The 57671-nt window shown below is 37.9% G+C and carries 60 protein-coding genes and 1 riboswitch (2 of these 61 running past the window's edge); of the genes, 36 read left to right on the forward strand and 24 right to left on the reverse strand.

Annotated features, from left to right (window positions below):
• The 5 genes from ES711_RS09860 to ES711_RS09880 all read right to left on the reverse strand — a co-directional run.
• On the reverse strand, positions 1-686 hold the 5' portion of the coding sequence (locus ES711_RS09860) for an ABC transporter ATP-binding protein (RefSeq protein ID WP_146893105.1). It extends 217 nt beyond the left edge of the window; 686 of the gene's 903 nt are visible here — the first part of the coding sequence; its start codon is at positions 684-686; its stop codon lies beyond the left edge, outside the window.
• Positions 687-1181 carry a hypothetical protein gene (locus tag ES711_RS09865; protein ID WP_146893107.1) on the reverse strand — a complete coding sequence of 165 codons (495 nt, stop codon included), beginning with the start codon at positions 1179-1181 and terminating at the stop codon, positions 687-689.
• A gap of 29 nt (positions 1182-1210) precedes the next feature.
• The gene (locus tag ES711_RS09870) at positions 1211-2113 is read right to left on the reverse strand and encodes an HlyD family secretion protein (RefSeq protein WP_146893109.1); all 903 of its coding nucleotides are present in this window, start codon (positions 2111-2113) and stop codon (positions 1211-1213) included.
• A 102-nt stretch (positions 2114-2215) separates the two neighbouring features.
• Positions 2216-3466: a TolC family protein gene (locus ES711_RS09875; protein WP_146893111.1), complete on the reverse strand. Its 1251-nt coding sequence runs from the start codon at positions 3464-3466 to the stop codon at positions 2216-2218.
• A gap of 3 nt (positions 3467-3469) precedes the next feature.
• A complete protein-coding gene (locus tag ES711_RS09880) occupies positions 3470-4075 on the reverse strand; it encodes a TetR/AcrR family transcriptional regulator (RefSeq protein WP_146893113.1) in 606 nt (201 codons plus the stop codon).
• A gap of 312 nt (positions 4076-4387) precedes the next feature.
• On the opposite strand from ES711_RS09880, the gene ES711_RS09885 reads away from it, so the two are divergent.
• On the forward strand, positions 4388-6412 hold the full coding sequence (locus tag ES711_RS09885) for a cation:proton antiporter (RefSeq protein WP_146893115.1): 2025 nt from the start codon (positions 4388-4390) through the stop codon (positions 6410-6412).
• Between the two features lie 55 nt (positions 6413-6467).
• Here the strand turns inward: ES711_RS09885 and ES711_RS09890 are convergent, their stop codons facing one another.
• Both ES711_RS09890 and ES711_RS09895 read right to left on the reverse strand, forming a co-directional pair.
• Complete coding sequence (locus ES711_RS09890; protein ID WP_146893117.1) at positions 6468-6866, reverse strand: MotA/TolQ/ExbB proton channel family protein; 399 nt, start codon at positions 6864-6866, stop codon at positions 6468-6470.
• A gap of 21 nt (positions 6867-6887) precedes the next feature.
• Complete coding sequence (locus ES711_RS09895) at positions 6888-8099, reverse strand: serine hydrolase domain-containing protein (protein WP_170245260.1); 1212 nt, start codon at positions 8097-8099, stop codon at positions 6888-6890.
• Positions 8100-8750: 651 nt separating this feature from the next.
• Between ES711_RS09895 and ES711_RS09900 the strand changes: the two genes are divergently transcribed.
• From ES711_RS09900 to ES711_RS09940, 9 genes are all read left to right on the forward strand, one after another.
• Positions 8751-9473 carry a sensor histidine kinase gene (locus tag ES711_RS09900; protein WP_246139170.1) on the forward strand — a complete coding sequence of 241 codons (723 nt, stop codon included), beginning with the start codon at positions 8751-8753 and terminating at the stop codon, positions 9471-9473.
• A 10-nt stretch (positions 9474-9483) separates the two neighbouring features.
• Positions 9484-10194, forward strand: a complete 711-nt coding sequence (locus ES711_RS09905) for a LytR/AlgR family response regulator transcription factor (RefSeq protein WP_146893123.1) — start codon at positions 9484-9486, stop codon at positions 10192-10194.
• A 289-nt stretch (positions 10195-10483) separates the two neighbouring features.
• Positions 10484-10804: a hypothetical protein gene (locus tag ES711_RS09910; protein WP_146893125.1), complete on the forward strand. Its 321-nt coding sequence runs from the start codon at positions 10484-10486 to the stop codon at positions 10802-10804.
• A gap of 118 nt (positions 10805-10922) precedes the next feature.
• Entirely contained in the window at positions 10923-11321 is a 399-nt protein-coding gene (locus ES711_RS09915) for a DoxX family protein (protein WP_146893127.1), read from the forward strand.
• A 6-nt stretch (positions 11322-11327) separates the two neighbouring features.
• Entirely contained in the window at positions 11328-11750 is a 423-nt protein-coding gene (locus ES711_RS09920) for a sulfur reduction protein DsrE (RefSeq protein WP_146893129.1), read from the forward strand.
• Positions 11751-11752: 2 nt separating this feature from the next.
• Positions 11753-13411: a bifunctional metallophosphatase/5'-nucleotidase gene (locus ES711_RS09925; protein ID WP_146893131.1), complete on the forward strand. Its 1659-nt coding sequence runs from the start codon at positions 11753-11755 to the stop codon at positions 13409-13411.
• Between the two features lie 12 nt (positions 13412-13423).
• Complete coding sequence (locus ES711_RS09930) at positions 13424-14056, forward strand: TlpA family protein disulfide reductase (protein WP_146893132.1); 633 nt, start codon at positions 13424-13426, stop codon at positions 14054-14056.
• A 103-nt stretch (positions 14057-14159) separates the two neighbouring features.
• Positions 14160-15587 carry a bifunctional metallophosphatase/5'-nucleotidase gene (locus ES711_RS09935; RefSeq protein WP_146893134.1) on the forward strand — a complete coding sequence of 476 codons (1428 nt, stop codon included), beginning with the start codon at positions 14160-14162 and terminating at the stop codon, positions 15585-15587.
• Between the two features lie 39 nt (positions 15588-15626).
• On the forward strand, positions 15627-16328 hold the full coding sequence (locus ES711_RS09940) for an ankyrin repeat domain-containing protein (RefSeq protein WP_146893136.1): 702 nt from the start codon (positions 15627-15629) through the stop codon (positions 16326-16328).
• A 33-nt stretch (positions 16329-16361) separates the two neighbouring features.
• On the opposite strand, the gene ES711_RS09945 is transcribed toward ES711_RS09940, so the two are convergent.
• The 6 genes from ES711_RS09945 to ES711_RS09970 form a co-directional block, all read right to left on the reverse strand.
• Positions 16362-16811 carry a methyltransferase family protein gene (locus ES711_RS09945; protein ID WP_246139171.1) on the reverse strand — a complete coding sequence of 150 codons (450 nt, stop codon included), beginning with the start codon at positions 16809-16811 and terminating at the stop codon, positions 16362-16364.
• Complete coding sequence (locus tag ES711_RS09950; RefSeq protein ID WP_146893138.1) at positions 16808-18139, reverse strand: MBL fold metallo-hydrolase; 1332 nt, start codon at positions 18137-18139, stop codon at positions 16808-16810. The genes ES711_RS09945 and ES711_RS09950 overlap by 4 nt, the downstream gene beginning before the upstream one ends.
• Positions 18140-18196: 57 nt before the next feature.
• Positions 18197-18805: a class I SAM-dependent methyltransferase gene (locus ES711_RS09955; RefSeq protein WP_146893140.1), complete on the reverse strand. Its 609-nt coding sequence runs from the start codon at positions 18803-18805 to the stop codon at positions 18197-18199.
• Between the two features lie 187 nt (positions 18806-18992).
• A complete protein-coding gene (locus ES711_RS09960) occupies positions 18993-19586 on the reverse strand; it encodes a methyltransferase domain-containing protein (RefSeq protein WP_146893142.1) in 594 nt (197 codons plus the stop codon).
• A gap of 36 nt (positions 19587-19622) precedes the next feature.
• Positions 19623-20264, reverse strand: coding sequence for a Tll0287-like domain-containing protein (locus ES711_RS09965; protein ID WP_146893144.1), 642 nt, complete (start codon positions 20262-20264; stop codon positions 19623-19625).
• 12 nt (positions 20265-20276) lie between these two features.
• Positions 20277-20549, reverse strand: a complete 273-nt coding sequence (locus tag ES711_RS09970) for a heavy-metal-associated domain-containing protein (RefSeq protein ID WP_146893145.1) — start codon at positions 20547-20549, stop codon at positions 20277-20279.
• 499 nt (positions 20550-21048) lie between these two features.
• Between ES711_RS09970 and ES711_RS09975 the strand changes: the two genes are divergently transcribed.
• The 10 genes from ES711_RS09975 (at position 21049) to ES711_RS10020 (ending at position 30551) form a co-directional block, all read left to right on the forward strand.
• A complete protein-coding gene (locus tag ES711_RS09975; RefSeq protein WP_146893147.1) occupies positions 21049-22722 on the forward strand; it encodes a BCCT family transporter in 1674 nt (557 codons plus the stop codon).
• Positions 22723-22767: 45 nt separating this feature from the next.
• Positions 22768-23646, forward strand: coding sequence for a universal stress protein (locus ES711_RS09980; RefSeq protein WP_146893149.1), 879 nt, complete (start codon positions 22768-22770; stop codon positions 23644-23646).
• Between the two features lie 87 nt (positions 23647-23733).
• The gene (locus tag ES711_RS09985) at positions 23734-24498 is read left to right on the forward strand and encodes an exodeoxyribonuclease III (RefSeq protein WP_146893151.1); all 765 of its coding nucleotides are present in this window, start codon (positions 23734-23736) and stop codon (positions 24496-24498) included.
• A gap of 221 nt (positions 24499-24719) precedes the next feature.
• Positions 24720-26858, forward strand: coding sequence for a catalase (locus ES711_RS09990; RefSeq protein WP_146893153.1), 2139 nt, complete (start codon positions 24720-24722; stop codon positions 26856-26858).
• 174 nt (positions 26859-27032) lie between these two features.
• Positions 27033-27305, forward strand: a complete 273-nt coding sequence (locus ES711_RS09995) for a SemiSWEET family sugar transporter (RefSeq protein WP_146893155.1) — start codon at positions 27033-27035, stop codon at positions 27303-27305.
• Positions 27306-27498: 193 nt separating this feature from the next.
• On the forward strand, positions 27499-28074 hold the full coding sequence (locus ES711_RS10000; RefSeq protein ID WP_246139172.1) for a DUF421 domain-containing protein: 576 nt from the start codon (positions 27499-27501) through the stop codon (positions 28072-28074).
• A gap of 6 nt (positions 28075-28080) precedes the next feature.
• On the forward strand, positions 28081-28761 hold the full coding sequence (gntA, locus tag ES711_RS10005; RefSeq protein ID WP_146893157.1) for a guanitoxin biosynthesis heme-dependent pre-guanitoxin N-hydroxylase GntA: 681 nt from the start codon (positions 28081-28083) through the stop codon (positions 28759-28761).
• The gene (locus ES711_RS10010) at positions 28758-29366 is read left to right on the forward strand and encodes a DUF1989 domain-containing protein (RefSeq protein WP_146893159.1); all 609 of its coding nucleotides are present in this window, start codon (positions 28758-28760) and stop codon (positions 29364-29366) included. The genes gntA and ES711_RS10010 overlap by 4 nt, the downstream gene beginning before the upstream one ends.
• Before the next feature lie 15 nt (positions 29367-29381).
• Positions 29382-30068 (forward strand): type 1 glutamine amidotransferase domain-containing protein, encoded by a 687-nt coding sequence (locus ES711_RS10015; protein ID WP_211363065.1) that lies wholly within the window; start codon positions 29382-29384, stop codon positions 30066-30068.
• 36 nt (positions 30069-30104) lie between these two features.
• On the forward strand, positions 30105-30551 hold the full coding sequence (locus ES711_RS10020) for a hypothetical protein (RefSeq protein WP_146893161.1): 447 nt from the start codon (positions 30105-30107) through the stop codon (positions 30549-30551).
• A 66-nt stretch (positions 30552-30617) separates the two neighbouring features.
• On the opposite strand, the gene ES711_RS10025 is transcribed toward ES711_RS10020, so the two are convergent.
• The gene (locus ES711_RS10025; protein WP_146893162.1) at positions 30618-31103 is read right to left on the reverse strand and encodes a YciE/YciF ferroxidase family protein; all 486 of its coding nucleotides are present in this window, start codon (positions 31101-31103) and stop codon (positions 30618-30620) included.
• A gap of 260 nt (positions 31104-31363) precedes the next feature.
• Here ES711_RS10025 and ES711_RS16260 point away from each other — a divergent pair, with 260 nt between their 5' ends.
• The 4 genes from ES711_RS16260 to ES711_RS10040 all read left to right on the forward strand — a co-directional run bounded on the left by ES711_RS16260 (position 31364) and on the right by ES711_RS10040 (position 33709).
• Positions 31364-31501 carry a hypothetical protein gene (locus ES711_RS16260; protein WP_170245261.1) on the forward strand — a complete coding sequence of 46 codons (138 nt, stop codon included), beginning with the start codon at positions 31364-31366 and terminating at the stop codon, positions 31499-31501.
• 6 nt (positions 31502-31507) lie between these two features.
• Positions 31508-31759, forward strand: a complete 252-nt coding sequence (locus ES711_RS10030; protein WP_146893163.1) for a hypothetical protein — start codon at positions 31508-31510, stop codon at positions 31757-31759.
• A gap of 202 nt (positions 31760-31961) precedes the next feature.
• Positions 31962-32810 carry an SDR family oxidoreductase gene (locus tag ES711_RS10035; protein ID WP_146893164.1) on the forward strand — a complete coding sequence of 283 codons (849 nt, stop codon included), beginning with the start codon at positions 31962-31964 and terminating at the stop codon, positions 32808-32810.
• A gap of 86 nt (positions 32811-32896) precedes the next feature.
• Entirely contained in the window at positions 32897-33709 is an 813-nt protein-coding gene (locus ES711_RS10040) for a metallophosphoesterase (RefSeq protein WP_146893165.1), read from the forward strand.
• A gap of 52 nt (positions 33710-33761) precedes the next feature.
• On the opposite strand, the gene ES711_RS10045 is transcribed toward ES711_RS10040, so the two are convergent.
• Both ES711_RS10045 and ES711_RS10050 read right to left on the reverse strand, forming a co-directional pair.
• Positions 33762-34406, reverse strand: coding sequence for a thiamine phosphate synthase (locus ES711_RS10045; protein ID WP_146893166.1), 645 nt, complete (start codon positions 34404-34406; stop codon positions 33762-33764).
• Positions 34407-34480: 74 nt separating this feature from the next.
• Positions 34481-35656 carry a dicarboxylate/amino acid:cation symporter gene (locus ES711_RS10050; protein WP_146893354.1) on the reverse strand — a complete coding sequence of 392 codons (1176 nt, stop codon included), beginning with the start codon at positions 35654-35656 and terminating at the stop codon, positions 34481-34483.
• Positions 35657-35911: 255 nt separating this feature from the next.
• Between ES711_RS10050 and ES711_RS10055 the strand changes: the two genes are divergently transcribed.
• Genes ES711_RS10055 through ES711_RS10065 form a run of 3 tightly spaced genes read left to right on the forward strand, consistent with a single transcriptional unit; the run spans position 35912 to position 37779 of the window.
• Positions 35912-36745, forward strand: coding sequence for a helix-turn-helix domain-containing protein (locus ES711_RS10055; RefSeq protein WP_146893355.1), 834 nt, complete (start codon positions 35912-35914; stop codon positions 36743-36745).
• 39 nt (positions 36746-36784) lie between these two features.
• Complete coding sequence (locus tag ES711_RS10060; RefSeq protein ID WP_170245262.1) at positions 36785-37345, forward strand: hypothetical protein; 561 nt, start codon at positions 36785-36787, stop codon at positions 37343-37345.
• Complete coding sequence (locus ES711_RS10065; protein WP_146893167.1) at positions 37342-37779, forward strand: hypothetical protein; 438 nt, start codon at positions 37342-37344, stop codon at positions 37777-37779. Before ES711_RS10060 ends, ES711_RS10065 begins: the two co-directional genes overlap by 4 nt.
• Positions 37780-38466: 687 nt before the next feature.
• Here the strand turns inward: ES711_RS10065 and ES711_RS10070 are convergent.
• Together ES711_RS10070 and ES711_RS10075 are read right to left on the reverse strand one after the other, a co-directional pair.
• Entirely contained in the window at positions 38467-39456 is a 990-nt protein-coding gene (locus ES711_RS10070) for a DNA topoisomerase IB (protein ID WP_146893168.1), read from the reverse strand.
• Between the two features lie 150 nt (positions 39457-39606).
• Complete coding sequence (locus ES711_RS10075; protein WP_146893169.1) at positions 39607-40683, reverse strand: endonuclease/exonuclease/phosphatase family protein; 1077 nt, start codon at positions 40681-40683, stop codon at positions 39607-39609.
• A gap of 278 nt (positions 40684-40961) precedes the next feature.
• Here ES711_RS10075 and ES711_RS10080 point away from each other — a divergent pair, with 278 nt between their 5' ends.
• Positions 40962-41411 (forward strand): universal stress protein, encoded by a 450-nt coding sequence (locus tag ES711_RS10080; RefSeq protein ID WP_146893170.1) that lies wholly within the window; start codon positions 40962-40964, stop codon positions 41409-41411.
• An 800-nt stretch (positions 41412-42211) separates the two neighbouring features.
• Here ES711_RS10080 and ES711_RS10085 read toward each other — a convergent pair.
• Positions 42212-43129: a DsbA family protein gene (locus ES711_RS10085; protein WP_146893171.1), complete on the reverse strand. Its 918-nt coding sequence runs from the start codon at positions 43127-43129 to the stop codon at positions 42212-42214.
• 76 nt (positions 43130-43205) lie between these two features.
• Positions 43206-43775 (reverse strand): YceI family protein, encoded by a 570-nt coding sequence (locus tag ES711_RS10090; protein WP_146893172.1) that lies wholly within the window; start codon positions 43773-43775, stop codon positions 43206-43208.
• A gap of 554 nt (positions 43776-44329) precedes the next feature.
• On the opposite strand from ES711_RS10090, the gene ES711_RS10095 reads away from it, so the two are divergent.
• The 3 genes from ES711_RS10095 to ES711_RS10105 all read left to right on the forward strand — a co-directional run bounded on the left by ES711_RS10095 (position 44330) and on the right by ES711_RS10105 (position 45941).
• Complete coding sequence (locus ES711_RS10095; protein ID WP_146893357.1) at positions 44330-44893, forward strand: DUF6642 family protein; 564 nt, start codon at positions 44330-44332, stop codon at positions 44891-44893.
• A gap of 196 nt (positions 44894-45089) precedes the next feature.
• On the forward strand, positions 45090-45485 hold the full coding sequence (locus ES711_RS10100) for a hypothetical protein (protein ID WP_146893173.1): 396 nt from the start codon (positions 45090-45092) through the stop codon (positions 45483-45485).
• A 198-nt stretch (positions 45486-45683) separates the two neighbouring features.
• Positions 45684-45941, forward strand: coding sequence for a hypothetical protein (locus ES711_RS10105; protein WP_146893174.1), 258 nt, complete (start codon positions 45684-45686; stop codon positions 45939-45941).
• Positions 45942-46397: 456 nt separating this feature from the next.
• Here ES711_RS10105 and ES711_RS10110 read toward each other — a convergent pair whose 3' ends face one another.
• The gene (locus ES711_RS10110) at positions 46398-47630 is read right to left on the reverse strand and encodes a hypothetical protein (protein WP_146893175.1); all 1233 of its coding nucleotides are present in this window, start codon (positions 47628-47630) and stop codon (positions 46398-46400) included.
• A gap of 352 nt (positions 47631-47982) precedes the next feature.
• On the opposite strand from ES711_RS10110, the gene ES711_RS10115 reads away from it, so the two are divergent.
• Positions 47983-48603 carry a MarC family protein gene (locus tag ES711_RS10115; RefSeq protein ID WP_146893176.1) on the forward strand — a complete coding sequence of 207 codons (621 nt, stop codon included), beginning with the start codon at positions 47983-47985 and terminating at the stop codon, positions 48601-48603.
• A gap of 100 nt (positions 48604-48703) precedes the next feature.
• Positions 48704-50545 carry a PLP-dependent aminotransferase family protein gene (locus ES711_RS10120; RefSeq protein ID WP_146893177.1) on the forward strand — a complete coding sequence of 614 codons (1842 nt, stop codon included), beginning with the start codon at positions 48704-48706 and terminating at the stop codon, positions 50543-50545.
• A gap of 58 nt (positions 50546-50603) precedes the next feature.
• On the opposite strand, the gene ES711_RS10125 is transcribed toward ES711_RS10120, so the two are convergent.
• Positions 50604-51992: an MATE family efflux transporter gene (locus ES711_RS10125; RefSeq protein WP_146893178.1), complete on the reverse strand. Its 1389-nt coding sequence runs from the start codon at positions 51990-51992 to the stop codon at positions 50604-50606.
• A 119-nt stretch (positions 51993-52111) separates the two neighbouring features.
• Complete coding sequence (tyrS, locus tag ES711_RS10130) at positions 52112-53326, reverse strand: tyrosine--tRNA ligase (RefSeq protein ID WP_146893179.1); 1215 nt, start codon at positions 53324-53326, stop codon at positions 52112-52114.
• Positions 53327-53728: 402 nt separating this feature from the next.
• Between tyrS and ES711_RS10135 the strand changes: the two genes are divergently transcribed.
• Positions 53729-54502 (forward strand): M90 family metallopeptidase, encoded by a 774-nt coding sequence (locus tag ES711_RS10135; protein WP_146893180.1) that lies wholly within the window; start codon positions 53729-53731, stop codon positions 54500-54502.
• A gap of 111 nt (positions 54503-54613) precedes the next feature.
• Here the strand turns inward: ES711_RS10135 and ES711_RS10140 are convergent, their stop codons facing one another.
• A complete protein-coding gene (locus tag ES711_RS10140) occupies positions 54614-54970 on the reverse strand; it encodes a hypothetical protein (protein ID WP_146893181.1) in 357 nt (118 codons plus the stop codon).
• A gap of 332 nt (positions 54971-55302) precedes the next feature.
• A riboswitch (cobalamin riboswitch) is annotated at positions 55303-55485 on the forward strand.
• A 98-nt stretch (positions 55486-55583) separates the two neighbouring features.
• On the opposite strand from ES711_RS10140, the gene ES711_RS10145 reads away from it, so the two are divergent.
• On the forward strand, positions 55584-57587 hold the full coding sequence (locus ES711_RS10145) for a TonB-dependent receptor plug domain-containing protein (protein ID WP_211363066.1): 2004 nt from the start codon (positions 55584-55586) through the stop codon (positions 57585-57587).
• Positions 57588-57596: 9 nt separating this feature from the next.
• On the forward strand, positions 57597-57671 hold the start of the coding sequence (locus ES711_RS10150; RefSeq protein ID WP_317129867.1) for a YncE family protein. The gene runs 1065 nt beyond the window's last position; 75 of the gene's 1140 nt are visible here — the first part of the coding sequence; its start codon is at positions 57597-57599; its stop codon lies off the right edge, out of view.

Raw genomic sequence — 57671 nt, forward strand, 5'->3', positions numbered from 1 at the left:
CGTACGTTATATAGAGACGTTGGATAATGTTTTACTATCGCTTCTGGCGTGTCTATCTGCAAAATTTTACCATCTTGGATTAAAGCAACGCGATCACACAAAGCGGCCTCATCCATATAAGGGGTGGAAACTAAAATGGTAATCCCTTTTTGTTGCAAACGCTTTAGCATTTCCCAGAATTCCTTTCTCGAAACCGGGTCGACACCTGTAGTGGGCTCGTCTAAAAACAATACTTTAGGCTTGTGGATCAAGGCACAGCTCAACGCTAGCTTTTGTTTCATACCACCCGATAATTTACCTGCACGACGGTCTTTAAAAGGTTCAATTTGAATATAAATATCTTTAATCAAATTATAATTTTCTTCGATAGTCGTTCCGAAAATTGTCGCAAAGAAATTCAAGTTTTCCTCCACCGTTAAATCGTGATAGAGTGAGAATTTGCCAGGCATATAACCTACGCTATTCCTGATTTTTTTGTAATCTTTAACCACGTCAAATCCAGCCACAGTTGCGGTGCCCTGGTCAGGGAATAAGAGTGTGGTCAAAATTCTGAATAAGGTTGTTTTACCGGCACCATCAGGACCAATTATACCAAAAAGTTCATTCGGTTTCACCTCAAATGAAATGTCCTGCAAGGCTTTTGCATTCTTATAGGATTTTGATATGTTGGTGACGGAAATACCCATTTATTTGAAATATATTGAATACGCATTGATGTTCTCCTCAATACTCAATTTGAGTTTAGAAGCATCTTCAACCGTTTCTACTTTGGAAAGCGCCGCAATTTTTTCAATTAAAGGATGTAACCAAACGTGCAAATTGTCATGGGACGGGCCTACCATTGTGCAATTTTTAACCACGTAGTTTTTATCTTCATTAAGATTTTCGGCCAATTTGTGATAATCTTCCAAACTGTTTGTGGTCTTGGCATAAAAGGTTTTTTGTAATTGTTTAACCCCTTCATTGGTGGTTACATCTGCTTGCCATTGCTCACCATTGTCCATTGCCATGTCTTTTGTCCAAGCATTACCATAGATATTGGAAGTGTCATCACTATGACGTTTATCTGTGACCTCTAGGGCGTTTTCCACGGCATCGGAATGTACGGTGGTTTCTGAAGTTTTACGGTCTTTACAGCCTACGATGGTCAAAAGACCAAGTACGAAAATTAAATGTTTCATTGTTTTTGTTTTTTAGACGTTATAATGTATTAATAAGTATTCGAATTGTTGAGCCATAGTTCAGCAGGCATACCAATTTTTAGGCTTCCGTCATTAGTAACGTCCACTTTAACAGCATATACCAGTGCCACGCGTTCTTCTTTGGTTTGAATGATTTTTGGAGTAAACTCCGCTACCGAAGCAATCCAGCTGATTTTTCCTTTGTAAGATTTCATAGTATCAGCATCGTCAATTTTAATGGTGACGTCCTGCCCAATGTTAATGTTTGCTAACTGATTTTCACTAATATAGACTCTTAATTGCATACTGCCTAAATCGGCAATTTTATACAATGGCCGACCAAAAGAGGTGATTTCCCCAGGTTCTGAATATTTGGTTAACACAGTTCCGTTGATCGGATTTATAATTTTACTTTTCTGAATCTGGTCATCAATTTGTTTGAGTTGTATATCTATACTTTTCAATTCATTGACTACAGGCGCATTCTGGATTTCCACACTGCGAATTTGATTATGTAGAACCTCTATTTCGCCTTGAACATCATCCAATTGTTTTTGCGTGCCTGCATTATCCTTAAACAAATTTTCAGAACGGCTTTTGTTAGTGTTGGCGGTTTTTAATTTTGCGTTTAAAACATTAATTTGAGACAAGACGCCTTTAGATTTTGAACTAATGACCTCTTTGGATACGAACAATTGTTCACGTTTTAAAGCCAAAGGAATGGTATCAATATAGCCAAGAAATTGGTCCTTGATAAGTTGATCTCCTTCATTGACCTCAAACTGTATCAGTTTTCCGTTGTTTTCAGCAGAAACAGTTATTTCTGTCGCTTCAAAATTGCCATAGCCATCTGCTTTTCCGTTGGAATTGTCGCAGGAACATAGAATAGTTGCTGCTAGGCTTAAACTGATTATGTAATTATAGTATGTCATGCTATAGGTGTTTGTTCCCCGCTGATTTCGCTGATTTTCGCAGAATTGTTTTTGATATGTTCTCCATCATCTTCGTTTATCCATGCTATCTGCGGGAGGTAATTAATGTCCTTTAATAACATTGTAATTTGCTTTTGCCAATTGTAAATGAATTTTATGTTTGATTAAATTATGTTCATCCTCATATAAATGAGTCAGTTCAGTAAAATATGCCGATGAGGTAATGACCCCGTTTTTGAGTTGAGCATCGGCAGATTTGAGCACTTCTTTGCGAAGGTTGATAATCTCAAGATCAGAGGTGATAAACTCTTCAAACTTTGCAATCTCATTGTACTGCTGATTCAGTTTAGTAGCTGTGTCTAAATTGAAAATTTCAGTTTCGGTATCTAAAATGTCCTTGTGGATGGCAATGGCTTCACGTTCCTTTTTATTAGAATTCCAATCAAAGACGTTCCAATTTAATTTCACACCCACGATATAAAATGCTTGGAAGGAATTATCTAGCATATTCAATCCGGGATTGCCGTAACCACCAGTTGCAAAGCCCAATAGTTTGGGTGAATTCTGTATTGCAATTAAATCCTCGTTGCTCTCAATCTCCGCTTTTTTGAGCTGAAACAGATCTAATTCTGGTCGATTTAATTGGGATGTAAATTCTGTGTCTATCAAAGTGTTTAAAAATGTTGAGGCAGCATCTAAAGGTTGCCCAATAATACGCGATAAGCTGTTCACTAAAGTTGCTTTATTGCTCTGTAGACCTTTCTGTTGTTGGCTTATTTTTAGTAATTCTACTCTCAAAACCTTATCTGAAGCAGGCAAAAGTACACCATTGCTGATGCCTGAGGTCACTTCGTTCAATTTAGAATTCAGTAAAGTTTGTTTGGCATCTAGTAATAATTCTGTTTCCTGTGCCAATAAAATAGAGAAATAGAGTTGGTTGATTTTTTGTTTGAGTTGATATAGCTGGACTTCAACTTGTTTTTGCTTGGTTTCTAGTTGGGATGATTTCACCTCTAGAATCGCATTGGTGGCGCCACCATTATAGATGAGTTGGTTTACGGATACAGTGGCACGATATTGATCTTTATTAATAGGGTCTAGCGATGCGTTTGGAATAGGGACTTCAATCACATCCGATTGGTAGGTGGCTTGTGCATCAAAACTTAATTGAGGGAGTCTTGCTGTAGAAACAACTTCTTGCTCCAAATGGTTTTGAGCTTTGAGTAAGGTTATTTGTTTTGCTAAAGGGTAATTCACAGAAGTTAACTCATAACATTCCTGTAGTGTTACTGTGTTTTGCGACACCAGAGTAGTTGCCATTAATCCAACGAGTATAAACAGTAACCGTTTCATATTTTACATCTTTATAGAATTTATGATGAACGTTGCAACTTCAGTTTTTCTGCTGGTTATAAATGCTGCATAGGAGGCATCATCTTTTTTAGTAAGGGCCTTAATCAATGGTTTTCCTAAAAATGGAAAGATATTGAGTGCCAATATGTTGACGAATAATTGATCAGGGTCAATAGGTTTCAGGGTTCCGGAGTTAATTTCCGTAGCCACTTGAACTTTAAATTTTTCGAGATTAGGAAACCCCGTTTGCTCCTGTAGTTTTAAAATGAAATCTTCATTTCTATTCAGCTCGTTAATAATAAAGTTTGGTAAATAGGGATGCTTCATCATAAAGGCGGTATAATCGGCTGTAAAATTGGTCACTTTGGTCTCAACGGAAGAGTCATCATTAAGAATGCTGTTCAATTGAGGCGCTAGTAGTGAAAACACATTCTTAAACACCGCTTCAAACAATAATTGTTTGCTTCTGTAGTAATAGTGTAGCATAGCCTTATTAATACCGGCTTTATCAGCAATTTCCTGCATCCGGGCACCGTCCATACCTTTTGATTGAAAGATTTCTTTTGCCGCATCTAAAATTAAATGTTCTGTGCTGTCTTCTTTTTTCATTTAACTAATAGGTTTAACCATATGGTTAACAAATGTACTGAATTTATTCTGACGATCTGATTGTTTCTTAACAATCTCAAGTTGAGATCCTAATTTTTTGGTGATATAGTTTTCATTTTTAAATAAATTTTGATCTTTTTTATAATTCTGCACTATATTTAAAACGCGAACAGATTTATTAAAAATTTAACGTAAGGCTGCTTAATTGGTAAATAAGAGTGGCATTCTTTTTATTATGTTTGCTGCATTATATTCCGCTGGGCATTAATTTCGCAACTGTTTCAGTGTAATCCTTTAAGTTTTAAATATCCTATGGACATCATTGTTGACCAACTTATAGAAGAGTTTCAGTTGCCACTACATAATCCGGTGTTGATTTTCTCATTAATCCTTTTTATCATCTTATTAGCGCCCTTGGTGCTGCACAGAATTAGGATCCCGGGAATTATTGGCTTAATTGTATCTGGAATTATCATTGGTCCTGCAGGATTAAATATTTTGGAAAAGAGTCTGTTTGTAGACGTATTTTCGACCATAGGACTGCTTTATATCATGTTTATTGCCGGTTTAGAACTCGATCTTAATGAGTTTAAAGCCAACCGAAATAAAAGTCTCTTATTTGGGTTTCTAACCTTTGCCATCCCCATTAGTATCGGTTTTCCGGTGTGTTATTATGTGCTTGGCTTCGATTTTAATGCCAGTTTACTCACCTCGAGCATGTTTGCTACCCACACCTTGGTAACGTACCCGATCGTGAGCAAATTAGGATTGTCGAAAAACCTTGCTGTTGCCGTGACTGTAGGAGGGACGATTCTGACAGATACTGCGGTGTTGGTATTGTTGGCGGTTATTTTAGGCTCACACAACGGTGGTTTAACTTTCGATTTTTGGCTACGCTTAGGTATTTCATTGGTGCTCTTTTCAGCATTTATGTTTTTGGTCATTCCGCGAATCGCCAAATGGTTTTTTAGAAAGCTGGAAAGTGAAAAGCATTCGCATTATATCTTTGTACTGTCGGTTGTGTTTTTCTCGGCGTTCTTAGCTGAATTAGCGGGCCTCGAATCGATTATTGGGGCTTTCGTAGCGGGATTAGCGCTAAATAAGTTGATTCCACATTCATCTGCTTTAATGAATCGCATCGGTTTTATTGGTAACTCCCTGTTCATCCCGTTTTTCTTAATTAGTGTGGGTATGATTGTAGATGTCAGTGTTATTTTGAGCGGTCCGATGGCCTTGATTATTGCCGGAACCTTAACCTTTGTGGCTATTTTCGGGAAATGGATGGCGGCATGGATTACCCAAATCATTTTTAAATTTTCAAAAGGCCAACGCAAACTTATATTCGGATTGAGCAGTGCCCATGCTGCCGCCACCTTGGCGGTGATTTTAGTAGGGTATAAAGCGGGGATTTTAGATGCCAATATTTTAAACGGTACGGTTATCCTAATTCTCGTTACCTGTGTTATTGCTTCTTTTGCTACGGAAAGCGCGGCTAAAATGATCATTCGTAATGTGGATGATGAGGAGAGTTTACATCTGTCCTACCGCGCTCATAAAGAGAACATCCTAATCCCCATCGCCAATTTGGTCAATATAGATAAGGTACTCGATTTTGCCGTGTTGATTAAAGAAAAAAAGTCAACCAATCCACTGTCTATTTTGACGGTGGTTCCAAACACCAGTGAGGCTGAAAAGACCATTATTAAAGCCAAAGAAGGCTTAGAGAATTATATCAATGAAGCAACGGCTTCTGATACCAATGCGACCATTATGGCCACGATCGATTTTAACGCGGCCAGCGGTATTGCGCGAACTGCCAAAGAAATTATGGCGGACATTATTCTGTTGGGTTGGCCTCAAAAAACCGGTTTTTTAGATAAATTAATTGGTGATAAAATGGAAAGTATTTTACAAAATACTGAAAAGACTCTTTTTATATGTGATTTTGAAATTCCGTTGGTCAATCATAAAAAACTAATTTTAATCATTCCTCCCAATGCGGAGTTTGAGGAAGGTTTCGCCATTTGGCTACATAAAATCGCCAAATTATCTATAGAACTTTCCGTTCCAATAGATTTACACAGTACGGAGCCCACACATGACGCTATCCTGAAATTTGCAAAGGACAATAAAGTGACCTTAAATCTGAATTATGCACACTTTAATGATTGGGATCAATTTATGAAACTCACTGAACATATTGGCGATACGGATATCGTAATTCTGGTCTCTTCAAGACGGGGGTATATTTCACACTTCAGTCAGTTGGACCGAATTCCACAACGACTCGAACGCTCGTTTCCAAGCATGAGTAAGATGATCATTTATCCGCAATAATGTAAAACAGCGCCTTACGGAATTAATTGTATGAGATGGAATTCTAAACAGAGATTTATTGGAGGGTTTTTAAAATGATGATTCCAATTCTTGGAATGATAAAAGTAACGCTCCCAAACAATGTTGTAAGAAAACTAATTTTTAAACCGTTCGCCATTGCTCCTTGGGTGTTATCATTTATGTTTTCAATAGCATCAAAGGCTTCTATCATGCCAATGATAGATGCCAAGAGACCAATGACCAGACCTAAAATGCTTACTTCAGATGCGAGGGTTGTCATTTTCCTAGTTTTTTCCGGATCCTTTTTTAAATTGAGAAAGCCAATGATTAGAAAGACCATGGCCGCAATCAAACAGATAAATATAAGTGACATAAAGAATGGGCCACCTTCACTAAATCGATTGGACGCTTGAGTAGAAAAATTTTGGTTTTGAAAAATAAGTGTTGTGTTCATATCTTTGGGTTGCTTTTGATTTTATTCTTTTGTTAATACAAACGTTTGACCGCCTTGCTCCACCATCATTTTCTTTTCTCCTGGTATAAATTTAAGGGTTATCATAACATTTTCTGAATGAAACGTATCTTTACCTATGGCATCTATTGCAAAGGAAGATTGATTTTCCCCTTGCGCTATTAAGGTGTTGCCATCTTTTGTGATGGTAATGTCAATAGGAAAGCTTGGGCTACTGTATTTACCTAAATACGGATTTAATTCCTCAGTATTTAATTGTATGGCTGTTATCGGGGAAAAGTCGGGAAGTTTATATTCCATCCCAAAATATATCTGTACAGTTCCAATGAGTATATTTGAAACTTGGGTGTAAAGATTATTTGTGGTTATGGCGAATGATACTTTTTCTTTTGGAAAGTAGGCCACAAATGATTGAAAGCCATCAATACTGCCTCCATGTCCATACACTTCTTTATCTCCCAATGGCAGTTTCATTAAGCCTAGCCCCATTCCTTCTTGAGCATTTTTCATTTTGGCCAATGAGTATGCCGACACTAAATGATCAGTAAAAAGATTTTTATAAAATACATTCAACTCGGTAGGCGTTGACACCATTCCGCCTGCTCCCATAGGTAAACTCATGTCCGTATGGGTTGTATTCAACTTCCAATCTGAATTTTCAAAATCGTACGGCAACGCTTCATTATTAGCAGGATCTATTTTCTTTCCAAATTCAGTCCTATTTAAATTTAACGGTTTTATTATTCTTGTTTCCAAAATGTTTTGGAATTTTTTATTGTCGATAATTTCCGCTATATAGGACAGTAAAATATAATTTGTGTTTGAATATTGAGTGTTTTCTTTTGGCTCGAAAACCGTTCCGTGCGCAATAATGCGTTCAATCATTTTTTTACGGGATTGTGGTTCAGTCATCCAGTCGCTTAAATTTTCATCATCTGTTAAATTGAACAATCCACTTTGATGATTGAGTAAATTCTCAATCGTAATTTTATTGGAGTTTGGAATTTTAGGGAAATACTTGCTCAATACTGTGTTTAAATTAATTTTCCCTTCTTCAATAAGTAGCATAATAATGGTAGCTGTAAAAGTTTTAGACACTGAACCAATGCGATATGTCGTATAAGAATTTGCTCGCTTATTATTTGACACATCAGAAAAACCAAAAGACTTTTGATATATCTCTTCTCCATTCGCGAAAATTGAAAAATTTCCCATTCCTTTGTTTTTGGTATCTATTAGCTTGAATAAACTATCCATTTTTGAGGCATCAAATGTCTGGGCTCGGATTGACGAACAAAAGCAGATGAAACATGCGAGAAAGTACTTTGTCATAATTTTAAATTTAAAGATTCAATAAATTGTAAACACATTGAAACAAACTTACTTTTTTAAGGTGTCCAAAAATTTAATATGCGACGAGCAACCGTTTAACTCAGGTGTTTAACATCTTGTTGAATAACTTGCTAAAGCAGTCATTCGTCTACAAAAAACCTATCACATTTAAAATTGTGGTAATATTGTAACATGGGACTGCGCTTTAGGTCAACATATTTTTTTCTATATAAATTTGGTCAAATTTTACTTCACATCGTGTTTTGGGGATGCGTACTTCTCTTTTATACTTATTTTTTTGGATTTGGAAGTGTAGATTTTAGCTATGTATTTTATTTTTCACTGTTTTTGATGCCCATTACCATTGGTACAAATTATGTTTTCATTTACAAGCTTATACCAGAGTATCTTATTACAAAGCGTTATTTCAAATTTGTTCTTTACTGTCTTTATACGTTCATTATTTCAGCGTACCTGATTGTTATTTCCATATTTTTTGGACTTATCTATCTTTCAGATTTCAGGTATGATAGTATGGCCCCCATAAGTAAAAGTCTATTATTTGTAGGGATTGCCGTTTATTTCATTGTCATCATAGTAAGTGCGTTTAAGATTTTAATGCTTCATTTAAAGAACACTGAAGAAACGAGCAAATTGAAAGGTGAGATTTTGGAAGCACAGTTGGCGTTAAAGGAGCAGGAGCTGAATTATTTAAAGATGCAAATACATCCGCATTTTCTATTTAATACTCTAAATACCTTGTATGGTTTTGCTTTAAAGAAAGCAGATGAAACTCCTGAAATGATACTGAAACTATCCAATTTATTAGATTATCTATTGTATCAAGCGGATAAGCCGTTTGTGTTATTGAGTTCAGAAATCCATCATATCAACGATTATATCGATTTAGAAAAAATGCGTTTTAACAATACCTTGAATATTGAATTCAGCACGCACGGCATGATAGATGATTTAAAAATTGCGCCTATGCTTCTCATTCCCTTTGTTGAAAATAGTTTTAAACATGGTGCCATTACATCAGGGAAACTCCACATCAAAATTAAAGTAGAGCGCAAAGGTCAAACTATACATTTTTATATTGAAAACACCACGTCAACAAGCGGCAAAGCAATCAATGGAATAGGTTTGGAAAATATTAGAAAACGATTAAATCTAGTATATAAGGACAATTACACACTGAATTTTGAGAATGAAACTGATTTTTTTAAAGTAAATTTATATTTAAATATCCTATAATAAGTGTCGCATGGACCCCAACATATCCTGTATTATTGTAGATGATGAATCTGTTGCAAGAGAAGTTATCGAAACGCATGTATCCAAACTATCCAACATTACTATCGTTGGAAGTTTTAGTAATGCCATTGATGCTTTAAATTATTTGCGTCATCATACAATAGATTTGGTTTTTCTTGATATTAATATGCCTGAGATGTCGGGAATTTCTTTTGCTAAATCCATAAATAAAGATATTAAAATCATCTTTACGACAGCCTATAGAGATTATGCAGTAGAAGGTTTTGAGTTGCAAGCTGTAGATTACTTGTTAAAGCCCATTTCTTTTGACAGGATGCTAAAAGCTGTCAATACATATTTTAATATCTATTTTGACACAACTCAAAAGGAATTGTACAAAGTCGAAAATCATGATTTTATGTTTGTTAGAGCAGAGCGGCGAATGATAAAAGTTGATTTTGATTCTATTGTTTATGTTGAAAGTTATAGTGATTATCTTAAGATTCATTTGAGTAATGAAACGATTGTCACCAGAGAAACTATCAGTGCTATTGAGGCAAAATTACCCAATGGTAGGTTTCTTAGAATTCACCGATCTTATATCATAGCATTAAAAAACATTTCTTCTTTTACGAATGAAGAAATAGTTATAAATAATAAATCGCTGTCCATTAGTAGAAGTTATAAGAAGACAGTCTTGAGGCTGTTGCAAAGTTTTTAGCCTTAGGTTGATCTTACGTATAAATCACAAAAGGCTAGGAGGGAGGGTTTTATGGAATATTAGCTTAGAGTAGTTTGTATTGACAACTAGGTATTGTTTGATAATGAGCTAAATTTGGATTGCTGCGCCTCGGTTGCATTAATTGGAAAATTATAATTGATATGTTCTTTTTTAATACGACATTAACAGGGTTACGTAACAAAGGTTACATAAAAACAGCGGTGTTTCCCTTATGTTTGTAACATTGAAACCTAAAACATACATAGCGGTCGTCCTGACATTTATTTTTATGGCAAAATTTGTTGCTATAGATGCGCATGCACTCAATACAGTATTTAGTAATAGTGATATCTCCTTTGTAAATCCGTTTTGTAAAAAGCAGGCTGATGCTGACTTAAGCACGAAAAAACTTAGTTTTTCTGATCACAATCAACATACTTCCAAAGAGATGTTAAGCTTAAGTGGGCAGTGTACAACGGTCTTCAACTTAGAATTGCTCTCCTGGCAAATCAATCCTTCAGAACAGATGACTGTGTTAGATGATCATCTCCCTTCAAAATTAAATTACCGCTACTTAGAAAGCGTTTCTCCACCACCACGCTGGGCGTAAATTTTCATTTCTGATTTTTTTTCGGTGTGTACACACGTTATTTTGTGAACTCAAATGATATGAGTTGAACCATAACGTTATATGCCATATTCATCCAACTCTCTAATACATTCAAAAAATGTCGACACACATTTCAATCAGTCGCCGTTCTATACAAGTATTACGTATTTTGGTCAGCGGCATATTTTTAGTCGCAGGTTTTAATCACCTAATTCACGTAGAAAAAACGGCACAACGTATCGAACAAGCAAGTTTTAAAGGCATCGCACATTTTTTTGGCGAACCGCAATGGCTTATTATTCTGTCCGGTATTGCCATGCTTAGCGCTGGTTTTTTATTCCTCATCGGTTATAAAACAAAATGGGCGGCAATCGTGCTCATGGCTATTTTAATTCCCATCACTTTAACGGTTCAAGTAGGTCAAATAACCACTCTAGGACCATTATTTAAAAACATCGCAATTTTAGGTGGACTTCTCTTTTTTATACTGAACGACACTGATAAACTTTTAAAATAAACACTTATGAAATCCTATATATTTAGTTCCGTATTTTTTATTCTAACCTTATTTACAACAACTCATATGACTGCACAAGAAAGTACAGACGGTAAAAACAATTATGTGGTGCTCACTAAAAAGATAGCACAATTACAACCTATTATTTTAACGGCAGAGGCCTTAAAGGCTGAAGAAGGCGACGCCTATGGCGATTTTCAAATTATTATATGTGGTAAGGAAATAGGTGATATAACCGATCCTGAAAAAATAGATCACTTTATAGAAAAAGCAGAAAAAGCGGGCGTTCAATTAATAGCCTGTGGATTTTCACTTAATAAATTTAAAGTAGATAAAACTAAGGTTCCAACTAAAATGACCACCGTGGAAAATGGTATTCTGTATAATTTCCAACTTCAAAAGAAAGGATATAAAAGCATTACTCTTTAACTATGAAAACAATTAAAACAACAGTATTTAAATCGATCCTAATAGTCGTCTTACTAGTGGTTAGTGTAGCTTGTAAAACTGAGTCGACCGCACCAATAACAAGTAATGAAACTGCTAAGGACACATTAAGCATTACCATCCTGCAAACCGCCGATATTCACGGACAATTGGACCCACATCCGGAGTTGTTTTGGGAGAATGATGAAGTCGTCTTCAAAAATAGAGGCGGACTAGCTAATATTAAAACACTTTTTGATCAGGAACGTAAAAAAAACCCGAATCGGACTATTATTGTAGATGGTGGCGATTTAATTCAGGGGAGTGGGTACACTGCCTTGTCAGAAGGGAAGGTGATGCCAAGAATTATTAAGAATATGGGGTATGATGTCATCATTCCTGGAAACTGGGAAGTAGTTTACGGCAAGGATATTATGATGAATGTGATGCAAGACTACGGTACTGAAGTTATTGTACAAAACATGTATCATGAGGCAAATGAAGAACCATTGTTTCCGGCTTCTTGGGTCAAAGAAATTGAAGGTATCAGAATTGGGTTCGTTGGAATTAACGATCCCGATGTCCCCGTGCGACAAAATCCTATTTTTAGTGAAGGAATTGGGTTTAGCGGCTTAGATGAGGATTTGAAACTCATGATTGATGAATTTAAAGTGAAGGAGAAAGTGGATGTGCTCTTCTTGGTCACACATATCGGAATTTTTAAACAAGTGGAATTAGCCAGTAATCCGATTGCTGAAAACGTCGATTATATTTTAGGTAATGATACGCATGAACGCGTTCGCGAATTGATCCAAGGGAAATATGCTAAAGTTACCGAGCCGGGTGCCTTCGGATCCTTTGTAGGAAAGTTAACCTTGCATTTTGTGGATGGGAAATTAGTGGGTGATGATTATGAATTGATGGATGTTGATCCTGAGGTATATAAAGCAGATACAACCTTGCAAGCCATAATTGACGAAGAAAAGGCGCCTTACAAAGACTATTTAGAAACGGTGGTAGGTCATACGAGTACACCAATTTATCGATATCTAACTGTTGAAAACCCAATGGATAACATGATTACCGATGCTGCGCGATGGAAAACAGGTGCCGATATTTCTATCTCCAACGGATTTCGATTTGGAAACCCAATTGTGCCTGCAGATGGAAAACCAGCGCCCATTACCAGAGCGAATCTGTGGAATTTGCTACCGGTGAATGAACCCGTCAAAACCGGAAGGGCTACAGGAAAGCAGATTAAAGACTGGTTGGAAAAAGAAATGCACAATGCGTTTTCTCAGAACCCGACAGAACGTTTCGGAGGATGGTTGGTGCGATTTTCAGGAATGGAAGTCAGTTTTGCTAGTCAAAATGAACGAGGACATCGGATTTCGAGCATCATCGTAAAAGGTGAGGAAATGAAAGATGACGAGTATTATACGGTTTCAGCTTGTGTGCGGCCGGGAGATCCTCTCGATAATTTATGTCGTATGCCAAACGTCAAGGATGTTAAAGTGATGGATTATACAATTCATGAGGCGGTTGAAGAATACCTTCAAAAAAATTCGCCAGTTTCCCCAACTTTAGAAGGGAGAGCCTATTGTGAGTATTTAGGTACCTATTCCTTTTCTACAGTGCCCGGAACAGCATATAAATTTAATTAAAAAAGAATTCAGATGAAAAAAGATAATAACAATAAAAACGCCAAGAAAACTTGGATACAGTACGGCATTTTTGCCGCAATAGCCATCACGCTTTACGCCACTGGCTTGCATACTGAGGTGATTGGTTTTGCCCAACGCGGGCTGTTAGCCACTGGACTTATGAATCCTGACGTTAAGGACATCACACAGGTGCGGCATTCTGAAAATTCAAGTGACACCGCTACTTTGGCAACGACAAATCAAGCTGATTTCAGTCTGAAATTAATGGATAGAGACGGCAACATTACATCTCTTGCAGATTTAAAAGGTAAAGTCATTTTTATGAACTTTTGGGCCACATGGTGTCCGCCGTGTATTGCTGAAATGCCTAGTATCGATAAACTTCATGAGGAAATGGGCGATGAGGTAGCATTCGTCATCCTTTCCTTAGACCAGAATTTTGAATTGGCGAAGGCTTTCGATAAACGAAAAGGTTACGATCTGCCAATATATGCGCCCGCGAGTAATTTGCCGCCGATGTATCAATCTTCGGCAATTCCTACGACGTATGTCATTGATGCGGCAGGTAATTTGGCATTAACCCATAAAGGTATGGCCGATTATAGCAACTCAGAATTTAAAGAGTTTTTAAGAAGTTTAAAATAATTATTAACCACGTAAGGGATGGAATTGCAAATCAACGATCCATCCATTTTTTGGAAGTGCTAAAAATTAATCCGTACTTGGAAGTAAGAAACACATAACTGCTATGAAACTGAACATCTTATTTATAAATGACGTCCACGGCTATCTCGCGCCGCATCCTGAATTATTTTATGACGCTACGGGCGAAGTGGTTGAAACGGCGGGCGGATACGCGCATATTGCTGGATTGGTGGAACAGATGCGAAAGGAAAATCCCAATACACTCTTATTTGATGGTGGTGACACTTTACATGGCACCAAGCCTGTGGTCGATTCAGAAGGCGAGGCTATGATTCCCATATTGAACGCATTGCAACCCGATGCTTTGGTTGGTCATTGGGATTTTGGGTATGGACCCGCACAATTACAGAAAATCAGCAGCCAGTTGACCTTTCCAATTTTAGGTTGCAATGTGTATAAACAGGATGGTTCCCATATTTTCCAACCGACAGCGCTCTATGAAAAAGAAGGTGTTAAAATAGGCGTGATCGGTATTTGTGCGATGATTGTAGATAAGGTCATGCCCGAAAAAATGGGCGAGGGTCTAAAATTCACTTCAGGAGTGGATGAAGTTCCAAAACACATTCAGCACTTAAAATCATCAGGTGCGGATGTGATTATCTTACTATCACACAACGGATTTCCCCAAGATGTCGAACTTTTAAAACAAGTGGAGGGCATTGACATTTGTTTGAGTGCACACACCCATAACCGACTTTACAGCCCCATAGAAATTAACGGTGCGCAGATTGTTCAATGTGGTTGCCATGGCGCCTTTTTAGGAAAATTTAGTATAGAAATAATTGAACATAAAATTAACTCCTCCACTTATGAACTCATAAAAATTGATCATTCAGTGCCGAAAAGTTCTGCTGTGGAAACATTGGTTGATCAGGTTTTAGAACCTTATCATGACATAAGAACTAAGGTATTAGGCAATACGGATCGCGTTCTACATCGGTACGGCACTATGAATTCTACCATGGATAATTTTCTGTTAAAGGCAATCGCCCACGCTACCAAAACGGAGATTGTTTTTTCTAACGGATGGCGCTACGGAGCGCCGATTGGAGTAGGGGACATCACAGAAAATGATCTCTACAATATCACGCCAATGAATCCACCAGTATCTACTGTAGATCTGACCGGAGCCGAAATTAAGGAAATGTTGGAAGAAAATTTGGAACGCACTTTTTGCAAAGATCCGTTCGGGCAGATGGGCGGCTATGTGAAACGGGTATTAGGTTTGCAGATCAATATGCGCATTGAAAACCCTAAGGGGCATCGCATTCAGGAGATATATTATAAAGGTGAGCACCTCAAAATGACCAAATCGTACATGGTGAGTTTTGTGACCACCCAAGGCGTGCCTAAAAAATACGGTAAAAATCGGATGGCTCACGAGCAGAAAGCGGTGGAAGCCATGAAAACGTATTTAAATGAACATCCTGATTTCAGTCCAGATACACTAGAGAGTTTCCGATTAGTATAATGTTCGTTATCTTTGATAGTTCACTTTAATTAATGCGCTATGAACAGTATTCAAAAACTTTCACTATTAATTTTAATGGTTTCCTTGCCCTTGCAAGGTTGTGGCAACTCGACCAACACTAAAAGCATGGAATATTCTACACAAGATTCAACTTCCCTATTAAAAGTCGTATCGGAAAGAAACGTTGAACGCATTACCGAAATATTAAAATCGCAGCCAGACTTGGAAGTGAAGGACCAAAAAGGCAGAACAGCTTTAATGTTGGCAACTTACAATAACGATAATACTATTGCCGAAATACTCATGGTGTCGGGTGCGGATGTCAATGCGCAAGATGCTATGCTGAACAGTCCACACTTATATGCTGGTGCTAGTGGCTACCTAGAAATCTTGAAAATGACCCTATCTCACGGAGCGCGTTTCGATATTTTTAATCGTTATGGTGGCACTGCGCTAATTCCGGCAGCGGAAAAACGCCATTTGGAGGTCGTAAAATTACTCACCAAAGTTCCAAAGTATCCTATAGATCATGTTAACAATTTGGGATGGACCGCACTTATGGAAGCGATTGTTTTGGGCACAACAGGAGAAACCCAAGTTGCCATTGTGGATGTATTGATAAAGGCAGGAGCTGATGTTAACATTCCTGATAATGATGGCATCACGCCGCTTCAGCATGCTAAAAAGCGCGGGATGACAACCATTGCCCAACTTCTAAAGGATGCCAATGCGCACGAATAAATTTTAGTGTTGTTCGTCTAGTATTCTATAATCTTAAAAGAAGCGTCGCGTGCTTTGTTTGTAAATTTTGTACTCTGGAAATTTCTGAATCAATAAGCGTTCTTCATACTTAGATTTGTAATAAAATATTAAGAGAAGACAGCCTATAAGCAATAGTTGATAAAGCGAATCATTGTAAAGCGCGTATCCAAAGCCTGAAAGCAACAACGAGGTATAAATGGGATGTCGGGAAAAACGAAAAGCACCTTTAGTAATTAAATTGCCATCTGCTACCGGCGATGGGAATGGAGAGAGCTTCGTGTTTAATTGTAGCACGGCTATCATTCCAAATAATACGGCAAGAATTAAAACAAACAATCCCGAATAGCGCAGCCATTCGGGAAGTTGAATTTTATATAATTGGAGAGGTAACATATAGGCTGCCAAAAGCAGCAGTTGTACCCCTACAAATACATAATCTTTTATGGGTGTTTTACGGTTCAATCTTTAAACTGCTCAACGTCATCGCTTAAATCATAGATAGTAGCGCCTTCCAATTTAGTTTCGAGTATGCTACTTCCTGCAGCACTACGGTAACCACCAGCGCAATGCACCACAATTGGTTTATCTGTGGGTATAGTATCAGCGGTCTGACGTAATTCATGCAATGGGTGAGCCAATGCGTGTTCAAAAAACGTTCCTTCGTTGGTTTCGCTGGTATTACGAACATCCACAATGGTATAGTTATCCGGATTGTTTTTAAAATCGTCTAAATCTAAATGTTCTGATTTTTTTAAATCGGTATCCGCCAGAGTAATTACTTGTTTTACCTGTTTCTCATAGCCAATTTTAGCCAATCGTTCTAACAGTTTATCCTTATTTTCTTTGGAATCAATGACCAAGGTAAATGTTTCTTTTGGCTTTACAATAGCCCCTAACCAGGTTTCAAATTTGGCAGTATCTGATGCTGCTTGAATATTAAAACTGCCCTTTAAATGACCTTTTTTAAAGGTTTCTTCAGCCCTCATATCAACGATTAACCCCCTAGCGGTATCTTTTTCGGAAAATGGAATTTCAGAAATGGCCGGATCTAGATCATCCGCCCCTGTTTTATTGATATCAACATTATAACCAAAATAGGCGGGAATAAAAGGTTGTCCATCGAGTAGGGTCGTAATGAATTCTTCTTTACTTTGGGTTTTAAACGCCCAATTGAATTTTCTTTCATCCCCTAAAGTGCTACTCGCAGCATCACTCAAATTCTTTCCACAAAGCGACCCTGCGCCGTGAGCAGGATAAACGAGCGCATGATCCGGAAGATCATTAAATTTTGTACTTATAGTATTGTACATCATTTCTGCCAATTCTTCGCGTTTGGCCTTCATCTTGCCAGATTTCTCTCTAAGATCCGGGCGGCCTACATCGCCAATAAAAAGTGTATCCCCAGTAAACAGAGCGGTCTCATCACCTTCAGTAGCGATAATGGTGATGCTATCTGGCGAGTGACCAGGTGTATTTAAAGCTTTCAAGGTGACTCTTCCCAGCGCAATACTATCGCCATCATCAAAAGATTGGTGCGGATAATCGGCACCTAACTTTTCACTATTATAAATGGTGGAGCCCGTTTTTTTGTGCAGCTCAAGGTGCGAGCTCACAAAGTCGGCATGCGGATGGGTCTCTAGGACGGCTACAATAGTTGCATCATTGGCTTTTGCGTAATCATAATACTGTTGCGGATCGCGTTCAGGATCTATAATCGCCATCTTACCTTCACTAACAATGGCGTATGAGTAATGGGAGAGTGGTTTGTATTCAAATTGTTTAATAGTCATAATTATATATTTTAATTGAGGTTGTTTAAGGCAACCGGAGTTCGTACTAGTTGTAAATTAATTCTGTTTTTTAAAACTGCAAAATTGAAAGTTTTGTACCGTATCAAATGGCGTCACGTGATCCGTTGTCAAACAGTTTACTTTTATAAAATGCTCACCGAAAATTTTTGTAAGACCTTCCGCATTGTATTGGGTAATTTCCAATCCGCTACATTTTTTAGGGCCTTCTTTAGAAAACGTGCCGATAATCAGGCTGTCCTTAACGTAGTTTTTCGTCAATTCTGTGTAGGCTCGAATGTCTTCTTGAGAAGTTAAAAAATGAAACGCAGCGCGGTCATGCCATAAATCATAAGATATTGAAGGTTGAAAGTTGGTGATATCACTTTCAATCCACTGCACCTGCTTGGCTTTCTCGCCCAAACGATCTTGCGCTTTCACGATGGCTTTAGATGAAATATCCAATACGGTAATATTGCTATACCCAGCATCTAATAAATAATCTACAAGTTTACTATCGCCACCGCCGATGTCGATGAATTTAGCTGTTTTTGGCAGATTTGTATTACTGATGAGTTGCAATGAGACCGTAGGTTTATCTTGGGTCCAACTAACCTGATCTGGATTTTTAGTTTCGTAAACAGTTTCCCAATGTTCTTTTGAAGTCATTTATTTAGTTTAAGTCTAAAATCAATCAAAACTGAATAATTTTCAATTGACATTCTGATTTATTATAAAAACGATTTAAGACTGTTTATTAATTATTAAAAGTACTCAATATTGAGGAGAACGCCGGTAACATAAGTTACACAACTCCTTATTTTGACTGTAGTTTATCTAAACTCTTCCGAAAATTTTAGTCACATGTAATTTTTTTTCTAAGGTTCATAAACAGTTCCTTGCCAGGTCTATTGGGGTGAGAATTATTTGCGCTTTCCATAGTCACTATATTAAAATGCGAACTGAAAAGGTCAAGATATTCGGCTTTGCTTCCTCCAAAAGGTGGTTGATCAGTGTTTAATGGCGCATCAAAAAGTAGGCCTACAAGCTTACCATTATCCGCAAGTAGTTCAGCAGCTTTCGTTACATATTCGGTCCTTAAGCTCGGATCAATAGCGCTGAAAAATGTTTGTTCAATAATCAAATCAAATTTCTGAGACAAATGGAAGAAGTTTTGGTGAATTAAATGTGTGATCGGAAAGGAAGGAACCCGTTGTTTAATGTTGTTCAAGGCGGTTTTAGAAAGGTCTACAACATAGACATTACTGAAACCGAGTTGATGTAGATATTCTGCTTCATATGAATTGCCACCTCCAGGAATTACTATTTTTAAGTTCTTATCTGTTAATTGCTCAAAATAGGCTTTAAGTGGAGGGGAAACAGTTCCTAAATCCCAACCCATAGCGTTGTTTTTATAGCGGCTGTCCCAAAAGTCTTCTGTTAATTTCATATGTAGTATTTAATTAATAAAGTATTTCAGAGATTCTTACTTTGGAGATTTATTAAAAGTCACACTCCAAATACCTCTCACTTCATTGAGGCCATAACCAATTGCTTTATCTTCCGGATAAAGAATGGTCAATTTTGATAGGGTTGAAGCTTCAATATCTTTATTAGGCCTGCCGTGGCATTGCAGACACATCTTGTTGGTAAGAATGGGATAAAAAACTTTTATTTTGCCGTCAACATCCTCCACAATAGGATTGGGTTGTTCGTTGTTTGCAATCACCTCTTTAAAAGTTTCCACGTGTTCCAATTCTATGGTGTTGGCTTGATTGGTGGGGTTTCTGGGTTTGTCCGTTACCCGTTTAAGAGTTGCTTTTTGTAATACCCCCATACTATCGGTAAGCGGATAGGCTTTTTCATTACAAAAGGCAAGGGCTCCTGAAGTCCCACTGTTTTTAATTGCCGTCGTCAAATTCTTCCCCAAAACTGCTTGAGTGTTCAGAGCATAGTTTAAGCCGCGATCCGCATAAGAAATCGTATCAGCTGTAACCGATGTCTGACCAGTTTCCGGTACTTTCTTTTTCTCTAGTTGTTTTTCTACGGAAATATAGCTGGATTTTTTTTCTTGGTTACAACTATAAAATGAAACACATAAAACGGCAATAAAAACTACTTTTTTCATAATCAGATTATTTTATTGCGAGAGTTTGCCAATGGCACAGCTCACAAAAGATTTTGCTTTAGTCGATAATGAATTGGTGTCTGCCACTGCAGGATACCCAAGATCATTTAAGTTTTCTTTGACGGCATTAGCATCCGCGTCATCAAGATAATCAAAAGAAACTTTATTTTCTTCAACATTAACTTCTAAATTAGTGATATGCTTTAAAGTTGATAGTTTGGTTTTGATGGTATGTGCGCAACCACCACATTTTAAATTCTGTATTTCAATTGAGGTATGGTTCATAATGGATTTTAAAAAGTGTTGAAGTTAGATACGTGAACCTTAAATTAATTCACGAATTAATCTACAAAAATAGCTCCAGAAGACTTAGTTGGTGGTAACCTATGTTACATAGCTCAATACCATAAATTTTGAAGGCAAGTGTTAGAAGCTTGCGAAATGTCCAAATTCACGTGATATACACCATAATATGTCAGCGAGGATTGACGTGCTAATTAATAAATAGAGCGATTTTTTTAGCTATGCGTCCAGTAGATTTCATAGTAAAAGGCTATAATTTTTTTATATAAAAAATCTAGAAGTCACTTTGAATTTCAGATATTAGGTGAAACTCTGTTTGTCATGGCTAATATTTGAGAAAATTTTGCTTATAAATTTGTTAAGTTGCTTCTATTATAGTATTATGGGCCTCACTAAATTTTTAGAGTACTTCAACTAAGGTTGCCAATTATTAAGCAACCTTTATAACGAATTAACCAACATTTGAAAAATTAGATTATATATGTCGATAAAAGTCGCGAGAAAAGAAAGTGCCTCAAGATTTTTAGGTCTTGTTGTCAATAAAACAGTGTTTTTAACCGCCATTGCGGCGATCATTTTTACGGTAGGGTTCACTTTAATTTTTGAAGAGCAAGCCGATTATTATTTTGGGATGGCGCAAACCTTCGTGTCCGCGCACGGCGGCTGGATTTATACGCTGGTCGTAAATTTATTCATTGTGTTTTGCCTTTATATGGCCTTTAGTAAATTCGGGAAGATTCGTATTGGTGGCCACAAGGCTAAGCCAGAGTTCAGTTTGTGGGCTTGGTTTGCCATGTTGTTCAGTGCGGGTATCGGAAACGGATTGGTGCTGTTTAGTATTGCAGACCCTGTGCGCGATTTTTTAAATCCACCACGCTTAGCAGGGCATGAGCCGGCATTAATTGCCCAAGAAGCCATCAACTTTTCGTTTCTTCACCACGGCATTCACGGGTGGGCCATTTACTCAGTAGTCGGGCTGTCTTTGGCCTATTTTACGTTTAATAGAAAAATGCCGCTCACTTTACGCTCCGCTTTTTATCCATTATTAGGAAATAGGATTCACGGCTGGATGGGCGATTTAATTGATATCATGGCAGTTATTACCACGCTCTTTGGATTGGCGACCACCATTGGTTTTGGCGTTGGTCAAATCAACTCCGGATTGACCCACGTATTTGGTATTCCGAGTTCCTTATTTTATCAGGTGCTCATTATTTTGGGGGTGACCCTTGCCGCCACTATTTCTGCTTTTAGCGGGGTCAACAAAGGTGTACAAATGCTGAGTAAACTGAACGTCAGAGTGGCATCTGCCATCTTTTTATTAGTGCTTATTTTAGGACCAACAACTTTTATTTTTAAATCATACATACAAAATATAGGAAGCTATTTGGTGCATTTTATTGATATGTCCACCTGGACCGAATCGTTACAAGGCACCGATTGGCAAAAAACCCGAACCATTATGTATTGGGGCTGGTGGATTTCCTGGTCACCATTCGTAGGGACTTTTATCGCTCGTATCTCTAAAGGACGAACCATAAAAGAATTTATTTTATGTGTGTTGATACTTCCTGCATTAGTCACTTTCTTATGGTTCAGTGCCTTTGGAGGTACTACCATGCGCGATATTTTATTAGGCGATACGGCTATGATTGCTGCGGTAAACGACAATATTTCTACAGCACTATATGTATTTTTCGATAAATTCCCATTGGCCATGTTGCTAAAAGTATTGGGCGTGATCTTAATTTGTAGTTTTATCATTACCTCCGCCGATTCAGGTGCTTTGGTGGTGGATAGTATTACCTCTGGGGGTAAACTTAAGACACCTCGTTACCAACGGGTCATTTGGGCTGTAGCTATTGGGGTGATTGCTTCTGTACTGATGTACGGCGGCGGCTTAAATGCACTGCAAACCGTAGTGACAATTTCTGGGTTGCCCTTTGCCATTCTCTTGGTGTTGATGTGTTTTTCATTGTATCGAGGGATGACGGAAGACTATGAGAAGGCCGAGCGAAAAGAGAAGCTTTTGGAGCGCGAAAGCTACAGAAAAAACATTCTCGATTTGGTGAATAAAGAACGGGAAGAAAAGAATTTGAAAAAAATTGATCCCGATAAAGATCCGGATAAGCAACCAAAAATAACCGATTTGTAAAGTAATCTTAATAAAACATAGTCCTGATAAAAGTTGAAATAAGACATGACAAAGAAAATTAAATTAGAGAACCAGTTGAATTTAATGGTGGCTTTAGACCTCACGGCGATGGACCCTATCCTAATGAAGTATGTCAGCTTCTTGTGCAAGGTTTGGAATATTGAACATCTGTACTTCACCCATAACATCAAACAGTATAAATTGTATGATTTGTATGATGATTTTTTGGAGGAAGGCATTACTGTTGAAGATATTGTTGATAGGGCCTTAAATAAAACTGTAGACGATCATTATACGGCTACGGTTCCGCATACTGTAATTATAACCTCAGATGATTATACCGAAAGTATTCTCAGTCATCTTGCCAAAGAGTATAAGATTGATATTATGGTGACGGGAAATAAGGACGAATTGCAAGGTACCGGTGCCTTATCTCAAAAACTGGTTCGCATGTTAGATGCGAATGTTCTGTTGGTACCTGAAGAAGCGCGACATGGCATGGACCATGTGTTGATTCCAACCGATTTCAGTTCAGCCTCGGCAAAATGTTTTGAGGTTGCCGATAGTTTAGTGGAACGTTCAGGAGGACATATTGAAGCCTTGCACGTCTACAACATTCCCTCGTTTTTCTTTCCTTACATCAACACTGAAAAGGCGATTGACAAAACTAAACTCCATTTAAAAGAAAAGGTGGTTCAATTTAGAAAAAAGTATAAATTGAGAGCGGATATTCCATTTAAATATATGGATAGACGCGGTTTATCTGTCGTGGAGGCAATCGAAATTCACGCCGAAAAAGGAGCTTTTGATATTGTGGTCACTTCAGCAAGAGGTGCTAACAATATTACCTCGTTATTTGTGGGAAGTGTTACGAATGATTTACTGATTAGAAACAGAAAGATGCCTTTATTGGTCATTCGTTAAGTTTATTTGATGACAGTAGCTAAAATGAATAATGGTGTTAAGCCGTTTAAATCCTTGTGTTATTATTTTAAAACCGTTTGTTGAATTATGAAGATCATTTCTTGGAATATTAACGGCATACGAGCCATCACCAAAAAGGATTTTTTTGAAGATTTATCTACTATAGACCCTGATATCCTTTGCCTGCAAGAAACCAAGGCTCAAGACGCTGAGGTTGAAAAAGCCTTGTCCCCATTGAGTCAATATCATCACTACTACAATTCAGCAGATAGAAAGGGCTATTCAGGAGTGGCCATTTTGAGCAAATCAAAACCTTTAAGTGTAGTTCACGACATGGGAATTGCCGAACACGACACCGAAGGACGCGTCATTTGTGCGGAATTTGAGAACATCTACTTAGTTAACGTCTATGTGCCCAATTCTGGACAAAATTTAGAGCGGTTGGATTACCGACAGAGGTGGGATCTTGATTTTCAAAATTATTTAAAAAATTTAGAAACGCTTAAACCTGTCCTTCTTTGTGGCGATTTGAATGTGGCGCATCGCGCAATCGATCTTAAAAACGATAAATCAAACTATAACAAAACGGCTGGTTATACCCAAATTGAAATTGATGGGATGGACCATTTGCTAGCTTCAGGTTTTGTGGACAGTTACCGCCATTTTCATCCTGACACCGTTGCCTATACCTATTGGAGCTACCGTTTTAAGGCCAGGGAACGCAATACGGGGTGGCGCTTAGATTATTTTATTGTGAGTACTATGTTGATTGACAAGATCAATTCCGTCTCTATATTATCGGACTATTATGGCTCTGATCATTGCCCAATTCAGCTTGATTTAAACCTTTAATAATCCTATGGAGCTTATATTGTAAATCATAATTCGTAATTCGTATAACTGTGATTAGTTCTTATAATTATTTCAAAACTTAATTATACTTTCAATTACGGCATAAAATTTACTTATTGTGTTAATCTTTCTGCCCGCAAATCATCAATTTTAATATCCTAAATTATCATTTGCCCTATTTATGGTGCAACGCATTGCTAATTTCTAAAAATTAAAATCTGATGGCTAAGAAGACACCTGACAATTCCAATTCTAAAAAAATAGAAGATTTAAAACGTTTTGAAGTAGAAACGAAGGACACTGTGATGACCACCAATCAAGGTCTAAAAGTAAATGACACCAATAACTCTTTAAAATCTGGTGAACGAGGATCCACCTTGCTTGAGGATTTTTTACTCCGAGAGAAAATCACCCATTTTGATCATGAACGCATCCCAGAACGTATTGTGCACGCAAGAGGAAGTGGTGCGCATGGTTATTTTGAATTGTATGAGAGTATAGAACAGTATAGTAAAGCGGGTATTTTTACGGATACCGCTAGAAAAACACCTGTTTTCGTCCGATTTTCAACGGTTGCAGGATCTAAAGGTTCGACAGATTTAGCGAGAGATGTTCGCGGGTTTGCGGTTAAATTTTACACAGATGAAGGCACTTGGGATTTGGTTGGTAATAACATGCCAATTTTCTTTATTCAAGATGCCATGAAATTTCCTGATTTGGTACACGCGGTAAAGCCTGAGCCTAATAAAGAAATTCCGCAGGCTGCTTCCGCTCACGATACATTTTATGATTTTATTTCGCACACAACTGAAACCCTTCACAATCAAATTTGGGTAATGAGCGATCGCGCCATTCCTAGAAGTTTGCGGATGATGGAAGGGTTTGGAATCCATACGTTTCGCTTAATCAACGAGGCTGGCGAATCACATTTTGTCAAATTCCATTGGAAACCAAAATTAGGGGTGCATTCCGTTACCTGGGATGAAGCCGTGAAAATAAGTGGCGCCGATTCTGATTTTCACCGTCGCGATTTATGGGATGCCATTGATTCTGGTCACTTTCCGGAATGGGAATTGGGAGTTCAAATTGTAGCTCAGGAGGATGAACATAAATTCGATTTCGATTTATTGGATCCGACCAAATTGATTCCTGAAGAAATGGTGCCAGTGCAAATCATAGGTAAAATGACGCTCAATAAAAATCCAGAAAACTTTTTTGCTGAAACTGAACAAGTGGCCTTTCTGCCTGGACATATTGTACCAGGAATTGACTTTACAAATGATCCGTTGTTACAAGGTCGACTTTTTTCTTATAGAGATACCCAATTGTCGCGTTTGGGATCGCCTAATTTTCATCAAATTCCAATCAATAGACCAATTATGCCAACGCATAATAATCAGCGTGATGGACAGATGCAAATGGATATTCCAAAAGGACAAACAGCCTATTTTCCAAATAGCTTGAGTGGTGGCTGCCCTCATATGGCAAAGATGGCTGAGGGCGGATTTACCTCTTATGAAGAGCGAATTGATGCACGAAAAATTAGAACTAGAAGTGAAAGTTTTAGTGATCATTTTTCGCAACCTGCCTTGTTTTATAGAAGTCTTGCCGATTATGAAAAACAACATGTTACGGATGCCTACATCTTTGAATTAGGGAAATGTACCTACCAACATATTCAAGAACGCATGTTGTATGTCGTGGCACAAATTGATGAGGATTTAGCTCAAAAAGTCGCTAAAGGTTTAGGACTTAAAGTGCCAAAATCGATTGACGAACCTCTCAACCAAGCCATAGGCGCTGATGCGGATGTTGCTAAATTTCAACCTCCAAAAAAGAAAGTATACTTAGAAAAAGATCCGGCATTAAGCCAATCTAACACTAAGTTTGATAGTATCGAGACCCGTCAAGTTGCGGTATTGGTTGGCGATGGCTTTAAAATGTCAGAACTTAATACTATGAAAGCGGCCTTGGAAAAAGAAGGTGCTATGATTAAGGTTGTTGCACCTCATGGGGGGACGGTAAAAAGCGATTCGGGCGAGGAACAAAAAGTGGACGCCGCTATTGCAACTACTGAAAGTGTGCTCTATGATGCCATTTATGTGCCCGGTGGTAAAAACTCTATCAAGGCCTTGAAGGAGAATGCTAAATATACGAAATTCATTAATGAAGCATTAAAGCATTGTAAAGCTATTGCGGCAGATGGTGAAGGTGTAGAGTTTTTAGAAACCACCCATGTGTCGGAATTTAAAGAGGATGCTGCCATTTGTTTAAACAGCGAACCCCAAAAATTTATCAATGCTATGAAGCAACATCGCAATTGGAAACGTATGCCACAAGCTGAAAAAATTCCAGTTTAAGCACATGAAAATGAAAATATCTGACATTTTTATTAGATGATTTCAGAACAACAGATACTATAAAAGAACCAAGATAAGCGCATAATATATGCTAAGTTTTGGTTCTTTTTGTATACTACATTGGACGCGGGTTTCATCCTTCTTAATAAAACTAAAACTCAAAATACATGATTTATGGTGTTAGAAGAATTTATTGGAATTGCCGCCGGCTTACTTACCACTATTGCGGTATTGCCGCAAATTTTTAAGGCTATAAAAACAAAAGAGGTTAACGATGTGAGTCCTTTTATGTTCATTATTCTATGCGGTGGCGTAGGACTTTGGACCGTTTATGGCATTCTTAAAATGGATTGGCCCATTATTTTGACCAATGGCATCTCTTTTATTTTAAATGCCATCATGCTTTACATTGTTTTGGTATCGTCAAAAAATAAAGTAAAAGCGTAATCTATGTTAACGGTTTTTTCGGCACCGAAGACAGTTAGGTAATCTTGAACGATCAGTCTATAGAGTTCACATTTCTGTGTATAGCACTAAATCTCTTACTGTAATCTGCATAACTTTAACAATGTAGTGCGCAATGGACTTTCTACACTTTTAGCGATGGCTATGTGCGCTGCCTATTTGAATATTTAACTACATGACTTTCCATATGTCTCAAGTTTTGCAAATTGTTGAACGTCCTTTAAATCAAGCGCTGAATGAACTTTTTGCTCTAGATCAGAAGACGTTTTTTCTGATTTTGCTTTCTACGGTTTGTATTTATGTTGCGGTTATTCTGTATACCAGGATTTTCGGGAAACGTAGTTTCTCCAAGATGTCCAGTTTTGATTTTGCCATGACCGTAGCGGTAGGTTCTATGATCGCATCTACTGTTTTATCAGACAGTGTGAGTTTTTTAGAGGGCGCCGTGGGACTTTTAGTAGTATATAGCCTGCAGTTAGCGGCAGCCTTCTTACGACGCTTCCCTTGGTTTCGGAAACTTACTGACAACGAACCTACTTTGTTAATGGATGGCCAAACCTTATTGCGAGACAATATGAAAGCCGTAAGGGTTACGGAAGGCGATATCCGCTCGAAGTTGCGTGAGGCCAATGTTATTAAAATGACTGATATTAAAGCAGTTATTTTTGAAACTACAGGTGATATAGTGGTGTTGCACAAGAATGGTGCTAACGCCATAGACGACTGGTTATTAAAGGATGTACAACGCTAATTAATTATGATGAACACATTGAATTTAGAAGAACAAAATACTATAGAACAAGCTTATAAAAAATTTATCATTACGGATAAACATCCTTGTATAATGGCTAATGCGGTATTTAAATTAGATAACTATAAGCTTAATATATTGGATGATATGACGTCTGATGCTGTAGTGACGCCTATGTTGAATGCTATTGAAGAGTATTTAAGCCATTACAATTTTGAGTCGAATGATTTTGAGACCTTGTTGTTCTGTTTTAAAAATAGTCAGTATGATACTGAACTTGAATTTGAAGATGCCTTATGGGATTTGCTTCAAAACTTACACGACCAGGATGACCAAGATTGGGACCCTGAGGTAAGCGATGATGTAGAAAGTTCTAAATTTAGCTTTAGTCTAAAAGGAAAAGCCTTTTATATTGTGGGCATGCATCCAAAAAGTTCTCGTTTGGCAAGACGTGCACCCTATTGTACGGTCGTTTTCAATTTGCATTGGCAATTCGAAAAACTAAGAGAAATGGGTACTTATCAAACCGTTAAGAAAAGAATCAGACGTCGTGATAAAAAGTTGCAGGGCTCTATTAATCCCGTTCTTCGCGATTTTGGATCTGATACGGAAGCAAAGCAATACAGCGGAAGAGCTGTAGGAACTGAATGGAAATGTCCTTTCCACCAAAAAACGAACACGATATGAATGCCATACACATTATTCCACCACAAACAGGCGTTGCCTTTGAATTAAATAAAGGTGATATTCTTACCATTATTGATCCACTGGGGCAGCAAGTCAGTGACATGGTGGCTTTCAATCGGGAAGATCCTAAAGAAAAGATATCTGCGGGTAAATCTATGGATTTTGAAGAATCTATTTTACTGACCAAAGGGAATTTTTTATGGAGCAACCGCTCTCGTAAAATGATGGAAATTAGAGAGGATACCAACGGTCGTAATGACTTTTTATTAGCGCCCTGTAGCGCTGAAACCTTTCAGATTATGTACGATAATCCAGAATACCATCCCAGCTGCCAAGAAAATTTACAACAAAATTTACGTCCATTCGGGATAGAACTCGATGATATTCCTACAGCCTTTAATGTGTTTATGAATGTGCAGTTTGACGAAAATGGAAAGTTAAGTGTATTGCCACCAACCTCTAAGCCAGGAGATTTAGTGCGCTTTAAGGCCGAGATGGATCTTATTGTAGCCCTAACTGCATGTTCCGCTGAAGATAGTAATGGTGGCACTTTTAAACCCATACATTATATTATCACGGATGAAGATGGCATGATCAATCAGTAACAAAAAATTAAGACAATGAAAAAAATTTTAATGGTGGTCACCTCTCATAAGGAGTTGCTCAATACGGATAGTACCACAGGCTTGTGGATAGGAGAATTTACAGATCCTTATTATGAATTTCGAGACAAAAATTATACAGTGGTTATCGCAAGTCCGCAAGGTGGTCAGCCACCAATTGATCCCATGAGTAAGTTGACGGAACACGTTACCGGGTCTAACCGCCGATTTATGGATGATGATTTTGCCAAACATGCACTAAAGCATACCTTAAAGCTTGATGAGGTTTCGGCTGCTGATTTTGATGCGGTATTTTACCCGGGAGGGCACGGCCCCATGTTTGATTTGGCCTCCAGTACGACGAGTGCTAAGTTAATTGTGGAATTTCTATCCCAGCACAAACCTGTCGCGGCTGTTTGTCATGGTCCTGCGGCATTGTTGAAGGCTGCAGAAATGGAACCTTCCATTTTAAAAGGTAAAAAAGTGACTGGATTCTCAAATGCTGAAGAAAAATTGGTCTTCCGGTCCGATACGATGCCGTATACCTTAGAAGATAAATTGAAAGAAATGGGCGCTGAGTATCACATGGCGCTGCTCCCTTTTTCATCCCATGTGGAAACAGATGGTTTGTTGATTACTGGGCAAAATCCATTATCTGCCGGACCAACTGCAGAGGCATTGATTGCCATGTTGGAAACCAAGTAACTCATATATAATTGTAAATTATAATTCTGATATCAAATGACGCTCACACTATTTGCATTGGCATGGATTATTGCAGTAATTTGTATGACATTGTTCAGTGCCTTATGGAGCAGTGTGTCAGGGAATCAATTTAGGGAGCCGACGCTACTTTCAAAGCTGATGCAAAACCATCCGCATATCAATGCGTCTAAACAAAACACGTATGTTTGGGGCTGGTTGATCCATTTTATTTTGGGAATCGTATTCTTGGTGATTTATGAAATCCTCTGGCAGGTAACAAATGTGCCCAGAACATTCTTATGGAGTCTGATATTTGGGAGTTTTCTGGGACTTCTTGGGGTGCTAGGATGGAAAATTTTATTTAAAACGAGCAAGCCGTCTTCGCATTTCAATTATCAGCAGTATTATATACACATATTTTTTGCCCACATTGTATTTAGTGTCACCGCCTTACTTGTATTTCAATGGTTGCCTTGGCGCTAAAAAAATAATTTTCAATATGTTACCAAATAAAAATCCCGAAAATAATTTCGGGATTTTTTACTGTTCTTATGATTTTGCTTTCTTATTAAGACGATCTTCCGCCATATCATTCAGTTTTTCGTCAGCACCATATTCTTCATCTAATGTTTTCTGAAGTTTAGCCGCTACACTTTTATGGCCCAACTCTTTTGCGTACCTCACAGCCGTGCCGTAACCTGAAATTTCATAATGCTCTGCGCGTTGAGCCTCTGCAATTAGACCGGCATTATTAACATCTTCGTCTTTCTTTTCTTTAATAAAACCTTCAGCTTCTTTAATTAAGCCTTCCATGCCTTTACATTTTTCGCCTTTCGGATCTATGCCTAATTCGTCACACACTTCCTCCAAACGTTTTTTGTGCCCTTCAGTTTCTTTGAGATGGTCTTCAAATGCTTTTTTTAATTTTGGATCTGTAGCACTTTTCGCCATTTTTGGTAAGGCCTCAATCAGTTGTGTTTCTGCACTGTATAAATCTTTCAATTGATGTTCGAATAAATCTTCTAATGTTTTCATGTTTTTAAATTTGAATTATGAATTTGTTTTTAAGTTTTTGTGATGGTGAAGTTATGTAGTAGTTCAGAAAATAAGGTTTCCTAAACGTTGTAAAATTGACTTTAAAAAACAGTGTTAACTAGTTTTAATGGACCAGAAAGGTTGTCGATAAAAATGCCATTCATCCCGCCGCATTTCAGTTAAGATCTCAATGTATTAAGGCAAATTTAATCATGTTAAGCCTGTATCTTAGAGCATACAAATTTTAAAAACAGGACATCATGAGCGACAAAAACAAAGATCAGGAAACTGATAGGAAAGATTCCAGTACAAAACATGCGAGAGGCAGTAAAAAAGTACACAGCGAAAGAGACGATTCCACTGAGGACGGCTTTAAACCAAATAAAACCAAAAAATAAGATATTATGAGTTTAGACAAAGACAATAATAAGCACCGAGGCTATACTGAAGATAGCAAATTAAACAGTTCTGACGACAGTTTGGAAGGCAGATGGAGTAATATTCAAGCAGATTATCGCAAGAAAAACCCTAGCATTACGGATGAAGATTTAGATTTTAAATCGGGAGAATTTGACCATATGATTGCCAGTATTGCTCGTAGAACTAATAGAAGTACCGACGAGATAAAAAATGAAATTCGCAATTGGGATTACTAATTCTAAAGTTGAATTTTGTTGTGATACATCAACATAAAAACCATGAATTCTCTTGGAGTTCATGGTTTTTTTATGCTAATTTAAAGGAGCATGATGACGGCCAAAAAGCCGGCTTTTTAATTTGAGAAATTTTTAAAGCTTTTACAGGTTAACCACTTTACAGTGCTAAGCTATCTTAGTAGCGTATCAAAATGAATTTAAGATGAAAAAACCAAACAAATTTCCCCAACAAAAGCAATCGCAACCCGGTAACGAAAGTAAAATGGTGCCTGAGCCAGAGGTCATCCGAAAATCCTATAAAGGATCGGATAAATTAAAAGGTAAAGTTGCCCTGATCACGGGTGGCGATAGTGGGATTGGAAGAAGTGTCGCGGTCCACTTTGCACGGGAAGGCGCTGATGTGGCTATAGTATATCTGAAAGAAACCAAAGATGCCAAAGACACCAAGAAAATGGTGGAACAGGAGGGTAAAGCCTGTTTACTGATCAAAGCTGATTTAAAATTAAATGCTAACTGTGTGAGTAGCGTTGAGAAGTGTCTTAAAAAGTTTGGCAAATTGAATATTTTAGTCAACAATGCAGCCATGCAATTTCCGGAAGATGACATTGAAAACATTACCAAAAAACAATTGGAAACCACGTTTCAGACCAACATCTATCCTTATTTTTATATGGTGAAAGCGGCATTGCCGCATTTTACTAAAGGTGATGTGATCATCAATACGGGTTCCGTAACCTCTTACAGAGGCAGTGATCATCTGGTGGATTATTCTAGCACTAAAGGTGCCATTACCAGTTTTACCAGATCGTTATCGGCACAGTTGGCTAAAAAGAATATTCGGGTGAATGGGGTCGCACCAGGACCAATTTGGACGCCCTTGATTCCATCAACTTTTGATGATATCAGTGATTTTGGTCAAGATACTCCCATGGGAAGAGCGGGCCAGCCAAGTGAAGTAGGTCCGGCTTACGTGTTTTTAGCGAGTGAAGATAGTAGTTACATAACGGGGCAATTTATACACGTGAATGGTGGCGAAGTGGTAGGTGGGTGAGCGTCGCTAATGAAGGACTTTCCGTAAATTATGTCTATTTTAGATGCTAATTGCATGGCTACGAAGGCGATTCTCAAAATTAAATAATGACTAAATTTAACCGCAGAAGATTTATAATGGGTGGTATTTTGGCTTCCCTAGGATTCGTGTTAATTGATTCGTTCTGGTTTGAGAAATATATTATAGATTGGAATTATTTCAACCTTAAAAAATCAGGACAGCCTCCTATAAAAATTGTTCAAATATCCGATTTGCACATCGATCAGGTGCGGTCCTTCCATAGAGCAATAGCAAAAAAGATAAATAAACTACAACCCGATCTTATTGTGTTTACGGGAGACTCAGTAGATGCTCCGGATACTCTTGAATATCTTGACGAATTCTTAAAATTAATTGACCATTCCATGCAAAAGTATGCCATCCTAGGCAATTGGGAATATTGGGGAAACGTGAATCTCAGCACACTTAAAAATACATTTACTCGACATAATTGTGAGTTATTGGTCAATGAACATAGGACGATAAGCATTAAAAACCGAAGTCTTAACGTTATCGGTATAGATGATTTTGTTGGTGGTAATGCTGACTTTATCAGCGCTGTTGATGGCATGAAGGCAGCAGAGGCCACAGTGGTGTTAACGCATTGCCCAGAACATCGCGATGTGATTATTAAGCAAAAAGGAGAGCTTTTGATTGATTTGGTACTATGCGGGCACACCCACGGTGGTCAGATTACTTTCTTTGGTTGGGTTCCTTTTAAACCTAAAGGTAGTGGCCCGTATGTAAAAGGTTGGTACCAAGAGAAGGATCCAAAAATGTACATTTCCAAAGGTATTGGCACGAGTGTGTTACCCATCAGATTAGGCGCAAGAGCGGAAGTGGCGATGTTTGATCTTTAATTTTAATTAATCAGTTTAAGAAACCGATTAAGTTATTCTTCATAGTTTGGAGCTAAACCCAATCATCTGCATTCCAGGCTTGTTCCTGTGTAGAAGAGCCTCCCAAAAGTTTTTGGAGCATTGGCACTTTCTTAAAATCTTCCGTAAGTAAATCCCCAACTGCAATCCCGTAAATTCCAATGTCTATGAAGTTTTGAATATCTTCAATGGCAACAGTTCCAAAGGCAAAAAATGGGATATCCGTATGAACAGCTTGTAAGAGGGTGTCAAGGTCTTTGCTAGTTAGCGTTGAGGTCTCATTTGCCTTCCCGAAGGGACCCAAAGCGATATAGTCTACCTGAAAATTAATAAGCGCCTTCATATCGTTCAGCGTATGTGCTACCGCCCCAATACTCTGCCAAGAGTGCAAATTCTCACGAGCTGATCTTGGAGATGTTTTAACGTTGGATAGGAATACGCCGTCCGCTTTTACAGTTTTGGCAATGGCGTAGGCATCCGTAATGACTAAACGCGTTTGGTACATGCCCGTTATTTCTCTGGCTTGTGTCGCCGTGTGTAGCAGCGTGGCATCATCGACATCCAACAGCCGCAATTCCACTAAGGCTACTCCCGCAATACAGGCCTCCTTAATGTTTTCTAAATGTGCTTCAGGAGTAGCGCCTTGAGAGATATAGTGTAATTTGGGAATCGTGCTCATAATATCATTTGTGTTTTTTAATTCCCAGAGGGAACGGACATTCTTATTCTATAACCTTAGCTAAAGGCTGAACCTTAGGAAACCAGCTTTTCTTTAGTAATTTTATCCACTACTATCGAGATAGCACCATCACCCGTAACATTACATGCAGTTCCAAAACTATCCATGGCAATATAGAGAGCAATCATCAATCCGATCATTTCCTCATTAAACCCTAACATCGATTGTAATATGCCTACCGCAGCCATAATTGCTCCTCCAGGGACACCTGGCGCCGCAACCATCGCAATGCCCAACATGAATATAAACCCTGCAAATAGGGCAAAACTAAACGGCATTCCATGTAAAATCATTAGGGCCATGGCACAGGCCGTAATTTTCATAATACTCCCCGACAAATGAATGGTGGCACACAACGGGATTACAAAACCTGCAATTTTCTCTGAAACCCCATTTTTAAGTGTTTGTTCTAGGGTAACTGGGATGGTGGCCGCTGACGATTGGGTGCCTAATGCCGTAAAATAAGCAGGCATCATGGTGGCCAATAATTTGAGTGGATTTTTTTTGACAAGTGCACCCGCAATCGTATACTGCAACGCTAAAAGTATGATGTGCAATGCAAAGATAACCCCTATAATACTGATGAATACTTTTAAGATGGAGAACACTTGTCCGCTAAAGGACATACTTGCAAAAATTCCTAAAATGAATAGTGGTAATAAGGGTACGATGACATTTTCTATCAGTTGCATGATGATTTTTTCGAAATCTTTTACCACCAATTTTAAGCTTGATTTCTCTTGAAAGGAAAGCCCAAGCCCAATGACAAAGGCCAATGCCAAGGCTGACATTACATCAATAACTGGCGGAATGGTGATGCTAAAATAGGGAGTGAGTTCACGCCCTGAATCCGCAATTTGATCAACATCCTTAACGTGTGAAGCTAATAACTCAGGAAAAATATTAGAGGTGGTAAAGTAGGTCATAAACCCAGAAAACAAAGTGGATCCGTAGGCGATAGCGGCCGTGATCAACAGTAATTTACCGGCACCTTTACCTAAATCGGCAATAGAGGGCATGATTAATCCCATGATGATTAACGGTATGGCGAAATTTAGAAATTGACCAAAAAAGGAATTAAAGGTGGTAAAGATTCGGTTGATCGATTCTGGTAAGTACTGTCCAAAAACAATCCCTAAAACTATGGCAAGAAATACTTTAAATAATAAGTTTGAAAATAAACGTTTCATCATAAGGTGTAGATTATCAAAAGGGGGGTGTCGTTTTTAAAAATTATTTTTAAGTCCGCTAATATACAGCCATTGTATTGAAAGATTCTTTGATAAGACTCATTTTTTGGTTAGATTCCGGGTTTCCTCTACTCAATAACCTGTTGTTTTTATTTGGCTTCCCAACATAAGCTGTGGTAGTGCAAGCGTCCCGTATTTTTTTCTGTAATTTTGCAGCTTCAATGAATTTTGAAACCCATGCAGAAAAAAGTCAACATGCCTATAGAAAATATCCCTGAAATTTATTTTTCGACTAAAAATTCGCCAGAAGATCTGTTCGTATACGATTTTAAAATGACCAGTGATGTGGTAAAAAGCAAAGTCAACTTAAGCATGAATATGTTTAGTTTTCTTCAAGTTGGAAAAAAACAAGTGCACTTCGCAAACACTTCAGCTGCTGTTAATAATAAACAGTCACTTTTGCTTAAAAAAGGAAATTGGTTGTGGACTGAACTGTTAGATAAGGATGCGGTATACTATTGTAAGTTATTTTTCTTTTCCGAAAATAAACTGACGGAATTTTTAAGTAAATACACTTCTAATATAAAATCCAATCAAGAGGGCGTGCCTTATTTTGTCATAGAGAACGATGAGTATATTGCAGCGTTTATCAGTTCATTGTCCTCTAAAACCTTTACAGATCATAACTTTAGCGATGCGTTATTGTTGTTGAAATTTGAAGAAATTATGCTCTATCTTTTAAATAAATACGGCAGTCCTTTTGAACATTACCTTCAATCTTTAATTTCAAAGGAATTATCTCCTTTTAAAAGTATTGTGGATAGTAATGTGCATTCAAATTTAAAATTAGAAGAGATTGCATTTTTATGTCATATGAGTTTGTCTACCTTTAAGCGTCACTTTACCAATGAATACCAGGTGCCACCCGGAAAATGGCTGCAAGATAAACGTCTTCAAAAAGCGAAGGAATTATTGCAAGCAGGAGAATTAAAAGCTTCTGATATCTATATGGATGTAGGCTATAACAATCTGTCCAACTTTAGTGTCGCCTTTAAGAATAAGTTCGGTGTAAGCCCTACAGAAATTTAACCCGTCCAAACCTTTTTTCCTAAAAAAAATACATGCAGCATGAAGAGACATAAAGCCGCTAGGGTTTTTATGATTGTACTTGTGGTGGTCATTCAGATTATTTTTCTGATCATGATTGCTAAAGAAAAATATGATGCCGACAATTTTGCAGCAATTGTGGTCTTGGTACTCATGATAATGACCTTATTATTTGGGTATAACTATTTGGATTTACATCATGATGATTACGGTTACGAAAAATTATCCGTTGCCATAGGAGTGCCCATTGGCGCTGTATTATGTTATGTATTGCATACCACTACTGATTTTGGAAGTGTGATCTCAGCGGCACTCATAGGCGTCTTGGCATCATTTTTACCCCTTCTTAAAAAAGATTCTGAGTATTTTAAAAAATTGCCCTTCGCCATATACTGTGGCGTATTTGTTGGCATGTCTAGCTTAGAAATTGCACCTTCAATGTATGTCGTCATCGCAGGCGGACTGGCGGCTGGATTGTTTTATATGCTTTCTAAAAACCTGTTTGTTGGTATGGGTGGAAAATTAGGAACCATCGCCTTTGGAGGGGTTGTGGCGGTCACTTTGATAAATTGGATCTCATGAACATTCTCGTTATTGCTATTTTTGGAATTCTCGGTGCCGTAGCAACCTTCTATGCCCATCATCGGTTTAATTTTTCAACAGTAAGGGCTTCAGCCATGCTTTCACTTGCGGTAGCACTGTTCTTTTATGGCTTTCCTGAGTTACTTAATGCGTTTCTAACAAAAAATATTCCTGTAGTGTTTTTCGGAACTTCATTTATCGGAATGGTCTCAGCAAAGCTCAAAGTGGGGTATGTAAGGTTAAGCATTGCCGGACTCATTTTTAGTTTAATTTATCTGAATAAAAGTCACTTCTTTGAAGGCTTTGGTGGCGCACTTGGGGCATTGGCCTTTATTTCGTTGTTGTCAACCATGGGATTTCATGATCTTCTTCTGCGTCATCCTAAAATAAAAAATAGGTTAGGTTTAATACGACAAAAAAGATCTAACCCTTAATTTTTCTTTTATTCCAGCACTTTAACGCAATGGGTACTACATGCTCTCACTCTTAATTTGTTTCCTATTAAGCTCAGCAAACTTTCTTTCATAAGGTTAAGTTTATTTAAGTATCAAATAATCAATAATTTAAATTAGGATTCGTGTGTGTTTGTGTCAGTTCTAGAAATATTGACCCTTTTTTCATAAGTTCTTGAACCGTATCAATAAATTGAAAGCAGAGGTGCTCAGGTATATTAGCAGTGTAATTACACGACACTTATTTTAAAAGCATAATTAAGAATCAAGAAAAAAAATTAAAAACTTTAGGTCCGTTGATTAATATAGTTGTGAAAAAATCAGCGAAAATCGCCGTGAGCAGCGGGGAATTATATGTATATTAAAATTATCCCGCAAATCTCTCCTTTTTACGCTGCAAATTAATAATCCCATCGCATGTAATTAATTACACATTATCGCAATGTATACACCTATATCTTTATCCATGTTACAAATAACTAGAGATTTGGTCGTGAAAACCACAGAATGGCTTTAGATCATTACCGTGTTTTCAAAAACATGTAAATCTTATACGATAAGAAACCTGTGAACTTTTTCTAGTCAGAGCTTAAGTAACTAAGTTTATAGCAAAAACCCCGGCATATGCTAGGGTTTTTTAATATTTAAATAGCCTATAAATCACTTGATTCATTTGGTTTTTAAACGATTGCGAAGCATGCAGAGGACACCAATTTCTTCTTTAGATAAATTTTCCGCTTTTTCAAGCAATCGGGTGATTTCCTTTTCAAAATATTTTAAGGTACGACCTTCTGTATAATCTTCAATTATTCGCGGATCGATATACGAGCTACGCGCCACAGACGGGGTGTTACCCAAGCGTTCCGAAACTCGTATAACGGCTTCCTTAATATTTTTGTCTAAGGCTTTTTGATCTTTTTTATCCACCACTCCCAATTCATCCAAAGCAATGGCAGCAATCATGGTGCCCGCCCAAGTTCTAAAATCTTTGGCAGAAAACTCTTCACCCATCACTTCATGAATATAAGCATTCAGGTCGTCACTTTTAACATCAATAATATTATCATCATCATCCAGGTATTTAAATACTTCATACCCTTGCATGTCATCAATTTGCTGGACAATTTTGGCTAGTTTTTTATCGACAATATGTTTTTCCTGTTCTTGTCCAGACTTTCCTAGGTATTTAAATATAATTTCATCGTCATTTATGGTCAGATGTTTATGACGCAAGGTGGTCAGTCCGTAAGTTGCATTTTCTTTGGAATACGAATCGGAGCCAGGTCTGAAAAACGCAGATTCAAGCAAGCGCAACATCGTGGCCATAACTTTTTCTCGCGTTAATTTCCGTTTCCGTAAATGCTGCCCGGTTACCCGCCGCATATGTTCCAGTTGGTCAGCGAAATTAATTATCCGATCAAATTTTTTGGCGTTTTGCCGCTCCGTATATTTTGGGTGATAGATGTATTGTTTTCTGTCCTTATCGTCACGACCGGTCACCAATAAATCCTTTTTTCTATTTTCGGAAATTTCCACATCGGTCCAAGCGGGCGGAATCACTAAGGACTGAATCCAATCTCGAGTGTCTTTTTCAGATATAGTTTTCCCATGTTTATCCTGATAGGTAAACCCTTTCCCGTGTTTTTTTCTGTGGTACATAGCCGAAAATTTTTATTTTAAAATTAGCATAATATCGACAGGTCGCTATTCTCAATTGGGGGAATTGTTAATCAATATGCAAAAACAAAATAAGGTTATGATAAGTTACAATCGGCTGGGGGAGAGGGGTTTAAAGGCCAATTCAGTAGTTTAGGATCGCTCCGGATTCTTTTCGCCTTTTTTAACCTTTTCTTCAGCCCATTCTTTTTCATCTTCATTGACGCTAAGTTTTTCTTGCTCGTCTTCTTTTTCAGGAGAATAATTCAATTTTATATACATCGGAAAATGATCGGAGCCAATATGCCGTCCGCGGGATATGGCCATCAAGGTAAAATCATTGGAATGAAAGACATGATCTAAAGGCCAGCGTAACAGTCGGTACTCCGTACTGAACGTGTTAAAAAATCCACGCCCGCGTCTTGGGTCCATTAAACCACTGACTCTTTGGAAAATTTTGGTGGTCCTCGACCAAGCCACATCGTTTAAGTCGCCAAACACCAAGGTCAGCTTAGGATCCTCTTCCATATCGTTGCCAATCATTAAAATTTCGGCATCTCTGCTGGTAGAGGTCTTGCTCTCCGTTGGACTTGGGGGTCTAGGGTGCAAACAATGTATTTTAGCGCGATAGCCGTTCCCTAACTTCACATAGCCATGAATAGATGGAATGTCATCTTTAACAAGATACCGCACTTCTATGTCTTCTAAAGGCAATTTGGAGTACAGATGCATACCGTATAAATTATCCAACGGCACCTTAACGGTGTGTTTATATTCGTCTTCCAATGTATCCAAAGCCTGTTCCCAACCTGTATCCGATTCTAAGGTGAGAAAGAGATCCGGATTTTTATCTTTAATCAAATCAATCAATTTAGGATAGTCTCTGTTAGTCATCAAGACATTGCTCACAAGGATAGCTAGGGTGTTCCCGTTGCTGTTTCCGGAATAATCGATCACTTGTTTCTTGGCTAAAGTAGTGTACGGATAAATAAGGTATAATTGGTAGAATAAACTTAAAACCAATACGCCGACGATGATAAAATGCCAAGTCTCGTCAAACGGATAGGCAAATGCAGCTAAGACAATATTCAGAATGATCAGAATTGAAATTTGAACTCTAGGAAAATCGAAACCGCGAATCCACCATTGGTCAAAACGTGTAAGGGAGGCGAGGCTCGGAATACAAAAGATGAGATTGATAATAAGTACTATAGTTTCAAAAATGCTCACGTAGTTAGTTTAATTATTTAAGGTGTGATTGGTATATACATTAAGAAACTAGAATATGACTATAGCTTCATTTGAGTTTAAAGATATCAAAAATTTAAAATCTTGTTTACTTCATTTAAAAATAATTGGTCTCCATCTTGCAATTGGCGCAACCGATTCTTCCCTTTGTTCAATTGCTCGCCGCGTCGAACAAGCAAATATAAGAGTGTTTTTAAATTACAAAGTCGATTGTAGGGCGTTGTGTTTAATTTTGCTTAAATTTACTAAAACCTGATGTTATGAAAAATATACTTGTCGCTGTAGACCATCCAAAATACGCCAATCAGTTAACTGCTTATGCGGTGCAAATAGCGAAGCTGACCAATGGTAAAATTTGGATAATTCATGTTTCAGCGGCCAATCCTACGGATTTATTAAGTCGTGAAGCCGGCCCTCAGTTTATTTACGATAAACGAACTGAAGACAATCAAAAATCGGCAGTCTTGATTAAAAAATTAGCATTAGATGTTCAAGAGCAATACAACGTTCCATCTGAGGGACTTTTAGTAGAAGGTTCAGTGGTGAAATCCTTAAAGAAAATTGTCAAGGATAATGAAATCGATCTGGTTGTAGCTGGGCATAAACGAAGAAATCTGGTCTACGGATTGTTTACCGAAAACAAAAAGAAGGATTTAATTGATGAGTTGCAAATTCCGCTCTTGGCAATTCCCTTAATAGACGTTAAATAAAGAAAACCTTAGCGGTTAATGCCTTGTCAGGTTGAATGCAGTCGAAACCTTTTGATTATCTAGACAATGTTTATCGTCAGCGTATTTTTCTAAGTTTTATAAAACTCTTTAATCTTCATGTCAGGTTGAGCGCAGTCGAAACCTTTTGAGCATTTAGGCCATGTTTATCGCCCGCTAATTTTTTAAGTTTATTAAGAAATTTTGAATCCGAAGGCATGTCAAGTTGAGCGCAGTCGAAACCTTTAGAATATGTAGACAATGTCTATGAACGTATGTTTTAAGTTTTTAAAACAATTTGAATCCGAAGGCATGTCAGGTTGAGCGCAGTCGAAACCCTTCGAACATTAGGACAATAATTATCGTCCGGTTATTTTTTAAGTTCTAAAAGAAATCTTGAATCCTAAAAGCATGTCAGGTTGAGCGCAGTCGAAGCCTTTAGAATATGTAGACAATGTCTATGAACGTATGTTTTAAGTTTTTAAAACAATTTGAATCCGAAGGCATGTCAGGTTGAGCGCAGTCGAAACCCTTCGAACATTAGGACAATAATTATCGTCCGGTTATTTTTTAAGTTCTAAAAGAAATCTTGAATCCTAAAAGCATGTCAGGTTGAGCGCAGTCGAAGCCTTAACAGAAAATTAGGATTTATCAAATTCAAAAGATTGTAACTTCATTATTCAAAATAAAAAAAGTCAACTTGAGCGCATCTAACTCTAAAAAAGTTAAAATTTAGCTCAATTTGACATTTAAATGATGTAAAAGACATTCACATTAAAAAATACGTGTGTGTCATTCACTACTTAATTGTTGCGTCTCCATATCGATCCGTTTTTTGTAGTCAATTTTTGTAATGATCCTGAGTTTGATAATACATTCAAAACAGACTCACTTTCATCTCTAGGGGTTCCCGAAAGTTCGGAAAACTCTTTTGCAGTAAGCGAGTGGTAGTTGGAGAACAGCGCTTCCGAAGTTTTACTATACTCGCTTTTTTTGAGTGTAGGATCGAGTTTTAAAATGGCCATTTCATAATAAACATAAGGTTTGGTACCGTAGACAATTTCTTTGTTTCCTGACGCGTCTAAAAAGAACATGGTAGGAAAGCCCCGCACCCCGAGTTCTCTTCCCAAGGCCAAATCTTCTTGAAATTTTTCTTTGGCTGCGCCTTCAAAATCCACTTTTAATTGGATCGTGTCCAAACCAGCTTTTTCAGCAGCCATTTCAATAAATTCCCATTTGGCGATGTTCTTCTTTTCCAAAAACACCAATTCTCTAACTTCTCTAAGAAACAAAATGGCTTTGTCCTGATCTTGCATTTGAGCGGCTTTAAAGGCGATAGATGGCGGATACGAAGATTCTAAAGGATCTTCCAACCACAAGTCGCCATCAATAGGCATATCGTAATGTACGCTTACGTCATCCCAATGCTCCGCAACGTCAGAGGGCTTTCCAATCCCACCGCTGTTGTAGCTCCAATCAGGAAGCAGCCCGCCCATTCTATAATCAATTTCAACAGCATTGCCGTATTCCAATTTTAGTTTGCGCAATTGCGGTTCAATTCCCCAGCACGAGGAGCATATAGGGTCTGTATAATAGATAACTTTAACAGATTTTTTTGTACTCTGAACCGTGCTTTGTGGTTCCGTTTCTAAAACGCCTTCTGTAGTTTCGCACATGCCAGTTTCAATGTCGCATAAAAGCGGATTGATTTGTGTTTCCATTTTTAATTAGTGTTATAAAGGATGTTATAAATAAAAAATCCTGTACCTATAATAATACAAGGTTTCTTAAAAGTTTCTATTGTTTTGCAAATTGTAAGTTAAGTACGATTTCTACATCTTTTCCGAGTGCAGCACCAGTAGGATCGTAATTGACATTATAATCTAATCTATTGATGGTGGTCGTCGCCTTGAGACCTAATTTATCGCCTTTATCATTTTTGGCAATTCCACCAAAATGAACATCAAAAATCACATCCTTGGTGACATCCTTCATAGTCAATTTTCCATAAAGCAAATACTGATCAGGTTTGCCCGTGGCTAACATTTTTGTGGTTTTAAAAGTCATGTTCGGATATTTTTCAACCTCAAAAAAGTCTGCACTCCTTAAATGATTGTCTCTGTCCTCTATATTAGTGTTGATGCTTGTGGCTTTAACCGTAAAATCGAATTTCGCCTGATCTAAAGTTTCTCCTTCCGTGCTTAAAGTTCCGGTATATTCCAAAAATTTTCCGTTTACAAAACTGATCCCCATGTGCGAAATATTAAAATTTAAGGACGAATGGTTGGGGTCAACCTTCCATTGGGTTTGTGCAAAAACACCTGTGCTCATCACTGCCATTACTAGTAAAATCATAACTTTTTTCATAATCTTTTAAATATTAAATTAGATGGTTTAATTATTCGTAACCCGGCATCTACAGAGTTTTATATGTAGATTTCATAGCACTTTATTCCACTTGTCGATTTGAGAGCCATTTTGAACTAAAGGAACACACTCAATTGTATATTGGGTTGTCCATTTTATCTTTTAAGTTTCCATTAATTATGCAAGTAATTTCAATGCAATGGCATCTGTATTACAACTTTTCAAGATAGTGAATTTAGTAGGACTGCTAAAATATTTTAGAGCAATTAAGAATACTTTAGCACAGTTGTGTTATGGCATATGAAATCTTGCGGAATACGATTTTGAAGTAAAATGTCTTGGGTGTGCTCTTCACTATATTGGAACATTTAGTGACAGATTGCTGTAGAATATTATTGACAAAAAAGCATTAAGATTTCACTAAAAAATTGTCTTTGAGATTCCTAAAATTCCTCTCGTCGTCTGAATACGTCATTCAAACCTTTTGAGTTAAGAAAATAGTTGCGAAACACAATCAAAATCAGGAATTTTGCAAAATGAAAGCAGCAATTTACATGGAGAGTGAGAAATTCATTTTCTGCCTCGAAGGCGTTCCTGATGTTGATAAAGCGTCTGCCACTGAAGTGGTGAAGATTTTAGAACATATTGCGATGCATCAAGGTATTGCCAGTATTTATAAGGAATGCGATAGTATTGAAGGTTTAGAGGAGAGCTTGGGGAATCTATTGTATGACGATCATAACTTTAAGGATTATGAAATTATATATCTCGTAATGCCAGGCGAACCTAATAACATTTGTTTAAACGATTACTATTACAGCATGGAAGAAATTGCTGAGCTTTTTGAAGGCAAAATGAAAGGCAAAGTGATTCATTTTGCCAATAGAAAAATTTTGGATTTAACCGATGAAGAGTCGCAATATTTTTTGGACGTGACTGGAGCACGTGCCATTTCTGGTTACGGTTCAGACCTCAACGAGATTTCTAGCACTAGCACATTAGATCGGGTGTTTTTTAGTTTGTACCAGGACAATGACGATTTAAAAGAGGTAGTTGAAGAATTGTTTCAAAAACATTACAGCCTGTGTCAGCTTCTCGATTTTAGACTTTATTATTAACCCTTCTGTCGCGTATTGGTTGTTTGATGCAAGACCAGCTCCAAATTATTATGTTACTGAAATTTCAGATGGCTCAAAACAAGGAAGGTCTGAATTTCTTTTTTGGGCAAGTATTCGATGATTTAGGGCATAACTTCTTTTTAAAGAAATGATAATTTCGAAATAGGAATTTTATTAATTTTTAAATACAAAGAAGATGGACAAAAACAATGACAACCGTAATTACGATCGGGATCGGGATCAACAAGGTCAGGATCGGGATCAGAACAGAAACCCACAGTGGTCTTCAGAAGATCAGCAAGGTCAGAATCGCGATCAAAACAGAAACCCACAGCAGTCTTCAGGAGATCAGCAACAAGGTGGACGAAATTCAGATAATCAACGTGGAAATTCCGGCAATTCTTCTCGAGATATTGAAAGCCGGTGGCAAGACATCGAGAGCGATTACCGCAAGCGTTATGACAATTTAACGGATGAGGATGTGAATTATCATGATGGCGATTTTGACAGTATGACTAATCGTATTGCCAAACGCACCAATAGAAATCAGAACGACGTGAATGACGAGATTCAAAATTGGACAAATTCTTAATGGTTAGGAACTATAGCGTCTTGTATATTCTATCTCTGATCTGGAAATCCCATTGGTAACGATGGGATTTTTTGATCGCATTACTCTCGCCTCACAACTAAACCGCGTTTAAAGGTTATAGGTAAAATAATTATCTTTTGAGTTCATAGGGCATGTAAGACCGCCTTATCTTGGGATAGAATTTAAATCTTAAGAATTATGAATAAAGATCCAGAAGATCCAAACAGAAGCGATGACTACCAGAATATTGTCAATGCCAATAGAGAGCCACAAGGAGACTTGCAAGTAAAATGGGCAGCCATAAAGGACGACTATTTAAATAAATATCCGGACATAACAGAACGTGATACAAATTATTTGTTAGGCGAATTTGAGAACATGTTATCCAATATTGCGACGCGAACTAAAAGAAGTATCGCGGAAGTAAGAAACGAAATTATGACTTGGCCGCAATAGAGGAATAATTAAATTTTTAATATTTATTAGTCTTATAGTCAGTAGTTTAAAATCGATACTTGATGTAAAACTTTAATAGGTAGCGTATGTCTAGAGAATGAGTCGTAGTTTTTTATGGGCCTCTATTTTAGGCCTGTACAACATATCTCAGTTGCTCTGAAAACCCAGAATATTCGACAAGCACATTAAAAACGGCGTCCTGACTCAAGACGCCTCTTTTTGAATTTTATGAATGTTGCGCTTCTCATGAGCGTCGTATGATGCTAGTCGGTTTTAATTTAGAATAACAGATTTTTAAAGGGTATTGCACAGAGTCCCACAGAGGTTTCACAGAGTTCCACAGAGGAAAAATTACTTCTGCTTCAGAGATATCATTTAGGTCACCTAAAAACTGTTCTGTGTTTTGCTTACGACTAATTCTAGGGTCCCTAAAATTGGATAGTGAGGAGGCTAGAATTAAATTAATTTAAACTCTTCAAGCAGCTCCAGTTTTTGCTTAAGTTCCGGAATATTGATGCTGTTTCTGATCCCGTTATCCCGTTCAGTTTTTTTCTCGTTTAAATTCTTAATAATTTCATCGTACACCTGAGCAGGAGTCAATTCTTTACCTTTTTCTTTTTTCCCTTCAATAATGCCGTTGCTTTTTGCCACATCTACAGCTTCAATAATTCGGTGCTGATAATTGTCTGCCACTTCAAAGAAATTTTCATAATACAGGGTGTATTTTTTTGATAATTCTACCAGCTGATCAATATTGTTGTTGTAATATTTGGCATCAATTTCTTTTTGTAAAAGTTCAGAGTAGTTGATTTCTCCTCGGTCATTTCTATATTTATTTTCCAGATTTTCCAAACGCTTACTGCTGAAATCATGATTGAATGTCGTCAAAATTCTATTAAAGTAGGCATCCATGGTCTCACTTTCCTTTCTGGTGGGAACGGTTAAGCTTAGTCGTGGTGCATCTTTTTTAAGCTTGTTTAAAAGGTCGAGCTGTAAATTTTCTAACAAAACTCGGCGATCGCCATTAGAGGATTGGTTTAAGATATTGGCCTTGTCAAGGGTGGTGTAATAGGCCAAGTATTTGTTGAGCTGGCTTTCAAATCTTTTCAATTTGTCCAAATCCGCCTTTTTATCGTTCATCGATGAGCCATAAGCGATATCCAGAATCGAATTAGAGGCTGTAACTGCGTTAGATACAAATGGAATGCTTGCTATTAACGGACTGTTCATCACATTTTTGGCAATATCAATAAAGCGATCGAGTTTTGATTGTTTTGAGAATATGCCGATAGACGTTGCAGATTCAATAATCACCTCCTGAAATGAAAATCCTAGCGGACCTTCCTGAATGCTGCTCAATGATTTGATGTAACCTTGGTATTCTTCATCGGCCAGTCGCGATTTCAAATTAATGATGTCATCACTCAGTACTTTATAAAGTTGGGTAGATCCGTTGATGTTTCTCTTAATGGTATTCCATTTCGTTTCGTCAGAGACTTTTTTGTCCCTTACCAATTCATTTAAGGTCTTTCCGGTAATCTCTAAACTATTTAACAACGTTTCATTATTCATTTTCAAAGATTCAATCTCCTTTCTCAGATTGGCGAATTTGGTCGAATCGGTGGCAACTTGGCCAAAGCTTAAAAATGGACACAGAATTAAAAGCGTAATGTAAAATGTAATTTTCATAGTTGTTGGTATTTGATTGAAGCTAACGTGCTTGTGCATAATTTGTTGCATTTAGAGTTGTATTTATAACTTGAGGTCGTTCTAAATTGTGATTCTGGTTGGTAAAGCCATCTCAGCAAATTAGAAAACTGCGAATACGACTAAATACATTTTCCTAATTGAACACTGCAATAAAAGCACTAAATTAGGATATAAAAATAAATTTCTGCAATCGAAAACTGTAGATTTTTATCTGTTTTTTGTAATGAGTCACATTTATTAAATATTTTACTATCAAAATGAGAATAAACCACAATACCTTTGCAGGTCTCTTAGAAATTCAATTTCTTACAGTATTAAATCGCAACAGTGGATGGATAACTTATTAACGTTCTCAATTACCGTATTTACGGGGTTCTTTGCCATCACGAACCCAATTTCCAACATGACGGTATTTCTGTCTCTAACCCAAGGAGCTGACGATACCACTAAAAAGGACATTAATAAAAGAGCAAATATCATTGCCTTTATCATTGTTACAGTGTTTATCCTTTTAGGAAAATTTATTTTCGAATTGTTTAACATCAGTATTCCTGCGTTTAAAATTACTGGTGGTATTTTGATTTTTTACATTGGTTTTGAAATGCTGCAATCCAAACAATCTAACGTTAAAAACATTAAACATATCCATATTGACGAAAATATAGCGGTATCGCCCTTAGCTATCCCTATTTTAGCCGGACCAGGTACTATTGTTACCGCGATGAACTTCGTGTCGAATGTAACTACCGTTCAAATTTTACTGGTCATTGCCATTTTCGGCTCGATGAGTTTATTGACCTATTTCACTTTCAGACTAAGTAAGTACATCGTCAAGATTGTGGGGTATAACGTCATTTCAGTCATTGGCAAGATTATGGGATTGATTATCGCCATCATCGGAACTGGGATGGTGATAGAAGGTATAAAAATCTCTTTTGACTTGATGTCCTAAGTCAAGTCTTTAATTCTATAATTGATAGGAAGTCCTGCTCAAATCTTTTCAAAAAAAATCTAATTGACGTATATTGCCGTCTTATTTAAAGGCGACAATTATGAAAGCGAATACAGCATTAGTATATATTAAGGAGGTTCTAAAAAACATGCCTTCAGATTGGGTGACGCTAACCACACATCGGTTAGATATCTATAATGAAGACCTGGCTAAAACCGAATTTTTACAAGAGTTCGAAAACTTATACCACGAAAATATTTCTGATGCTGCTGCCTTGCGACAATTGCCAACCGCCTACGATTATATCCGATTGGGACATCCCTTATCGTGTATTTTAGAATGGGGGATCGCTCAAAAAAACGGCATCAATGCAAAAAATGTGATCAGTTTTTCTTCGCAAACTATGCCTATTTACGCGATTCTCAGAATGAATGCCTTAGAGCATAAAAATACCAGAATCCTATATCAAAACGAGCTTCCTGAAGCGTTTAACGCTTCCGATTTAAAAACCATCTACGGTTATAGTTTTGATTTAGTTAAGGTAGGCGATGCGGCTGAAGTTGAGGATTTTAATGGGAGTACTATTTATCTTTCACATCAAAATGAAATTGGCAATTTGCACCTTTATAAGAACATAGATTTCCATCTTCATCTGTATGGTGATCTCGGAAGTGTTTTGGTTGTGAATACAGAAAAGAACGCAGGCTACATTTCGGCTATCCAGCATGTGCGAAGGAGAGAGACTATTGCCATGACCCCCACTAACACCTTAGCAGCACTACAAGCTTTTGTAGAGGCTTCTCAATTCAACAATAATTCTGAAACGACCACTCATAAATCGCAGGTTTTAGAATCCATCAAAGCAATCACCAATTCGCCTACCACAGCGGTCGTGGCCTCTAGTGGCTTATCCATGCAATATGCTATTATGATGGGCCTTGTGCATGAGGCCTTAGAACAGCATAAAGGGAAGGACATTAAGTTTATTGTACCACCAAACTGTTACGGTGGCACCAATGACCAAGCTAGACGGGTTGCGGATAGTTTAGAACATGTTACGGTGGTCGATTTACCTGTTGATGGCGATAATGACATGGTGCAAAGTATCGAAACCATACTAGCAGAAATCGCCCATCAAGACGCCATCCCATACATCATTGCAGAAATTCCCACCAATCCGAGAGTTGAAGTTCCAAACTTGGAAGATTTACGAGCAGTTTTAAGTAAAAAACGCAGCACAGCAACAGGAAGTGCTGCCGTGGATCCGGTTTTTATTTTAGATCAAACATTTTGTCCTAATGTGCATTTTTTAGGTGAAGGCGCTATCTTATCATCGGTTAGAGCCTTGTCATATGCCAGCGGTTCCAAATTCCCGAGTGGTGGTAAATGTACTGCCGGGTATTGCGTTGGAAATACATTAACCCAAGGGTTGATGACGAAAATTGAGCGTCATTTGATACTTTGCGATAATGAGGCGACACCTCTACAATATGAGCTTTTGGCAGAACAATTGCCGTCTATGAAAAAGCGCATTAAGGAAGCTTATATCAATACGCGAGACTTTGTCGATTTTATTAAAAAGACCCTGCCAGAAGCTAAGTTGAATTTCGTTTCAGACGACTTAGCAGAACAAGGTTTTACACCGTCCGTGTTTTCATTAGGACTGCCAACTAAAGGTGCCACAGACGACGAACAGGAAGCCTACAAAAGAGCATTAAATTTGAAATTGATTAATTTGATGATTACTGAAATTCCTGATGAGAGTAAGTTTTGTGTCAGTTATGGCCAGCTCAAAGGAAGTTATTGGACGGTTCCAGCAACCTCCACTCAAGGCACAACCAAAGAAGGGGATAAGGACTATATTGTTAGAGTGTCGTTATCCCCAAATTTAGATATGGAACGCCATAAAAAAGTCTTTAGGGAGTTTGTGGCCAGCATTTAAAATGTCGCTACAAAAGAATGTAGGCGATTAATGATGTAACTAAATGTCTTGAAAACAGTTATTGTTGTGAAGTTAAAAAACTGCGGTCGCGGATGAGGCGTTTCTTCCAATAGCCCGTTTTGAAATAGATGAAGGCTATAATTCCGGCAATAAAATTAGAGATAGGGAAAGACCACCAAATGCCTTCAGGACCATATCCTAAGGTGTTGGCAAGAACATAAGCCAGCGGAAAGCGCACCAGCCACAGACTCATAATAGATATAAACATAGATGCTTTGGTAAAGCCCGCACCGTTAAAAGTGCCATTCATCACTTGTTGTAAGCCTAAGAATCCGAAACTGATGGACATGATTTTTATAAATAAAGCACCATCTTTAATTACCTGAAGGTCGTTCGGAATAAAAAACGCCGTTAAAGGTTCAGCCACCAAAAACATGATAAGCCCTAATCCCGTAAACCCAAAAAAGGCTAATTTAGCACTCAACCGTGCTACTTTTTCTGCCCTTTTAATCTTTAATGCGCCGATATTCTGACCCACTAAAGATGTGGTGGCAATCCCAAGGCCTAATGCAGGAACCACAATAAAACTCAGCATTCGAGCTCCAATGCCATAGGCGGCGACAATATCACTACCAAAACTCGTCACAATCACCATCATAAAGGTCATCCCCAACGCTCGCGTTGATTGTTCAATACTCGCGGGTAAGCCTAAATTAAAGGTTCGTTTAAGGTTTTCCATATTGAAATACATGGATGATAGCGAAATTTTAATTCCGTGTTTTCCCCTAAATAAAATGACCAATCCAATGGTGGCGGCTACAGCTTGCGTAATCACACTGGCTACGGCAGCCCCAGCCACGCCGTAACCTTTTATAGGGCCGTAACCATATATAAACAGCGGATCGAGCACTGCGTTTAGAATTACGGTACACAATACGATATAAACCGGGAGCATAACATTTCCGATGCCCCGCATGAGTGATTGAAAAATGAAGAAAATGAATAAGAATACGAAGCCTAGAGATGATACTTCAAAATAGGTGGTGGAGTCTTCAATAATATCTGGGCCTGCGCCGATAACTTTCATCAGAGGCCCTGCAGCAAAATAACTGACTATGGCCAAAACAATGGAGGTTAAGAAGATTAAAAACACGCTTTGGGAGGAGCTAAAATCAACCATCTTTTGATTACCAGCGCCTTGGTACCGTGCCACCATAACGGTGCCGGCCAAAGTTAGACCGGCTCCTATAGAGAGTACTAAAAACAGCAATGGGAAACTTAAACTCACTGCGGCTACCGCATCTGCACCAATTCTTCCCAACCAAAATGTGTCGATCAGCTGATAGGCCGATTGCAGAATGTTGGCGAAAATTATAGGTAACGCTAAACTCAGTAGTGAGTTAATCAGTTTTCCTTCGGTGAATTTATTTTTCTTATTGGTACTCATTCGTACAAAATTATAACAACCTTTTTAATGTGATGCCTAAATTCATCTTAATACTTGCTGCATTGCAATTTTAGACCTTTGTGAAGTTGATAGTTTTCGCCTGAAATCAATGGTTCGGCTTATTGGTTATGGGTTAATTCGAAAAAATCACGTTTTCCAATTTTGATTTTCTTTTCTGCGGTCAACATGATTTCTGTAAAAGGATCCGTTTTCTTTTCATTATCAATCTGTACCGCACCACTTTCAATTAAGCGTCTGATTGCTGATTTGGTCAATTTTCCTTTTAGTTGCGCACACAGTTCAACCAAGCTTAACGTTGAATTTTCACTGTGAATGTCCCCAATCAAAACAGGAACAAAACTTTTCTCTTCAAAATTTTTATTTTGAAATTGATTGACGAAAAAATTCTCAGCTGCTTCCGCTTTAGTAGGCGTGTGGTATTGTGAAATAATGTTTTTAGCAATGATTTTTTTAATTGCCATCGGATTTTCACCTGCACCCAGACGCGCGGTGATGGCTTGTTTTTCAGGTATTGAAAAATCGGTCGTTAAATGCAGGAACTCTTCAATTAAACCATCCGGAATAGACATTAATTTACCAAACATGTCATTGGGTGCATCTGTCAATCCGATGGTGTTGTTTAGAGACTTGCTCATTTTCTCTTTACCGTCTAAACCTTTCAACAATGGCATACACATGATAATTTGCGGATTCATGTCAAAGGTTTCTTGCAATTGTCGGCCCATGGTACAATTAAAAAGTTGGTCCGTACCACCCATTTCAATGTCTGCTTTAATTTCTACGGAATCAAAACCTTGAAGAATTGGGTATACCAGTTCGTGCATGCCAATTGGAGAGTTTTCACTAAAACGCTTGTTAAAATCGTTTCTGTGCATGAGCTGGGCGACGGTTACTTTAGATAAAATTTGGATGACTTCAGTAAAGGACAATTTGTCCAACCAATCCGAATTAAAGACGATGCTAACCTTGTCAATATCTATAATTTTAGACAATTGCTTAAGGTAGGTTTCAGCATTGTGCTGCACGTCGGCGGCTGATAAAGGTTTCCTGCTTTTATTTTTTCCCGTCGGATCTCCGATGCGTGCAGTAAAATTTCCCACTAAAATGACAATTTGGTGGCCCAAATCCTGAAATTGCTTCAGCTTTTTTAAAACCACGGCGTGTCCCAAATGTAAATCTGGAGCCGTAGGATCAAAACCAAGTTTGATAATCAGTGGTCGATTTTCGGTTTTAGCGAGTTTCAATTTGTCTTCCAAACCAGTTTCTGGAAGAATGATTTCTACATGTTCTTTTAATTTTGATAGTGTTTCCATAGTTTTTAAAAATGAAAAAGCCCAAGCTAATGCTCGGGCTTAAGGTTATTGTATGTATTTAAAGTATCAGATGTTACTTGAAGTATATGCATAGCCATTCCGAGCAGGTCGTATCTGATAATAATACGTGCTAAAAAATGGAAGGCGTAAAATGCTGTTTAATCTCTTCATGATGCGCTGCAAAGGTAAATACTAAATTGCTGTTGTGCAACCAGTTTTAACAAAACTACTGTTGGTGGTTGTGTAGTGGGGTAGACGCGAATCCTCATAATAACCTAAATAAAGGTCTCTAGCCAGGCGCTTTAAGGTGGCTTGTTTGGATTTTAAAGTGGAAAAATTTGGCAATACCTTGCAAAATGTTCAATTTTGAACTGCTCTTTGAAAGTAGAGCTATAAGAACTTATGGTATATATAATTGTTTTAATAGTAGGCTTGGTATTTGGGATTCATTTTTATAGAAAATCGCAGCGTCGCAGCGTGAAGCCCTTTCCCAAGCATTGGCGCGAATTGTTGAATACACATGTATTGTATTATCAAAAATTACCTAAGGAAAAGCAACCTGTTTTTGAGCAGCGAATGATGCAATTTTTGAGTGAAGTCTACATTGATGGTGTAGACGTGGAGATCGAGGATTTGGATACTGTTTTAATTGCGGCAAGTGCCGTCATTCCCGTATTCGGATTTGAGGAATGGCATTATAGTAACTTAAGTGGGATTTTAGTCTATCCAGATAATTTTAATGAAGACTTGCAATTTGGCACTGGGGATTCCGCTCGACATATTGGAGGCGTGGTGGGCAACGGACGTTTTGAAAAACAAATGATCCTTTCTAAAAAAGCCCTACATCATGGCTTTAAGAATACTACGGATAAGCAAAATACGGGCATCCATGAATTTGTGCATTTAATTGATAAGTTGGACGGTGCGACAGATGGCATTCCCGAGCGATTGTTAGCGCACCAATATAGCATCCCATGGCTTAATTTAATCCATAAAGAAATGGAAGCCATCAATGATGACAAATCTGATATTCGTGCTTACGGAGGCACAAAACAAGCAGAATTTTTCGCCGTAGCTTCAGAATATTTCTTTGAGCGACCGGATTTGTTCAAAAGAAAACATCCAGAACTTTATGATATGATGGTGCGTAGTTTTAAACAACCAATAAAGCGTTAAGAATTTAAAATAAATAACCCTTATCAACAAGAAAAAAGGTGTTGATAAGGGCTAAAAGTTTTAAGTATGAAGCCCGTTAATGGTCATCATAAAAGTATTCATATAATTCAATTATACTTGATGATCATCGGTATCCGGCTGAATAACATAATCATTTTTGATATTACTTTCCGGAATTTCCTTCATAAAATTATGGATGGAATTGTCAGCATTCGCACCGTAACTCGCCAATAGAGTTCCTTTACTACCGTCCGTGGTTTCAATGACGTATAATAATGACATGTCTGAAGGATTGCTCATGCCTTCAAAACGATGTTCCTTTAAAATCGTAACATCTTGCGGTTTGTAGTGCGTTTTGGAATCCACATTGACCAGTTGCTCATCTACTATTCTGTATTGATCGGTGAAACCCGCTGCTTCGTAGCGGTTTATATAATCTAATTCGTTTTTGCTAGAATCGTTTTTCATAAAATTGTGTTTTTTAAAAAGGTCTTCTAAAGAAGAAAGTTAAAGATCAGACCTAAAGATAACCCATCCTATCACAATGCAATAAATTATTAATCGGATTGATTAAATTTTCAAATTAAACCTTGAAAAGGCGATTGAGATTTTTAGTCGGCTAAGCTTTTTTTAAATGCAGGGACCTTTTAAACCGGCTATTTCAACATATAATTCCCAAAATATACTGGCCAAAACCCTGCTTTGTATTCTTAGTACACTTTAATTGAGATGACTATAGAGAACAAAAAAATTTAAGTTTTATACCGTGTCAATTGTGAAAATAAGTTCTAGTTTTGCACCTTACTATTTTTAGAAAAGGTTGCCTATTTATCTAGGCATTAAAAGGGAATCTGGTGTAAATCCAGAACTGTCCCGCAGCTGTAAGCTTTTTGTTGAAGCCCAATTATGGTCACTGTCATTTGAGATGGGAAGGCCGGGTGGATAAAGCAAGTCAGAACACCTGCCATTTCTTATAATTCTTTAAGGCTCTCGGGGATTGGAGCTAGGATTGGTTAAACAAACACTGTGTTAAACAGTTGTTTTTGTCTTCCTTATTCTTCCTCGTGTGCAGAAAATGATCATGAGGAACTGTTTACATTTCATTTATATTCTTTTTTTCGGATTGCTGGGCTGTCCCATTGTTTTAGTTGCCCAAGAGCGGGATACCTTGGTGCCTATTCAATTGAAGGAAGTGCTCCTAAGTCACGACAAAAATAAGCATGAAGCCCACTTCTCACCTGCGCCAGTACAATCCGTATCTGGAGAAAAACTCAAAAAACTCAACAGTTTATCAGTTGCGGACGCACTGCGGTATTTTAGTGGGATCCAACTCAAGGATTATGGTGGCATTGGCGGTATAAAAACGGTTAATGTCCGCAGTATGGGCTCCCAACATACAGGCGTTTTTTATGATGGCATTCAACTGGGAAATGCTCAAAACGGGCAAGTGGATTTGGGTAAATTTTCTCTTGAAAATATGGAGCAAGTCAGCCTTTATCAGGGCCAACGCACGGACATGGATCAATCCGCAAAATCTTATGCTTCCGCCAATACTATTTATCTGAGAACTAAAACACCCAAATTCGCCGACGGTAAAAAATATCAGTTGACAGCCGGCGTACGGACTGGATCATTCGGACTCTTTAATCCTTCCTTGAGCATTAATTATAAACTCAGTGACGTGGTGTCAGCTCGGGTAAGCACTGAACTGGTGAACGCCCACGGCAAGTATAAATTTCAATATTCCAATGGGGTGTATGATACCATTGCCCATAGAAACAATGCGGATATATCGTCCTTCCGTCTAGAAGCATCGCTACATGGTCAACACAATAAGGACACTTGGAATGTGAAGTATTATCATTATGATTCTGATAGAGGTTTACCGGGAGCCATAGTAGCCAATCGGTTTAAGCGTCCGCAACGCTTGTGGGACAAAACTAATTTTTTACAGGCCGATTACAAACATCAATTTTCACGCCCCTATGCTATTACCGTTAGAGGGAAGTACGCTGATAATTATTCGAGATATTTGGATCCTGAAATTGTAACTACCAGCGGATTTCTTGACAACACTTACGAACAACAAGAGTATTATCTCTCTCTGGTAAACACGTATAGCATTAAGCCATTCTGGACCTTAAGTTTGGCTACGGACGTTCAACATAACGTGATGCAAGCCAACTTATACCGATTTGCCTATCCAAAAAGAACGTCTCTACTGAATGCCTTAGCGACTAATTTCTATTTTGAAAGATTTAATCTTCAAGCGAGCGTGTTAAGCACTAGCGTCTTTGAATCTGTAAAATATTACGATGCAGCCGATGATTTGCAAAAATATTCGCCGTCTCTCCTCATTAATTTTCAACCGTTTGCATCGCCGGATTTCAGAATTCGGGCGTTTTATAAGACGATTTTTAGGATGCCCACCTTCAATGATCTGTATTATACGTTTGTGGGCAATACATTTTTAGATCCCGAATATTCAGAACAAATCAACTTAGGATTTTCTTGGCAAAAGGACGTCGGCACTATGGTATTTCAGCTCAGCAGCGACCTCTATAAAATCTGGATTACCGATAAAATAGTGGCTGTTCCGGGTACGAATCTCTTTAGATGGACCATGTTCAATCTGGGGGAAGTAGAAACAAAAGGTATTGAAACGAAACTCACCAACTCCGGAAAGCTAGGTTCAACAATACATTACACGGTGGTGCTTAACTATACATTTCAGGAATCAGTGGATGTCACGCCCGGAGGCAGCAGCTATGGCCAACAAATCCCTTATACCCCTAAGCATAGTGGCGGCTTAAGCCTGATGGCCGATTATAAGGAATTCGGTCTTAACTATAGTTTTATCTATACCGGAGAGCGGTATAGTCAAAAAGCTAATATTGCTTCCAACTATTTGCAACCGTGGTACACACATGATTTATCCCTTCATTACGCCATACCATTCGTAAAGAAAAACCCTTTAAAATTCGGGTTGGAAGTCAATAATGTCTTAGATCAACACTATGCCGTCATAAAAAATTTCCCAATGCCCGGAAGGTCCTTTCGGTTAAGTCTTAATTATGAATTTTAATCTCAAAAAATGATGAAAAAACTGTGTTTATTAGTACTGATTTTCTGCTCGGCGTACGCCTGCCAAACTGATGATACCGTAGCG

The organism is Gelidibacter salicanalis (assembly GCF_007997285.1).
GTDB lineage: Bacteria > Bacteroidota > Bacteroidia > Flavobacteriales > Flavobacteriaceae > Gelidibacter > Gelidibacter salicanalis.

What these genes read in the sequence shown, in the direction of transcription:
- ES711_RS09865 (WP_146893107.1), bottom strand. Translation starts at nt 1,181, where the DNA reads ATGAAACATTTAATTTTCGTACTTGGTCTTTTGACCATCGTAGGCTGT.
- ES711_RS09870 (WP_146893109.1), bottom strand. Translation starts at nt 2,113, where the DNA reads ATGACATACTATAATTACATAATCAGTTTAAGCCTAGCAGCAACTATT.
- ES711_RS09875 (WP_146893111.1), bottom strand. Translation starts at nt 3,466, where the DNA reads ATGAAACGGTTACTGTTTATACTCGTTGGATTAATGGCAACTACTCTG.
- ES711_RS09880 (WP_146893113.1), bottom strand. Translation starts at nt 4,075, where the DNA reads ATGAAAAAAGAAGACAGCACAGAACATTTAATTTTAGATGCGGCAAAA.
- ES711_RS09885 (WP_146893115.1), top strand. Translation starts at nt 4,388, where the DNA reads ATGGACATCATTGTTGACCAACTTATAGAAGAGTTTCAGTTGCCACTA.
- ES711_RS09890 (WP_146893117.1), bottom strand. Translation starts at nt 6,866, where the DNA reads ATGAACACAACACTTATTTTTCAAAACCAAAATTTTTCTACTCAAGCG.
- ES711_RS09895 (WP_170245260.1), bottom strand. Translation starts at nt 8,099, where the DNA reads ATGGGAAATTTTTCAATTTTCGCGAATGGAGAAGAGATATATCAAAAG.
- ES711_RS09900 (WP_246139170.1), top strand. Translation starts at nt 8,751, where the DNA reads ATGGCCCCCATAAGTAAAAGTCTATTATTTGTAGGGATTGCCGTTTAT.
- ES711_RS09905 (WP_146893123.1), top strand. Translation starts at nt 9,484, where the DNA reads ATGGACCCCAACATATCCTGTATTATTGTAGATGATGAATCTGTTGCA.
- ES711_RS09910 (WP_146893125.1), top strand. Translation starts at nt 10,484, where the DNA reads ATGGCAAAATTTGTTGCTATAGATGCGCATGCACTCAATACAGTATTT.
- ES711_RS09915 (WP_146893127.1), top strand. Translation starts at nt 10,923, where the DNA reads ATGTCGACACACATTTCAATCAGTCGCCGTTCTATACAAGTATTACGT.
- ES711_RS09920 (WP_146893129.1), top strand. Translation starts at nt 11,328, where the DNA reads ATGAAATCCTATATATTTAGTTCCGTATTTTTTATTCTAACCTTATTT.
- ES711_RS09925 (WP_146893131.1), top strand. Translation starts at nt 11,753, where the DNA reads ATGAAAACAATTAAAACAACAGTATTTAAATCGATCCTAATAGTCGTC.
- ES711_RS09930 (WP_146893132.1), top strand. Translation starts at nt 13,424, where the DNA reads ATGAAAAAAGATAATAACAATAAAAACGCCAAGAAAACTTGGATACAG.
- ES711_RS09935 (WP_146893134.1), top strand. Translation starts at nt 14,160, where the DNA reads ATGAAACTGAACATCTTATTTATAAATGACGTCCACGGCTATCTCGCG.
- ES711_RS09940 (WP_146893136.1), top strand. Translation starts at nt 15,627, where the DNA reads ATGAACAGTATTCAAAAACTTTCACTATTAATTTTAATGGTTTCCTTG.
- ES711_RS09950 (WP_146893138.1), bottom strand. Translation starts at nt 18,139, where the DNA reads ATGACTATTAAACAATTTGAATACAAACCACTCTCCCATTACTCATAC.
- ES711_RS09955 (WP_146893140.1), bottom strand. Translation starts at nt 18,805, where the DNA reads ATGACTTCAAAAGAACATTGGGAAACTGTTTACGAAACTAAAAATCCA.
- ES711_RS09960 (WP_146893142.1), bottom strand. Translation starts at nt 19,586, where the DNA reads ATGAAATTAACAGAAGACTTTTGGGACAGCCGCTATAAAAACAACGCT.
- ES711_RS09965 (WP_146893144.1), bottom strand. Translation starts at nt 20,264, where the DNA reads ATGAAAAAAGTAGTTTTTATTGCCGTTTTATGTGTTTCATTTTATAGT.
- ES711_RS09970 (WP_146893145.1), bottom strand. Translation starts at nt 20,549, where the DNA reads ATGAACCATACCTCAATTGAAATACAGAATTTAAAATGTGGTGGTTGC.
- ES711_RS09975 (WP_146893147.1), top strand. Translation starts at nt 21,049, where the DNA reads ATGTCGATAAAAGTCGCGAGAAAAGAAAGTGCCTCAAGATTTTTAGGT.
- ES711_RS09980 (WP_146893149.1), top strand. Translation starts at nt 22,768, where the DNA reads ATGACAAAGAAAATTAAATTAGAGAACCAGTTGAATTTAATGGTGGCT.
- ES711_RS09985 (WP_146893151.1), top strand. Translation starts at nt 23,734, where the DNA reads ATGAAGATCATTTCTTGGAATATTAACGGCATACGAGCCATCACCAAA.
- ES711_RS09990 (WP_146893153.1), top strand. Translation starts at nt 24,720, where the DNA reads ATGGCTAAGAAGACACCTGACAATTCCAATTCTAAAAAAATAGAAGAT.
- ES711_RS09995 (WP_146893155.1), top strand. Translation starts at nt 27,033, where the DNA reads ATGGTGTTAGAAGAATTTATTGGAATTGCCGCCGGCTTACTTACCACT.
- ES711_RS10000 (WP_246139172.1), top strand. Translation starts at nt 27,499, where the DNA reads ATGACTTTCCATATGTCTCAAGTTTTGCAAATTGTTGAACGTCCTTTA.
- gntA (WP_146893157.1), top strand. Translation starts at nt 28,081, where the DNA reads ATGATGAACACATTGAATTTAGAAGAACAAAATACTATAGAACAAGCT.
- ES711_RS10010 (WP_146893159.1), top strand. Translation starts at nt 28,758, where the DNA reads ATGAATGCCATACACATTATTCCACCACAAACAGGCGTTGCCTTTGAA.
- ES711_RS10015 (WP_211363065.1), top strand. Translation starts at nt 29,382, where the DNA reads ATGAAAAAAATTTTAATGGTGGTCACCTCTCATAAGGAGTTGCTCAAT.
- ES711_RS10020 (WP_146893161.1), top strand. Translation starts at nt 30,105, where the DNA reads ATGACGCTCACACTATTTGCATTGGCATGGATTATTGCAGTAATTTGT.
- ES711_RS10025 (WP_146893162.1), bottom strand. Translation starts at nt 31,103, where the DNA reads ATGAAAACATTAGAAGATTTATTCGAACATCAATTGAAAGATTTATAC.
- ES711_RS16260 (WP_170245261.1), top strand. Translation starts at nt 31,364, where the DNA reads ATGAGCGACAAAAACAAAGATCAGGAAACTGATAGGAAAGATTCCAGT.
- ES711_RS10030 (WP_146893163.1), top strand. Translation starts at nt 31,508, where the DNA reads ATGAGTTTAGACAAAGACAATAATAAGCACCGAGGCTATACTGAAGAT.
- ES711_RS10035 (WP_146893164.1), top strand. Translation starts at nt 31,962, where the DNA reads ATGAAAAAACCAAACAAATTTCCCCAACAAAAGCAATCGCAACCCGGT.
- ES711_RS10040 (WP_146893165.1), top strand. Translation starts at nt 32,897, where the DNA reads ATGACTAAATTTAACCGCAGAAGATTTATAATGGGTGGTATTTTGGCT.
- ES711_RS10045 (WP_146893166.1), bottom strand. Translation starts at nt 34,406, where the DNA reads ATGAGCACGATTCCCAAATTACACTATATCTCTCAAGGCGCTACTCCT.
- ES711_RS10050 (WP_146893354.1), bottom strand. Translation starts at nt 35,656, where the DNA reads ATGAAACGTTTATTTTCAAACTTATTATTTAAAGTATTTCTTGCCATA.
- ES711_RS10055 (WP_146893355.1), top strand. Translation starts at nt 35,912, where the DNA reads ATGCCTATAGAAAATATCCCTGAAATTTATTTTTCGACTAAAAATTCG.
- ES711_RS10060 (WP_170245262.1), top strand. Translation starts at nt 36,785, where the DNA reads ATGAAGAGACATAAAGCCGCTAGGGTTTTTATGATTGTACTTGTGGTG.
- ES711_RS10065 (WP_146893167.1), top strand. Translation starts at nt 37,342, where the DNA reads ATGAACATTCTCGTTATTGCTATTTTTGGAATTCTCGGTGCCGTAGCA.
- ES711_RS10070 (WP_146893168.1), bottom strand. Translation starts at nt 39,456, where the DNA reads ATGTACCACAGAAAAAAACACGGGAAAGGGTTTACCTATCAGGATAAA.
- ES711_RS10080 (WP_146893170.1), top strand. Translation starts at nt 40,962, where the DNA reads ATGAAAAATATACTTGTCGCTGTAGACCATCCAAAATACGCCAATCAG.
- ES711_RS10085 (WP_146893171.1), bottom strand. Translation starts at nt 43,129, where the DNA reads ATGGAAACACAAATCAATCCGCTTTTATGCGACATTGAAACTGGCATG.
- ES711_RS10090 (WP_146893172.1), bottom strand. Translation starts at nt 43,775, where the DNA reads ATGAAAAAAGTTATGATTTTACTAGTAATGGCAGTGATGAGCACAGGT.
- ES711_RS10095 (WP_146893357.1), top strand. Translation starts at nt 44,330, where the DNA reads ATGGAGAGTGAGAAATTCATTTTCTGCCTCGAAGGCGTTCCTGATGTT.
- ES711_RS10100 (WP_146893173.1), top strand. Translation starts at nt 45,090, where the DNA reads ATGGACAAAAACAATGACAACCGTAATTACGATCGGGATCGGGATCAA.
- ES711_RS10105 (WP_146893174.1), top strand. Translation starts at nt 45,684, where the DNA reads ATGAATAAAGATCCAGAAGATCCAAACAGAAGCGATGACTACCAGAAT.
- ES711_RS10110 (WP_146893175.1), bottom strand. Translation starts at nt 47,630, where the DNA reads ATGAAAATTACATTTTACATTACGCTTTTAATTCTGTGTCCATTTTTA.
- ES711_RS10115 (WP_146893176.1), top strand. Translation starts at nt 47,983, where the DNA reads ATGGATAACTTATTAACGTTCTCAATTACCGTATTTACGGGGTTCTTT.
- ES711_RS10120 (WP_146893177.1), top strand. Translation starts at nt 48,704, where the DNA reads ATGAAAGCGAATACAGCATTAGTATATATTAAGGAGGTTCTAAAAAAC.
- ES711_RS10125 (WP_146893178.1), bottom strand. Translation starts at nt 51,992, where the DNA reads ATGAGTACCAATAAGAAAAATAAATTCACCGAAGGAAAACTGATTAAC.
- tyrS (WP_146893179.1), bottom strand. Translation starts at nt 53,326, where the DNA reads ATGGAAACACTATCAAAATTAAAAGAACATGTAGAAATCATTCTTCCA.
- ES711_RS10135 (WP_146893180.1), top strand. Translation starts at nt 53,729, where the DNA reads ATGGTATATATAATTGTTTTAATAGTAGGCTTGGTATTTGGGATTCAT.
- ES711_RS10140 (WP_146893181.1), bottom strand. Translation starts at nt 54,970, where the DNA reads ATGAAAAACGATTCTAGCAAAAACGAATTAGATTATATAAACCGCTAC.
- ES711_RS10145 (WP_211363066.1), top strand. Translation starts at nt 55,584, where the DNA reads ATGAGGAACTGTTTACATTTCATTTATATTCTTTTTTTCGGATTGCTG.